The 57,289-nt window shown below is 71.7% G+C and carries 47 protein-coding genes and 2 pseudogenes (2 of these 49 running past the window's edge); 21 read left to right on the top strand and 28 right to left on the bottom strand.

What is annotated here, in order from left to right:
• The 4 genes from AB0F88_RS20580 to AB0F88_RS20565 all read right to left on the bottom strand — a co-directional run.
• Positions 1-69, bottom strand: the beginning of a protein-coding gene (locus AB0F88_RS20580) for an NRDE family protein (protein WP_362686005.1). 660 nt of this gene lie to the left of the window's left edge; only the first 69 of its 729 coding nucleotides appear in the window; its start codon is at positions 67-69; its stop codon lies beyond the left edge, outside the window.
• Positions 70-253: 184 nt separating this feature from the next.
• Positions 254-1,015 carry an SCO1664 family protein gene (locus AB0F88_RS20575; RefSeq protein WP_362686002.1) on the bottom strand — a complete coding sequence of 254 codons (762 nt, stop codon included), beginning with the start codon at positions 1,013-1,015 and terminating at the stop codon, positions 254-256.
• On the bottom strand, positions 1,012-1,587 hold the full coding sequence (locus AB0F88_RS20570; RefSeq protein ID WP_362685999.1) for a DUF3090 domain-containing protein: 576 nt from the start codon (positions 1,585-1,587) through the stop codon (positions 1,012-1,014). Before AB0F88_RS20570 ends, AB0F88_RS20575 begins: the two co-directional genes overlap by 4 nt.
• Positions 1,588-1,596: 9 nt before the next feature.
• On the bottom strand, positions 1,597-2,298 hold the full coding sequence (locus tag AB0F88_RS20565) for a histidine phosphatase family protein (RefSeq protein WP_362685997.1): 702 nt from the start codon (positions 2,296-2,298) through the stop codon (positions 1,597-1,599).
• A 65-nt stretch (positions 2,299-2,363) separates the two neighbouring features.
• Here AB0F88_RS20565 and AB0F88_RS20560 point away from each other — a divergent pair, with 65 nt between their 5' ends.
• A complete protein-coding gene (locus AB0F88_RS20560; RefSeq protein ID WP_362685995.1) occupies positions 2,364-3,308 on the top strand; it encodes an aldo/keto reductase in 945 nt (314 codons plus the stop codon).
• Positions 3,309-3,562: 254 nt separating this feature from the next.
• Positions 3,563-4,567 (top strand): hypothetical protein, encoded by a 1,005-nt coding sequence (locus AB0F88_RS20555; protein WP_362685992.1) that lies wholly within the window; start codon positions 3,563-3,565, stop codon positions 4,565-4,567.
• A gap of 150 nt (positions 4,568-4,717) precedes the next feature.
• Here the strand turns inward: AB0F88_RS20555 and fabI are convergent, their stop codons facing one another.
• Together fabI and AB0F88_RS20545 are read right to left on the bottom strand one after the other, a co-directional pair.
• Entirely contained in the window at positions 4,718-5,482 is a 765-nt protein-coding gene (gene fabI / locus AB0F88_RS20550; protein WP_362685989.1) for an enoyl-ACP reductase FabI, read from the bottom strand.
• A gap of 1 nt (position 5,483) precedes the next feature.
• On the bottom strand, positions 5,484-6,188 hold the full coding sequence (locus tag AB0F88_RS20545; protein ID WP_362685986.1) for a beta-ketoacyl-ACP reductase: 705 nt from the start codon (positions 6,186-6,188) through the stop codon (positions 5,484-5,486).
• A gap of 76 nt (positions 6,189-6,264) precedes the next feature.
• Here AB0F88_RS20545 and AB0F88_RS20540 point away from each other — a divergent pair, with 76 nt between their 5' ends.
• Together AB0F88_RS20540 and AB0F88_RS20535 are read left to right on the top strand one after the other, a co-directional pair.
• Entirely contained in the window at positions 6,265-7,764 is a 1,500-nt protein-coding gene (locus AB0F88_RS20540; RefSeq protein WP_362685983.1) for a TldD/PmbA family protein, read from the top strand.
• A 62-nt stretch (positions 7,765-7,826) separates the two neighbouring features.
• A complete protein-coding gene (locus tag AB0F88_RS20535; RefSeq protein ID WP_362686724.1) occupies positions 7,827-9,194 on the top strand; it encodes a metallopeptidase TldD-related protein in 1,368 nt (455 codons plus the stop codon).
• 22 nt (positions 9,195-9,216) lie between these two features.
• Here the strand turns inward: AB0F88_RS20535 and AB0F88_RS20530 are convergent, their stop codons facing one another.
• Together AB0F88_RS20530 and AB0F88_RS20525 are read right to left on the bottom strand one after the other, a co-directional pair.
• Positions 9,217-10,404 (bottom strand): linear amide C-N hydrolase, encoded by a 1,188-nt coding sequence (locus AB0F88_RS20530; RefSeq protein ID WP_362685980.1) that lies wholly within the window; start codon positions 10,402-10,404, stop codon positions 9,217-9,219.
• Between the two features lie 38 nt (positions 10,405-10,442).
• Positions 10,443-10,655 (bottom strand): dodecin, encoded by a 213-nt coding sequence (locus AB0F88_RS20525; protein WP_362685977.1) that lies wholly within the window; start codon positions 10,653-10,655, stop codon positions 10,443-10,445.
• A 75-nt stretch (positions 10,656-10,730) separates the two neighbouring features.
• On the opposite strand from AB0F88_RS20525, the gene AB0F88_RS20520 reads away from it, so the two are divergent.
• The gene (locus AB0F88_RS20520; RefSeq protein WP_362685974.1) at positions 10,731-11,042 is read left to right on the top strand and encodes a DUF3099 domain-containing protein; all 312 of its coding nucleotides are present in this window, start codon (positions 10,731-10,733) and stop codon (positions 11,040-11,042) included.
• Between the two features lie 196 nt (positions 11,043-11,238).
• Here AB0F88_RS20520 and AB0F88_RS20515 read toward each other — a convergent pair whose 3' ends face one another.
• The 3 genes from AB0F88_RS20515 to moaA are packed head-to-tail and all read right to left on the bottom strand — an operon-like array spanning position 11,239 to position 13,247.
• Positions 11,239-11,496: a DUF6457 domain-containing protein gene (locus AB0F88_RS20515; RefSeq protein WP_362685971.1), complete on the bottom strand. Its 258-nt coding sequence runs from the start codon at positions 11,494-11,496 to the stop codon at positions 11,239-11,241.
• A complete protein-coding gene (locus AB0F88_RS20510) occupies positions 11,493-12,227 on the bottom strand; it encodes an NTP transferase domain-containing protein (protein ID WP_362685968.1) in 735 nt (244 codons plus the stop codon). Before AB0F88_RS20510 ends, AB0F88_RS20515 begins: the two co-directional genes overlap by 4 nt.
• 30 nt (positions 12,228-12,257) lie before the next feature.
• Entirely contained in the window at positions 12,258-13,247 is a 990-nt protein-coding gene (gene moaA, locus AB0F88_RS20505) for a GTP 3',8-cyclase MoaA (protein ID WP_362685965.1), read from the bottom strand.
• A gap of 311 nt (positions 13,248-13,558) precedes the next feature.
• Here moaA and AB0F88_RS20500 point away from each other — a divergent pair, with 311 nt between their 5' ends.
• On the top strand, positions 13,559-14,749 hold the full coding sequence (locus tag AB0F88_RS20500) for an RtcB family protein (RefSeq protein WP_362685962.1): 1,191 nt from the start codon (positions 13,559-13,561) through the stop codon (positions 14,747-14,749).
• A 76-nt stretch (positions 14,750-14,825) separates the two neighbouring features.
• Here AB0F88_RS20500 and AB0F88_RS20495 read toward each other — a convergent pair whose 3' ends face one another.
• Both AB0F88_RS20495 and AB0F88_RS20490 read right to left on the bottom strand, forming a co-directional pair.
• A complete protein-coding gene (locus AB0F88_RS20495; RefSeq protein WP_362685959.1) occupies positions 14,826-16,193 on the bottom strand; it encodes an ATP-binding protein in 1,368 nt (455 codons plus the stop codon).
• Complete coding sequence (locus AB0F88_RS20490) at positions 16,190-17,581, bottom strand: HAMP domain-containing sensor histidine kinase (RefSeq protein WP_362685956.1); 1,392 nt, start codon at positions 17,579-17,581, stop codon at positions 16,190-16,192. Before AB0F88_RS20490 ends, AB0F88_RS20495 begins: the two co-directional genes overlap by 4 nt.
• A gap of 900 nt (positions 17,582-18,481) precedes the next feature.
• Here AB0F88_RS20490 and AB0F88_RS20485 point away from each other — a divergent pair.
• Positions 18,482-21,373: an AAA family ATPase gene (locus AB0F88_RS20485; RefSeq protein ID WP_362685953.1), complete on the top strand. Its 2,892-nt coding sequence runs from the start codon at positions 18,482-18,484 to the stop codon at positions 21,371-21,373.
• 162 nt (positions 21,374-21,535) lie between these two features.
• Here the strand turns inward: AB0F88_RS20485 and AB0F88_RS20480 are convergent, their stop codons facing one another.
• The gene (locus AB0F88_RS20480; protein WP_362685950.1) at positions 21,536-22,105 is read right to left on the bottom strand and encodes a PadR family transcriptional regulator; all 570 of its coding nucleotides are present in this window, start codon (positions 22,103-22,105) and stop codon (positions 21,536-21,538) included.
• Between the two features lie 53 nt (positions 22,106-22,158).
• On the opposite strand from AB0F88_RS20480, the gene AB0F88_RS20475 reads away from it, so the two are divergent.
• Positions 22,159-23,349: an NAD(P)/FAD-dependent oxidoreductase gene (locus AB0F88_RS20475; RefSeq protein ID WP_362685947.1), complete on the top strand. Its 1,191-nt coding sequence runs from the start codon at positions 22,159-22,161 to the stop codon at positions 23,347-23,349.
• A 15-nt stretch (positions 23,350-23,364) separates the two neighbouring features.
• On the opposite strand, the gene AB0F88_RS20470 is transcribed toward AB0F88_RS20475, so the two are convergent.
• Positions 23,365-24,234 (bottom strand): UbiA family prenyltransferase, encoded by an 870-nt coding sequence (locus AB0F88_RS20470; RefSeq protein ID WP_362685944.1) that lies wholly within the window; start codon positions 24,232-24,234, stop codon positions 23,365-23,367.
• Positions 24,235-24,386: 152 nt separating this feature from the next.
• Between AB0F88_RS20470 and AB0F88_RS20465 the strand changes: the two genes are divergently transcribed.
• From AB0F88_RS20465 to AB0F88_RS20455, 3 genes are read left to right on the top strand one after another with little or no spacing between them, the layout of a single operon-like run.
• Entirely contained in the window at positions 24,387-25,712 is a 1,326-nt protein-coding gene (locus AB0F88_RS20465; protein ID WP_362685941.1) for a 3-oxoacyl-[acyl-carrier-protein] synthase III C-terminal domain-containing protein, read from the top strand.
• A gap of 7 nt (positions 25,713-25,719) precedes the next feature.
• A complete protein-coding gene (locus AB0F88_RS20460; protein ID WP_362685938.1) occupies positions 25,720-26,406 on the top strand; it encodes an isoprenylcysteine carboxyl methyltransferase family protein in 687 nt (228 codons plus the stop codon).
• Positions 26,403-27,416, top strand: coding sequence for an NAD(P)/FAD-dependent oxidoreductase (locus AB0F88_RS20455; RefSeq protein WP_362685935.1), 1,014 nt, complete (start codon positions 26,403-26,405; stop codon positions 27,414-27,416). Before AB0F88_RS20460 ends, AB0F88_RS20455 begins: the two co-directional genes overlap by 4 nt.
• A gap of 194 nt (positions 27,417-27,610) precedes the next feature.
• On the opposite strand, the gene AB0F88_RS20450 is transcribed toward AB0F88_RS20455, so the two are convergent.
• Complete coding sequence (locus AB0F88_RS20450) at positions 27,611-28,486, bottom strand: hypothetical protein (RefSeq protein WP_362685932.1); 876 nt, start codon at positions 28,484-28,486, stop codon at positions 27,611-27,613.
• 517 nt (positions 28,487-29,003) lie between these two features.
• Here AB0F88_RS20450 and AB0F88_RS20445 point away from each other — a divergent pair.
• Entirely contained in the window at positions 29,004-29,786 is a 783-nt protein-coding gene (locus tag AB0F88_RS20445; protein WP_362685929.1) for an SDR family oxidoreductase, read from the top strand.
• A gap of 292 nt (positions 29,787-30,078) precedes the next feature.
• Here AB0F88_RS20445 and AB0F88_RS20440 read toward each other — a convergent pair whose 3' ends face one another.
• The 5 genes from AB0F88_RS20440 to AB0F88_RS20420 form a co-directional block, all read right to left on the bottom strand.
• Positions 30,079-30,756, bottom strand: coding sequence for a DUF624 domain-containing protein (locus tag AB0F88_RS20440; RefSeq protein ID WP_362685926.1), 678 nt, complete (start codon positions 30,754-30,756; stop codon positions 30,079-30,081).
• Between the two features lie 163 nt (positions 30,757-30,919).
• Positions 30,920-32,557 carry an extracellular solute-binding protein gene (locus AB0F88_RS20435; RefSeq protein ID WP_362685923.1) on the bottom strand — a complete coding sequence of 546 codons (1,638 nt, stop codon included), beginning with the start codon at positions 32,555-32,557 and terminating at the stop codon, positions 30,920-30,922.
• A 72-nt stretch (positions 32,558-32,629) separates the two neighbouring features.
• Entirely contained in the window at positions 32,630-33,502 is an 873-nt protein-coding gene (locus tag AB0F88_RS20430) for a carbohydrate ABC transporter permease (RefSeq protein ID WP_362685920.1), read from the bottom strand.
• Positions 33,499-34,491: an ABC transporter permease subunit gene (locus AB0F88_RS20425; protein WP_362685917.1), complete on the bottom strand. Its 993-nt coding sequence runs from the start codon at positions 34,489-34,491 to the stop codon at positions 33,499-33,501. Before AB0F88_RS20425 ends, AB0F88_RS20430 begins: the two co-directional genes overlap by 4 nt.
• Before the next feature lie 820 nt (positions 34,492-35,311).
• The gene (locus tag AB0F88_RS20420; protein WP_362685914.1) at positions 35,312-37,147 is read right to left on the bottom strand and encodes an AMP-dependent synthetase/ligase; all 1,836 of its coding nucleotides are present in this window, start codon (positions 37,145-37,147) and stop codon (positions 35,312-35,314) included.
• 180 nt (positions 37,148-37,327) lie between these two features.
• Between AB0F88_RS20420 and AB0F88_RS20415 the strand changes: the two genes are divergently transcribed.
• Both AB0F88_RS20415 and AB0F88_RS20410 read left to right on the top strand, forming a co-directional pair.
• Positions 37,328-38,827: a peptide MFS transporter gene (locus AB0F88_RS20415; protein ID WP_362685911.1), complete on the top strand. Its 1,500-nt coding sequence runs from the start codon at positions 37,328-37,330 to the stop codon at positions 38,825-38,827.
• Between the two features lie 54 nt (positions 38,828-38,881).
• Positions 38,882-39,493: a trimeric intracellular cation channel family protein gene (locus tag AB0F88_RS20410; protein WP_362685908.1), complete on the top strand. Its 612-nt coding sequence runs from the start codon at positions 38,882-38,884 to the stop codon at positions 39,491-39,493.
• Positions 39,494-39,650: 157 nt separating this feature from the next.
• On the opposite strand, the gene AB0F88_RS20405 is transcribed toward AB0F88_RS20410, so the two are convergent.
• Positions 39,651-41,087 (bottom strand): PLP-dependent aminotransferase family protein, encoded by a 1,437-nt coding sequence (locus tag AB0F88_RS20405; RefSeq protein WP_362685905.1) that lies wholly within the window; start codon positions 41,085-41,087, stop codon positions 39,651-39,653.
• Positions 41,088-41,162: 75 nt separating this feature from the next.
• Between AB0F88_RS20405 and AB0F88_RS20400 the strand changes: the two genes are divergently transcribed.
• The 5 genes from AB0F88_RS20400 (at position 41,163) to AB0F88_RS20380 (ending at position 48,183) form a co-directional block, all read left to right on the top strand.
• Positions 41,163-41,807, top strand: coding sequence for a hypothetical protein (locus AB0F88_RS20400; RefSeq protein WP_362685902.1), 645 nt, complete (start codon positions 41,163-41,165; stop codon positions 41,805-41,807).
• A 9-nt stretch (positions 41,808-41,816) separates the two neighbouring features.
• Positions 41,817-43,577 carry a glycoside hydrolase family 15 protein gene (locus tag AB0F88_RS20395; RefSeq protein WP_362685899.1) on the top strand — a complete coding sequence of 587 codons (1,761 nt, stop codon included), beginning with the start codon at positions 41,817-41,819 and terminating at the stop codon, positions 43,575-43,577.
• A 170-nt stretch (positions 43,578-43,747) separates the two neighbouring features.
• Complete coding sequence (locus tag AB0F88_RS20390; RefSeq protein ID WP_362685896.1) at positions 43,748-44,002, top strand: hypothetical protein; 255 nt, start codon at positions 43,748-43,750, stop codon at positions 44,000-44,002.
• 329 nt (positions 44,003-44,331) lie between these two features.
• Positions 44,332-46,206, top strand: a complete 1,875-nt coding sequence (locus AB0F88_RS20385) for a dynamin family protein (protein ID WP_362685893.1) — start codon at positions 44,332-44,334, stop codon at positions 46,204-46,206.
• A gap of 48 nt (positions 46,207-46,254) precedes the next feature.
• Positions 46,255-48,183 (top strand): dynamin family protein, encoded by a 1,929-nt coding sequence (locus AB0F88_RS20380; RefSeq protein WP_362685890.1) that lies wholly within the window; start codon positions 46,255-46,257, stop codon positions 48,181-48,183.
• A 31-nt stretch (positions 48,184-48,214) separates the two neighbouring features.
• Here AB0F88_RS20380 and AB0F88_RS20375 read toward each other — a convergent pair whose 3' ends face one another.
• The 3 genes from AB0F88_RS20375 to AB0F88_RS20365 form a co-directional block, all read right to left on the bottom strand.
• Positions 48,215-50,731: an Hsp70 family protein gene (locus AB0F88_RS20375; RefSeq protein ID WP_362685887.1), complete on the bottom strand. Its 2,517-nt coding sequence runs from the start codon at positions 50,729-50,731 to the stop codon at positions 48,215-48,217.
• A gap of 263 nt (positions 50,732-50,994) precedes the next feature.
• A complete protein-coding gene (locus AB0F88_RS20370; protein WP_362685881.1) occupies positions 50,995-51,924 on the bottom strand; it encodes a hypothetical protein in 930 nt (309 codons plus the stop codon).
• A gap of 39 nt (positions 51,925-51,963) precedes the next feature.
• Positions 51,964-52,890 carry an LD-carboxypeptidase gene (locus AB0F88_RS20365; protein WP_362685878.1) on the bottom strand — a complete coding sequence of 309 codons (927 nt, stop codon included), beginning with the start codon at positions 52,888-52,890 and terminating at the stop codon, positions 51,964-51,966.
• A 30-nt stretch (positions 52,891-52,920) separates the two neighbouring features.
• Between AB0F88_RS20365 and AB0F88_RS20360 the strand changes: the two genes are divergently transcribed.
• Complete coding sequence (locus AB0F88_RS20360) at positions 52,921-53,811, top strand: sulfotransferase (RefSeq protein ID WP_362685875.1); 891 nt, start codon at positions 52,921-52,923, stop codon at positions 53,809-53,811.
• A gap of 157 nt (positions 53,812-53,968) precedes the next feature.
• Here the strand turns inward: AB0F88_RS20360 and AB0F88_RS20355 are convergent.
• Together AB0F88_RS20355 and AB0F88_RS20350 are read right to left on the bottom strand one after the other, a co-directional pair.
• Positions 53,969-54,217, bottom strand: a pseudogene (locus AB0F88_RS20355) (transposase); the annotation flags it as partial.
• A 147-nt stretch (positions 54,218-54,364) separates the two neighbouring features.
• Positions 54,365-55,516, bottom strand: a complete 1,152-nt coding sequence (locus AB0F88_RS20350) for a transposase (RefSeq protein ID WP_362685872.1) — start codon at positions 55,514-55,516, stop codon at positions 54,365-54,367.
• A gap of 53 nt (positions 55,517-55,569) precedes the next feature.
• On the opposite strand from AB0F88_RS20350, the pseudogene tnpA reads away from it, so the two are divergent.
• A pseudogene (tnpA, locus tag AB0F88_RS20345) lies at positions 55,570-55,953 on the top strand (IS200/IS605 family transposase); the annotation flags it as partial.
• A 99-nt stretch (positions 55,954-56,052) separates the two neighbouring features.
• Here the strand turns inward: tnpA and AB0F88_RS20340 are convergent.
• On the bottom strand, positions 56,053-57,289 hold the 3' portion of the coding sequence (locus AB0F88_RS20340; protein ID WP_362685869.1) for an ABC transporter ATP-binding protein. It continues 635 nt past the right edge of the window; 1,237 of the gene's 1,872 nt are visible here — the last part of the coding sequence; its start codon lies beyond the right edge, outside the window — the gene reads right to left on this strand; the stop codon is at positions 56,053-56,055.

Below are 57,289 nucleotides of genomic sequence, written 5' to 3'. Positions count from 1 at the left end.
GTCGCGCACCCCGACCACGATCAGGGGGATCTCGGCGCTCGGATCGATGCTGACGACAACCGTGCACATGCCCGGAGGCTACGCCCCCGCGGGAGGCGGGCGCGGACCGGGGCCCTCCATCGGGAGGAAGACCGAGGTCACGGAAGCCACGGCGAGGACATGGTGAGGACACAGCGAGGACGCCCCGGCTCGCCGCGGTCCCGCTCCCGCGGGACGCCCGGTGCCCGGGGCGGGAGGCCCCCGCGCGGGGGTCTCAGATCGGCGGCCAGGGGATGGCGGGCCAGTCCTTGGAGGGAAGGGGGTGCAGGCCGGTGTCGAGCAGCCTGCGGACTCGCGACCAGGTGGCCTCGACCTCGTGGAGGGTGAGCAGCTCGCGGAGGCGGCGGCCGAGGCGGCCCCGCTCCAGGTCGGTCTCAAGGCGGGTCAGGACGTTCATGGCCTCGCGGGACAGCGGCTTGCCGCGCCACTGCCACAGCACGGTGCGGAGCTTGTCCTCGGCCGAGAAGGAGACCCCGTGGTCGACGCCGTAGACGTGGCCGTCGGCGAGCGGCAGCAGGTGACCGCCCTTGCGGTCGGCGTTGTTGACGATGGCGTCGAAGACGGCCATCCGCCGCAGCGAGGGCTGGCGGCTGCGGATCAGCACCATCAGGTCGGTGTCGGGGTCGGTGTCGATCCACAGCTGGCACATTCCCGGGCCGAAGGGGCCGTCGCGGTAGACGGTGGGCGGCACGATCCGCCAGCCGATCGCCGCGGAGACCTCGTAGGCGGCGACCTCGCGGGCCGCCAGGGTGCCGTCGGGGAAGTCCCAGAGGGGGCGTTCGCCCCGTACCGGCTTGTACACGCAGGCCGCCGCGAGGCCGCCGAGCCGGACCGAGCAGTAGAGCGTCATGTTGGTCGCCTCGACCAGGCGGCCCGCCACGTCCAGTTGGCCGTCACGGAGCAGACGCGTCGCGGTCTCGTCGTCCAGCCCCGCGGCCGGCGCCGCACTCAGCGTCGGCTCGCTCTCAGCACTCATTCGCCTCCTCCAGCAGATGAAGCGCTACTACCCCGGTAACCGTTGAGCCGCACACAAATATGCCCCTCGGGATCGAGAGGCTGGGCGCAGAGCGGGCAGGGCGGGCGGCCGGCCGCGACGAGCGCCATGGCCCGCTTGGTGAAGGCCCTCGCGGCGCCGGCACTGATGTGCACGCGCAGCACCGTGGGCTCGACGAGCGGGGACGGCTCGAACTCCTCGTCCTCGGCGACGGCCTCCTTGGCCTCGATGACCACCTGCGCGGCCTCGGGGTCCCAGGCCAGGGCCATGACGCCGACGCGGAAGTCCTCGCTGATCGGCACGTCGAGGGGGGCGTTGTCCGCCAGCGCGGCCGGGGCGACGGCGGGCACGGGAACGTTGCCCTCACCGCGTCGCAACACCTCGTCGAGCAGCTCGTCGAGGCGGTCGGCCAGCGCCGCGACCTGGAACTTCTCCAGGGCCACGGTGGTCAGCCTGCCCTGGCCCCGCGCCTGCAGGAAGAAGGTTCGTGATCCCGGTTGCCCCACGGCACCGGCCACGAACCTCTCGGGTGGATCGTAGTCGAAGACCGGCATAGCCCGACCTTACGTGGTTCCGGATCCGCCGCCGACTGCGGCATCGCTCCCGGTGGGATTTTCTCCCCCGTCCTCGCCCTCCGAACCCTCCCTGGGGCGCAATCCGGCCACATCTCCGCCCAGGTCGTTGAGCCTGAGCACGAAGGGGCGCAAGGGGGTGTAGCGAATGGCGGTGAGCGACGCCGGATCAGCCGTTATCCGCTGGAACTGGTCCAGGTGGAGTCCCATGGCGTCGGCCACGATGGCCTTGATCACGTCTCCGTGGCTGCAGACGAGATAGACCGCCTTCGGGCCCAGGCGCTCGTTCCACTCCCTGACGGCCGTCACGGCGCGGTGCTGCACGGCGGACAGGGACTCTCCCCCGGGGAACGTCACCGCGCTCGGGTGGGCCTGCACGACCGGCCAGAGAGGGTCCTTGGCGAGCTCGGCGATCGGGCGGCCCGTCCAGTCGCCGTAGCGGCACTCGCCGAAGCGCTCGTCGGTCAGCACCTCGGCCCCCTGCCGTCCCGCGGCGACCGCCTGCGCGGTCTCCTGGCAGCGTTCCAGCGGGCTGGAGACGATCGCGTCGAGTTCCAGGGTGGTCAGCCGCGCGGCGAGCGCCTCCGCCTGGGCCCGTCCCGCGTCACTGAGGTGCACATCCGGGGTCCAGCCCGCGAGGACCGGACCGGTGAGGTGGGTAAGGCCGTGTCTGGCCAGCAACAAGGTCGTCACGCGGGCAAGTCTTGCAGCCTTCACTCCACTACTTTTAAGTGGCCGGGCGGTAACCTGGCCGGATCATGGAGCAGCGCTATGTGGGCCGGAGCGGCTTGTCGGTGTCCCGCCTGGGACTGGGGACGATGACATGGGGACGTGACACCGGCGCCGAGGAGGCCGCGGCGCAGCTCCGCACGTTCGCCGAGGCCGGCGGCACGCTCATCGACACCGCCGACGTCTACACCGGCGGCGACGCCGAACGGCTGCTCGGGCGGCTGCTGCGCGACTCCGTGCCGCGTTCGGAGCTGGTGCTGTCCACCAAGGCCGTGCTCACCCCCGCCGGGCGCAGGCCCCGCGACGCCTCCAGGAAACACCTGGTCGCCGCGATCGACGCCTCCCTGACCCGCCTGGGCGTCAACGAGGTCGACCTGTGGCAGTTGCACGCCTTCGACCCCGACGTCCCGCTGGAGGAGACCCTGGCAGCCGTGGACGCCATCGTGTCCTCGGGGCGGGCCGCGTACGCCGGGGTGTGCGACTACGCGGGCTGGCAGCTGGCGACCGCCGCCGTGGGGCAGCGGGCGGTCCCCGGCAGGGTGCCGATCGTCGCGGCCCAGGTCGAGTACTCGCTCCTGGCCAGGGAGGCCGAGCGCGAGCTGATCCCGGCCGCCGAGCACGTCGGCGCGGGGGTGCTCGCCTGGTCGCCGCTCGGGCGTGGCGTCCTCACCGGGAAGTACCGGACGGGCATCCCCGCGGACTCCCGGGCCGCGACCCCGCACTTCGCCGACTTCGTCACCCCCTACCTCGACGAGCGGTGCCGCCGGGTCGTGGAGTCGGTGACGACCGCCGCCGAGGGGCTCGGCGTCTCACCGCTGTCGGTGGCCCTGTCGTGGGTACGCGACCAGCCGGGGGTGTCCTCCGCCATCGTCGGCGCCCGCACCCACGCGCAGCTGTCCGGGGTGCTCCAGGCCGAGGACCTGACGCTGCCCGTGGAGATCAGGGAGGCGCTCGACGACGTGTCCGCGGACTGAGAGGCGGTGCCGGAGAGGCTCCGGCGCGAACGGCCTCCCGGGAAGGAACGCCTCCCGGGAAAAGGGACGGCGTTCCAGGAGAACGAAAGAGAAACCGAACGAGAATTCGTCTCGCGTATCACTAGTCGATACCGAATGACGACTTTCCGTGGAAAAAACGGGTCTCCCTACAAAACTGTCAAACAGGTGGCAGGGGGACACCTGGATGTCGGCGAGATTCACGGCCGATGTCCGGCCCGGGGCGAAGGAGACGAGTGCGAACTGCGATGGCGGCAGGCGTTCTGGCGCTGGCGCTGGGGGGTGGGGTCCCGGCGGTCGCCGTCGCGCCCGCGGGCGCCGCACGGGCGAGTGCCGTCGCGTGGCTGGACGACTGCGATCACGGAGGGCTGCTGGGCACCGTGACGGGCCGGGTCTGCCAGGCCGTGGACGGCGTCGTGCACGGCCTCACGGAGGGCGTCTCCCCGCCCGCCCCCTCGTCGGCGCCCTCCGGCGGGGACGCCGAGGACAACCCCGGGAACGGCAGAGGAAACGGCAAAGGGAACAACGCCGAGACGCCCGCCGGCGCCCAGGAGGCGCCCGCCGAGGCGGAGAGCCCGGCACCGGCCCCCTCCTCCGCCAAGACCTCGTCGACCTCGTCGGGCGACAAGCCGTCCACCGCGAAGGAGGAGGAGAGGTCCTCCGACGGCACGCAGGCGCCCCGGACTCAGGCCCCCGCCGACGCCTGCGGGGCCACGGCCTCCGCCAAGTGCGCGGACTCGCCGGTGGCCCCCCTCGTCGAGGAGCCGCAGGAGCCCGCCGTCTCCGAGACTCCCCGCCCCGGGGCGTCGCCGAGCCCCAGCCCGTCGCCGACCCCCTCGGCGAGCCCCTCGCGGGACCAGGACGCCGCGCCGGTCAGGAAGAGCCCGGTTCCGGTGCCGACGGACCGGCCGCCGTTCCCCCAGACGCCGCTCCCGGACACCAGGACTCTCACGACCGAGGTGGGTGAGCCTGCGGCTCCCAGGCCGTCGCCCGTGGTCGACGCCGAGGCGCCCCGGGTGGAGTTGCTGTGGCCCGCCCCGCTGATGCAGGAGCTCCAGCGGCAGATGCCGGACGGGCAGCCGGTGACCCCCAGCCGGTCGTCCGACACGACGAGCACCGTGCTCACCACGGCGGTGCTCGTCTCGGCCATCCTCGCGGTCCGCCTGCTGTACAGCAGGCGAAGGGTCGGGGAGTCGATACCGTTCGAGCCGGCTCCGCCGGGGCACCACCGGGTGGCCTGACCGCACCGGCCCGGCCCGCGTTCCTCGGCCCGGCCGCTCCGCGGTCGCCACGGCCTCGCCGCCACCTCGGTATGACACGGGCCACGGCCTCGCCGCCACCTCGGTACGGCACCGGCCCGGCCGATCACCACCCGCCGGGCCGGGAACGGCTCAGGCTCCGATGGCGTGGACGCCGCCGTCGACGTGGACGATCTCACCGGTCGTGGCGGGGAACCAGTCGGACAGCAGGGCGACACACGCCTTGGCCGCGGGGATCGGGTCGTTGATGTCCCAGCCGATCGGGGCCTTGGCGGGCCAGCTCTCCTCGAACTCGACGAAGCCGGGAATGCTCCTGGCGGCCATGGTCCTGATCGGGCCCGCGGCGACGAGGTTGACCCGGATGCCGTGCTTGCCGAGATCGCGGGCCAGGTAGCGGGAGCAGGACTCCAGGCCGGCCTTGGCCACGCCCATCCAGTCGTACACCGGCCAGGCCTTCGTCGCGTCGAAGTCGAGGCCGACGATCGCGCCGCCCTCCTTCATGAGCGGGAGCGCGGCCACCGCGAGCGACTTGAACGAGTACGTGGAGACCTGGACGGCGGTCGCCACGTCCTCCCACGAGGTGTTCAGGAAGTTGCCGCCCAGGGCGGTCTGCGGCGCGAAGCCGATGGCGTGCACCACCCCGTCCAGGCCGCCGAGGTGCTCGCCGACCCGGTCGGCCAGGGAGTCGAGGTGCTCGGTGTTGGTCACGTCGAGCTCCAGCACGGGGGGCGGCTCCGGCAGGCGCTTGGCGATGCGCTCGACCAGGCTGAGCCGGCCGAATCCGGTGAGCACGATCTGCGCGCCCTCCTCCTGGGCCAGCTTGGCCACCGAGAAGGCGATGGAGGCGTCGGTGAGCACCCCGGTGACGAGGAGCCGCTTGCCTTCGAGAATTCCCACGTCAGTGCCCCATTCCAAGGCCGCCGTCGACGGGGATGACGGCCCCCGTGATGTAGGCGGCGTCCTCGCCGGCCAGGAACCTGACCACGCGCGCGATCTCCTCCGGGGCGGCGTAGCGGCCCAGGGGGATGTTCTTCCGGATCTGCTCCTGGTAGGCCGCGTCCAGCTCGGCCGTCATCTCGGTCTCCACGAAGCCGGGGGCGACCACGTTGACGGTGATGTTGCGCGAGCCCAGCTCCCTGGCGGCCGACCGGGCGAAGCCGATCATGCCGGCCTTGGAGGCGGCGTAGTTGCTCTGCCCGGCCGAGCCGAGCATGGCGACCACCGAGGAGATCAGCACGATGCGCCCGCGCTTGAGCCGCAGCATGCCGCGGGTGGCCCGCTTGGCGACCCGGTAGGCGCCGGTCAGGTTGGCGTCGATGACGTCGGTGAAGGTCTCCTCCTTCATCATCGGCAGCAGCGTGTCCCTGGTGATGCCCGCGTTGGCGACCAGCACCTCGACCGGGCCGAACTCGGCCTCGACCTTCGCGAAGGCGGCGTCCACATCGGCCGTGCTGGTGACGTCGCAGCGCACGCCGAACAGGCCCTCGGGGGGCTGGCCGGAACGGTAGGTGACGGCGACGTCGTCGCCTGCCTGAGCGAGTTCGCGGGCGATCGCGAGGCCGATGCCGCGATTGCCGCCGGTTACGAGAACAGATCGAGCCATGGTCAGACGGTATCGGCTACCGGGGGGTAACCACCTTGTCCGGGAGGGACAAGATCACAGGGCTAGGATCGTTGACATGCGCCAGATCGACTCCGACTTCCTCGCCCTGCCTCTGCGCCGGCTGGCGGACGCGGCCCTGCAGCGCGCCCGGGACCTGGGCGCCGAGCACGCCGACTTCCGGCTGGAGCGCATCCGCGGGGAGACCCTGCGCCTCTCCGACGCCGCGTTGGAAGGTTCCATCGACGCCGACACCCTCGGTTACGCCGTACGGGTCGTCAAGGACGGCACCTGGGGCTTCGCGGCGGGCATCGAGCTCACCCCCGAGGCGGCCGTCAGGGTCGCCGAGCAGGCGATGGAGGTGGCGGTCGTCTCCGCGGCGGTCAACCGCGAGCCCGTCGAGCTGGCCCCCGAGGCGGTGCACTCCGACGTCACCTGGATCTCCTCCTACGAGGTCGACCCGTTCGAGGTGCCGATGCGCGACAAGGCCGCGCTGCTCGCCGACTGGTCGGGCGGCCTGCTGAGGGATCCCGGGGTGGACCACGTCCAGGCGTCGCTGATGCAGGTCAAGGAGCAGAAGTTCTACGCCGACACGGCCGGGACCGTCACCACCCAGCAGCGGGTGCGCGTCCATCCCCGGCTGAACGCGACGAGGGTGCTGGACGGCCGCTTCGACTCGATGCGGACGCTCGCCCCGCCCGTCGGCCGGGGGTACGAATACCTCACCGGCACCGGCTGGGACTTCCCCAAGGAGCTGGCGCGCATCCCCGAGTTGCTGGAGGAGAAGCTCCGGGCCCCCTCCGTCGAGGCGGGGCTGTACGACCTGGTGGTCGACCCGTCGAACCTGTGGCTGACGATCCACGAGTCGATCGGGCACGCCACCGAGCTCGACCGCGCCCTCGGCTACGAGGCCGCGTACGCCGGGACGAGTTTCGCCACCTTCGACCAGCTCGGCAAGCTGGTGTACGGCTCGCAGGCGATGAACGTGACCGGTGACCGCACCGTCGAGCACGGCCTGTCCACGATCGGCTACGACGACGAGGGGGTGGCGACCAGGGAGTTCGACATCGTCTCCGACGGTGTCCTGGTCGGCTACCAGCTCGACCGGCGGATGGCGCTGCTGAAGGGCCTGGGCGCCTCCAACGGCTGCGCCTTCGCCGACTCCCCCGGCCACACCCCGATCCAGCGGATGGCCAACGTGTCGCTGCGCCCGGCGCCCGGCGGTCCCACCACCGAGGAGCTGATCTCCGGCGTCGACCGGGGCATCTACGTGGTCGGCGACAAGAGCTGGTCCATCGACATGCAGAGGTACAACTTCCAGTTCACCGGCGAGCGGTTCTACCTGATCGAGAACGGCAGGCTCACCGGGCAGCTGCGCGACGTCGCCTACCAGGCCACGACGACCGACTTCTGGCGGTCGATGGCGGCGGTCGGCGGGCCGCAGACGTACGTGCTGGGCGGGGCGTTCAACTGCGGCAAGGGACAGCCGGGCCAGGTCGCGCCGGTCAGCCACGGCTGCCCGTCGGCGCTCTTCCGCGGCGTGCGCATCCTCAACACCGTCCAGGAGAGTGGCAGTTGAGCACGCGCGGCGAGCGGGTGGAGGAAGGCGCCGGCCAGGCGGTCCGGCGGGAGAGGAACGGGATGACCCCCCAGGAAATGATCGAGAAGGTTCTCGAACTCTCCACGGCCGACGACAACGTCGTGATCGTGGACGAGACCTCGAGCGCCAACCTGCGCTTCGCGGGCAACACCCTCACCACCAACGGCGTGTCCCGTTCCGCGCAGCTGACCGTGATCTCCATCGTGGGCCGCGGCGTGGGCGTGGTGTCGCGGGCGGCGGTCCGCCCCGACCAGCTCGACGACGTCGTGGCCGCCGCCGACCACGCCGCCGAGGACGCCCGGCCGTCCGAGGACGCCCGGCCGCTGCTGGAGGGCACCCGCGCCGACGACTGGGACGCCCCCGCGGAGACGACCTCGATCGGGGTGTTCGGCTCCTTCGCCCCCGCCCTGGGCGAGACCTTCGCCACGGCCGAGGCCGGCGGGCGCAGGCTGTACGGGTTCGCCGAGCACACCGTCACGACGACCTTCGTGGGCACCTCGACCGGCACCCGGCTGCGGCACACCCAGCCCACCGGCCGCCTGGAGCTGAACGCCAAGTCGCCCGACATGAGGCGCTCGGCGTGGACCGGCGTGTCCACCCGCGATTTCTCGGACGTCGACGTGGCGGCGCTGGACGTCTCGCTGGCCCGGCGCCTGGAGTGGGCGAGGAACCGCGTCGAGCTGCCCGCGGGCCGGTACGAGACGCTGCTGCCGCCGACGGCCGTGGCCGACCTGATGACGTACCTGTACTGGACGACCGGAGCGCGCGACGCCCTGGAGGGGCGCACGGTCTTCTCCAGGCCCGGTGGCGGCACCCGCGTCGGTGACGTCCTGTCCGAGCTGCCGGTCCGCCTGTACGGCGACCCCTCGGCGCCGGGCGTCGAGTGCACGCCGTTCGTGGTGGCGCACGCCTCCGGCCGGGAGAACTCGGTGTTCGACAACGGGCTGCCGCTGGAGCCCACCGACTGGATCTCCGGCGGCAGGCTGGCCAACCTGCTGCAGACCCGGCACTCGGCCGAGCTGACGGGCCTGCCGGTGACCCCGGCCGTCGACAACCTGATCATGCGGGGGCCCGAGGGCGGGCGGTCGCTGGAGGAGATGATCGCCTCGACCGAGCGCGGCCTGCTGCTCACCTGCCTGTGGTACATCCGCGAGGTCGACCCGCAGACGCTGCTGCTGACCGGGCTGACCCGCGACGGCGTCTACCTGGTGGAGAACGGCGAGGTCGTGGGCGAGGTGAACAACTTCCGCTTCAACGAGAGCCCGGTGGACCTGCTGCGCCGCCTCACCGAGATCGGCGCCTCCGAGCAGACCCTGCCGCGCGAGTGGAGCGACTACTTCAACCGCGCGATCATGCCCCCGATCCGGGTGCCCGACTTCAACATGTCGACGGTGAGCCAGGCCAGCTAGGCCCTCGCCCGGTACGGGCCGTTCAGCGCTGGACGAGCGGGATGGTGTGCACCGTCTCCCAGCGCTGCCCCGCCACCACGCGGGCGGTGGCGTCGGTGAGGTCGTAGACGACCGACCAGCGGGTGTGCGGCTGGGCCACCCGCCGGAGCAGGCCCATCGCGTCGCGCCAGTCCCGGGTGGCGGGCAGCCCCTCGGCGAGCGTGCGGTAGCGGTGGTCGGCCCGGCGCTGGGCGGCGGACGTGCCGGTCATGCCGAAGTTGGTGAGCATGCGGTCGTCGATGACGTTGAGCCTGCCTCCGGCGTACTCCACGACGGCCGACTTGCCCGCCGCGTCGGCGATGAGGTAGTGGATCTGCGGCCCGATCGTGAAATCGACGTCGTAGCGGCGCATGATCGCCAACGCCTCGTCCACGGTCGCCGCCTGGTCGAGCATCATCCGGATGACGCGCACGCTGGTGATGTCGGGGCGGTCGGGAGATCGGGCGGGCAGCCCGCCCTCGGGCGACGTGGCCATGCCGATCGCCAGGCCCTTCTCGTTGACCCCGTCGTAGGGGGCGAGCACCGCGTGGGCCATCCTGCGGCGGTCGGGCGCGGCGGACAGGTCCGGCGGGGTGGAGCCTCCGATCAGGTGGAACAGGTCGACGACGGAGACCGAGGCGTAGCCGTCGGGCGGGTCGGCGTGCACGATCAGCGCCGGGTTGGGGTCCCAGTCGAAGTTGCGGCCGAACAGCGGCCGGTCGCCGCCGAGGGCGAACAGGGAGCAGGCCCAGCCGTCTGCGCGCCCCGCCAGTTCCTCCTCCCCCAGGGGTGCCTCGACGTCGTACGACCCGTGGTAGGTCATCTCGTACAGCGGCAGGTCGTCGATCTTGCGGAGACTGCCTATCGTGCGCGCGACGTCGGCGGCGCTCTGGCGCAGCAGCGGTTCCTCCCGTGTTCCGGCTCGCGAGCCGGCGTCGGCGTCGGTGGCGGTGGCGGTGGCGGCGTCGGTGGGGATGGCCCGCGGCGCGGTGGCCGTGGGAGCGGTGGTGGGCGTGGTTCGCGAGACGGCCCCGGTGGCGGCCGACACGGGGGCGGACACGGCGGGCGCGCCGCCCGCCGGGGTGGCGCAGCCGGCCGGGAGGATCACCGCCGCGGCCAGCGCGGCCCGTGCCACCGCCCCCGCCGCCGCGCCGGGCGGCCTTCCCACCCTCGGACCCCGGGTCTCCTTCATCCCCGTAGTCTGCGTCACCGGACACCCGCCGTACAGGCTCAGTCGTCCTCCAGGCGGAATCCGATCTTCATGCCGACCTGGAAGTGGCCGATCTCCCCTTCCTCGATGTGCCCTCTGATCTCGGTCACCTCGAACCAGTCGAGATGGCGCAGGGTCCGGGAGGCGCGGCGGATCCCGTTGCGGACGGCGGCCTCGATACTCTCCCCCGAAGTGCCGACTATCTCGGTCACCCGATACGTTCGATCTGTCATCCCCTGCTTCTTCCCGGAAAGCCACGATTACATGACCGTTCGCACCCAGCCGATATGAGGCCTAGATTGGGAATCGTGAAGGGATGGCGCAGGCGCCCGGTGGTTCATCAGGTGACGGACGCCCAGCCCTCCCTGAGCGCCGACATCGGCAAGCGCGAGAAGAGCTACTTCATCAAGATGGGGATCCGGCTGATCTGCCTGGTCCTCGCCTTCACGGTGCCCGCTCCGATGCCCGTGCGGCTGTTACTCTTCGCCGGGGCGATCTTTTTGCCATACGTTGCCGTGATCGGGGCCAACGCGCCACCGCGCGGGGTTCCGCGTGCCCCTGACGTGGAAGATTCCGGACAAAGCGAGATTCCACGCCACCGACGCGAGATCGGGTCGTGACTAAGTCTTGACGCACCCCAAGGGTAGTAGGTGTACGCTTTAGCCAAGTGCCCTGGTCCCCCGTCGGGGCACTGTTGCCGGCGTTCCGGGCCCCCGTCGGAACGCCGATGAAGCGACGCCGGGTGGTTTGCCCCCGTAACCACCCGGCGTCGCCCTTTTCTCAGACTTTTACATTAAAGCGCCTCGGCTTCTGGCACTATTTGTCGCCCAGCGTCTCGGTCGTCGCCTGTTCCCAGTTGCGCGCCAGCGTGGTCAGCCTCTCCACGACGTCCGGCGGCGCCGTGCCCGCCCCCTGGGCCAGGCCGAGCAGGTAGGCCGTCAGCGGCGCGGCCGGCCTGGCCACCCCGTGCGCGACCTCCTTGGTCAGGTCCAGCACCTCGTCGCGGTCCATCACCGCGGGATCGATGCCCAGCTCCCGGCAGACCAGCGCGGTCCACTCCGTCAGCACGTTCACATCTCGCTCCTTGTCCGCGGTCGCGCCCGTCCCGCGCCGTCACCGCTCTCGCGGCCCTCGCCGGAACCCACGCCTCCGCCGTCGGAGCCCGGCTCCACCGTCCGGGCCCGCTGTAGATCGTCCATGGTGTCGCAATCGAACCACGGCTGCCCGGCGAGATGAAGCGTGACCGGGGCGAGCGGGGAGAGCAGCCCGTGCAGCGACCGCCCCTCGTAGCGGGCGAGCGCCCGCGCCAGGCTCCGTGCGTGCCACACACCGGCGAGCCACTGCTCGCGCCCGCCGTCGTCGAGGAGCACCGCCCCCGCCCGGGACCCGCCGGCCTGCGCGGCGCGCGTCCCGGCCCCGCCCGGAGAGGGCCCCGTTCCCGCGTACGGCGCCGTGTCCTGCCCGTCCACCGCCCCGGCGGCGTCCAGCAGCGCGTTCACGTGTGCGGCGGTCAGGAACGGGAGATCGGCGGCGAGCAGCGCCACCCACGGCGCGGTCACCTCGGCCAGACCCGCCCGCAGCGCCGGGACGGGGCCGCCTCCCGGCGGGTCCTCACGCCGGAAGATCGCACGCAGCAGCCCGGGGCGGGGCGGCCCGACGACGATCAGCCGTGCCGCGCCGGGCACGGCGGCGGCCACCGACTCGACCAGCGGGCGGCCGGAGACGTGCAGGCCGGGCTTGTCCCGCCCGCCGAGCCTTCTCGCGAGACCGCCCGCCAGGATGCAGGCGTCGTGGCGGGCGGTCATCGGACACCTCCGGGTCTCCGGGCGGGGACGTCAGCCGCCGATGGCGGACATCGGGCGGGACGGCTGCAGGAAGGTCGGGTCGTCGATGCCGTGACCGGCCTTCTTGATCCGGACCGCGGATCGCCAGCGCTCGGCGATCTCGTCGTCATCGGCGCCCGCGCGCATCGCGGCCCTCAGATCGGACTCGTCGGTGGCGAACAGGCAGTTGCGGATCTGGCCGTCGGCGGTGAGCCGTACCCGGTCGCACGCGCCGCAGAACGGCCGGGTGACCGAGCCGATGACCCCCACCCTGGCCGGGCCGCCCTCGACGAGGAACAGCTCGGCCGGGGCACTGCCGCGCTCCGCCGAGTCGGCGTCGACCAGGTCGAAATCGGCCTTGAGCATGGCGAGGATCTCGTCAGCCGTGATCATGTTCTCCCGGCGCCAGCCGTGCTGGGCGTCCAGCGGCATCTGCTCGATGAACCGGAGCTCGTAGCCCCGCTCCAGGCAGTAGCGGAGCAGCGGCACGGCCTCGTGGTCGTTGATCCCGCGCATCAGCACCGTGTTGACCTTGACCGGGCGCAGTCCGGCGGCGTCGGCCGCCTCCAGCCCGGCGAGGACGTCGGCCAGGCGGTCGCGGTGGGCGAGCTTCTTGAAGGTCTCGCGATCGAGGGTGTCGAGGGAGACGTTGACCCGGTGCAGACCGGCGGCGGCCAGGGCGTCCGCCATCCGGCTCAGCCCGATCCCGTTGGTGGTCAGCGAGACCTGCGGGACGGGGTCGAGCGCGGTGGTGCGGGTCACGATGTCGATGAGCTCGCGGCGGAGCAGGGGCTCGCCGCCGGTGTAGCGGACCTCGGTGATGCCGAGCCGCTCCACCCCGATGGTCACCAGCCGGACGATCTCGTCGGCGGTCAGCAGCTCGGGCTTCGGCAACCATTCGAGGCCCTCGGGCGGCATGCAGTAGGAGCAGCGCAGGTTGCAGCGATCGGTGAGGGACACCCGCAGATCAGTCGCCACGCGACCGAACGAGTCCTGCAGCACGGAACGCCACCTCCCAGTCGATCACCTGTCGGGACAGGGGGCCAGCCTACGGCCAGCCCCCCGCCCGGCCCTAAAGCAGGCCCCTAACGTTTCAACATCACCATGAGATGGTTGATTCCTGGTGAGATGACCTCGTACGTCCCGGCCTGATCGACCCGTCCCTTGGCACAGGTCGGTTGCCGCAGATGGGCGACGGTCTCGACCAGGTCGGCCCGCGTCGCCACGACCGGCCGGATGTCCTCGTACCCGCGGCACGCCGGGCGGTCACGACCTACGGCGCCCGATAAAATGGGTGGGATCTCATGTGGAACGTGGGCAAACTGGATCTCGCAACCAAGGAGATCATGATGCCGAACCAGCCCGCACCGAACCTGGTGTCGTGGGCCAGCGAGATCGACGAGAGTACGATCATGCAGGCCGCGCGCGCCGCCCGCCTGCCGTTCGTCTCCGGACACGTCGCCCTCATGCCCGACGCGCACATCGGCATCGGCGCGACGGTCGGATCGGTGATCCCGACCGAAGGGGCGATCATCCCGGCCGCCGTCGGCGTCGACATCGGCTGCGGCATGGTCGCGACCGAGACCACGCTCACCGCCGCCGACCTCCCGGACACCCTCGAGGCCCTGATGCCGCTGGTGGAGAGGCGGATTCCGGCCGGCGTCGGCAAGGGCCACGACGACCCGTCCACGGACCGCGCGCTCGGCGACCTCGGCCGCCCGCACACCGACCTGACCCCTCACCAGGAGAAGAAGGTGTCGTTGCAGTTCGGCACCCTCGGATCCGGCAACCACTTCGTCGAGGTCTGCCTCGACGAGCGTGACCGGGTCTGGACGGTGCTGCACTCGGGCTCGCGCGGCATCGGCAACCTGCTCGCCACCAAGCACATCGTCGACGCCAAGAAGATGATGAAGAAGCAGGCGATCGGCCTGGAGGACCCGGACCTGGCCTACCTGGTGCAGAACACTCCGGAGTTCACCGCCTACATCGAGGACATGCTGTGGTCGCAGGCCTATGCCATGGCCTCGCGCGCCCGGATGGACAAGGTACTGAGCAACGCCCTGTTCCAGGTCGTCGGCAAGGGGCAGCGGCTCCGGACGATCAACTGCCACCACAACTTCACCCAGCAGGAGACGCACGACGGCAAGGACCTGTGGATCACCCGCAAGGGGGCCATCAAGGCCGACACGGGCGACGAGGGCGTGATCCCGGGCTCGATGGGCACGCGCTCGTACATCGTGCGCGGGCTCGGCAACCCGATGTCGTACAACTCCTGCTCCCACGGAGCCGGCCGCAGGATGTCGCGCACCCGGGCGAAGCGGGAGCTGACCGCCACGTCCCTCACCGAGGCGATGCGCGGCCGCACCTGGAACGCGGACCGCGCCGCCGCCCTGGTGGACGAGCACCCGCAGGCCTACAAGCCGATCGACCAGGTGATGGCGGACCAGAAGGACCTGGTCGCGGTCCAGCACACGCTGCGCCAGGTGTTCAACTACAAGGGCTGAGCCCGCGCCCCGGCGGCGCCTCGGCGTCCAGGCCTGCCCGGGGCCGTCGACGGCCCCGGGCAGGCCTGGGCAGGCGTTACGGGGACAACGGGAGACGGACGACGAAGCGCGCGCCCTGGGCGCTGTCCCGGATGGTGAGCGTGCCGCCGTGGCTCTCGGCGATCTGCCGGGCGATGGGGAGACCGAGTCCGGCACCTCCCGCGATTCCGCTCCGGGCGGTGTCCAGCCGGGTGAACCGCTGGAACACCGTCTCTCGCTGGTCGGCGGCGACTCCCGCGCCGTCGTCGAGCACCTCCAGTTCCGCGGCGTCCCCCGGGAATCGTGGGCCGCCGTCCGCGCGCCGTACGGTGATCGTGACCGTGGAGGAGGCATGCCGCTGGGCATTCCAGATCAGATTGCTGATCAACTGGCCCAGCCGCGACCGGTCACCGCTGACCGTCACGCCCGTCGCCAGGTGCTGGACGATCTCCCCGCTCATCTTGTGGCTCTTCAGCTCCGTGGTGACGAGTTCGGCAAGATCCACGGTTTGCCGCTCACCTGGTATGCCCGCGTTCAGGCGGGTGAGCGTCAGCAGGTCGGCGGCGATCGACTGGAGCCGTTCCACGCTCGGGAGTACGGCGTTGCACAGCTCGGCCGGATCGACGTCCTGCGGCGCCAGAAGGGCGACCTCCATCTGGACGCGGATGGCGGTGATCGGGCTGCGCAGCTCGTGGGAGGCGTCGGAACAGAACCGGCGCTGCTGCTCCAGCACGTCCTCCAGCCGGTCAAGTATCTGGTTGACGCTGCAGGCCAGCCGGTGGATCTCGTCCCTGGCCACGGGGATCGGAACCCGGCGGCCGAGATCGGTGCTCTGGATGTGGTCAAGCTGGGCCCGGATGGCGTCCACGGGTTTCAGCGAGCGGGTGACGGTGTGCCGCGCCCCGCAGGCCACCGCGATCGTGAAGACGACCGTTCCCGCGACCAGCAGGGCCGCCACCCCCGGATAGACGGCGAACGGCGGCATCGGCGCGGCACTGTAAACGGTCCAGTCGCCGTCGCGGAACACCTGCTGCGCGACGACGATGTGGCAACGGCCTGACGCGAAGACGGAGTGGCAGATGACCGCGCTGGCCACCCGGTGAGGGGACTTCGGGGTGAAATGCGCCATGGCCGGTTGGTTCCGCAGGTCTCTGGTCGCCGCGACCACCCTTCCTTGAGGATCGACCACCTGGACGGGGCGGATCAGGTTCTGCGGGATGGGCGGAAGTGGATCGACGAGTTTTCCGCGATCGACGTAGTAGGCGGTCACCTCCCCGACAGCGGTCACCTCCTTGGTGAGTTCGCCGGTGGCCGTCCTGTTGATGACGAACAACAGGACGGTGGAGAACACGATGCAGAGCGAACCCACCACCACGCCGGTGAACAGCGCCAGGCGGCCTCTGATCGTGCGGCGTTCAAGCCTCATGACGACCCCCGTTCACGGGGCGGGACCCGGGGCAGCCGAAGGACGAAACACGCACCGCCGGTGGTGCTCTCCTCGACGTCCAGGGTTCCGTGATGCGCGTGGGCGATGTCACGGGCGATGGCGAGGCCGAGGCCGGTGCCGTTGCGGTCGAGCCGGCGGGCGTCGTCCAGCCGGGTGAGACGGTGGAACACGCGCTCCCTGTCGCCGGGCGCGATTCCCGGCCCGTCGTCGCTGACCGCGAGCTCGACCACGGCGTGGGTGGCGTGCACATCGACGCAGACCTGGTGCGCGCAGTGCCTCTGGGCGTTGTCCAGCAGGTTGGCGAGCAGCCGGCCGAGCTGGGTGGGCACCGCGCTGACGATGCCGCCGGGCTCGAGGTGCAACTGCACCGGACGCCGATCCGACCGTTGGGAGACCTCGGTCCGGACGAGTGCCGCGAGATCCAGCTGCTGCGGTTCGGCGGCCTCACCCGTCCCCATGCGGGCCAGGAACAGCAGGTCGTCGGTGATCGTCTGGAGCCGCTCAACCTGGCCCAACATCGTCTCGACCAGGTCAGGCAGCCGAACCCCGCCGAGATCCTGTTGCGCCTCCTCCAGCTGCGCGCGCAGTCCGGCTATGGGAGTACGCAGCTCGTGGGAGACGTCCGAGGCGAACCGCCGATGGGAGACCTCCAGCGACTGCAGCTCTTCCTTGCCCTCGTCCAGGCGCTGCAGCGCGTTGTTGATCGTCCGGCACAGACGGGCCACCTCTCGCGCGTTGGCCGGTTCGGAGATGCGAGTGTGCAGGTCGCCGAAGCCGATCACTGCGAGTTCGGAGCGCGCCACGTCCACAGGGCGCAACACCCAGCCGGTCACCTTCCAGGTGGCACACGTGGCCAAGGAGATCAGCGCGAGCGCCTCGATCACCAGGATCAGATGGCGGGAGTCCGACGACAGGAAACCCGCGGCCCGCGACCCGGCGGCGTATACCGGCGAGGCGGCCGAGCCGCTGGATCCGGACGCCGGCAACCGCGGCTCGCAGGTCCGCGTGCGCTGCTCGCGGTGGCACGGAGACCGCCGGATCGCCCGGCCGGGGAGCGATCCCACGTCGATGGCCGGTGAGCTGGCCGGTGAGGCGGCCAGACGGTGGCCCCGTGCCACGGTCCGGGTCCGGCCGAGGTCGGCGTCACGCGACCGCGACCGGCCGGGTGCCGTTCCGGGGTGGATCCCATCGGCAACGGGCACGGCCCGCCGAGGGGCTTCCTGCCACCGGGCGGTGCGTGCGTGGTCCATCGAGTACATCCCCGCCCCCGCGACGAGGAGGGTGAGGAGGGTGAGGACGGCCACGGCGGCGGTCAGCAGGGTGATCTGTCCCCGGACCGATCCCGGCCTGCATCGGACGGCCCGCATCGGCGACCTCGTCAGGGCCGGCTTCCACCTCCGGCCCGTACGCGTCAGGCGCAGGCGGCGCCCGCGGATACTCGTGCGACCGGCCGAACCGGACGACCGCTCCTGAACAGGGTCGCCACCCACCTGCGGGGAACGGGTGCGGGGCCGGTCGGCGGGGTCGACCGCCGAGGACACACGCGGCGAACGGCAGGGCTTCGGCAGACGGTGAGGCGGATCCTTCGCCCCGTGACGCCAACGGTCGTCATCACCGGTCTCCCCGCGCGTGGGCTTCCCGAAGAGCGACGTCTCCAGGGACGGGAGATCGGCCCGCCGCTCCCATGATCTGTCGATCAGCAGACGCACGAGGCCCATGGCGATCACCATCCACGTGAGCAGGGTGATCAGGGGCCACACGAGTATCATCCAGTTGTCGTACGGGTCCGCCATTGCCATCCTTTTAGGAAACGGATTCAAGGGGGATGCCAGGGTTCCGAGGGGGTCGAAAGCCACTGCCGGCGGGTCGCCAACACCGCCACTCCCTCACGCGCCTCAGTCCAGGGGTCCTTTCGCGCCACTTCACCCGGGGATGGATGAACGGTACGAGCTTGGCCTGTGGCCAAAGGCCGCCGTATCGCACATTTACGCATGTTTGTACCTCTGCGCTCCGCGCGTGCGACCACCGGCTTGAGGCTCGGCTGGGGTGGACTTGGTCCCGGTTTTACGGACACCTGAGATCGGGTGTTCACCTCCGCGGCCATGTCGCACGACCAGAAAGCGCGGGAAGGATGAAGCCAGGCGAAGACCTGGCGCGCCTGAGCGGGCAGCGGCTTTCTTCGTGAAAGTGACATCACGGAGCCCGGGGAACGGCCGGGGAGCCCCGGGAACATCGCGGGCCTCCCCCCATCCGGCCCCGTACTTGACATGGCTGACATCTGGGCGGTTCATGGGTCTATGGGTCATTCATCCCGTCATGACCATGAAAATGGTAATGAGCCCGATCTCTGTCGGTCATCGTGGCCTGGTTGGCGCGGCCGCGCGCGGGAGTGGCAGCTTGTCGTCGGACTGCTGCAGGCGGCCAAGATCGGCCGGGGCGGGACCATACTGATCGAGGGCCGGTCGGGCGTCGGCAAGAGTCGCATGCTCGACATGGCCGTCGCCGCCGCGGCGAGGGCGGGGTTAAAGATCGCCCAGGGCGCGGCGGACGAACTGACCCAGCTGATACCGCTGGCCCCGCTGACATCGGCGCTCAGAAAATCGGGCTGCGTACTTCCCCCGGGCGATCACATGACCGTCTCCAGTCCGACCGATCAGCGGTTGCTGTTGGTGGAGCGACTGCAGGAATCGCTGGAGCGGCGGGTGGCTCGGGGACCGATGCTCCTCACCTTGGACGACGTGCACTGGGCCGACCCGATAACCCTGCTGGCGCTGCGGTCGATGACCAGAGATCTCGCCTCCTACCCGCTCGTCTGGATGCTGAGCCGTACGAGCGGCAGCGGCGACGTTCCCCGCCTCGACCGTCTGTTCGACGTGCTGGAACATGAGGGTGCGCACCGGATCACGTTGGAGGCGCTGGACAGGCGAGCGGTGGAGGACGTCATCACCGACGTCCTCGGGGCAGCGCCGGAGCCGGACATACTGGCCCTGGCAGGCATCGTGGACGGCAACCCCTTCCTGCTCGTCGATCGTCTGGAGAAACTCAAAGGCGAGGGTGCCTTCCAGATCACCGACGGTCACGCGCGGATGGTCACGGCACGGCTGCCGTGTGCTCAGGCGGTCACGCAGGAACGCCTGGAAGAGTTGTCCGCACGGACCAGGCATACGCTTCAGTGCGCCGGAATCCTGGGCCGTTCGTTCTTGGTGAGGGATCTGACCGAGATGCTCGGCAAATCGACCGGTGCTCTGTTGCCGGTGCTGGAGGAGGCGATATCGGCCGGCATCGTCGAACCCGCCGGGGACGAGCTCACCTTCCGGCACGATCTGCTGTGGCAGGCGGTGGTCGAAACCATCCCCTCCCCCGTACGCCGGGCCCTGCACCACGACGCAGCAGAAATGCTGCTCAACCGAGGCGGGTCGGCCGTTCCCGCCGCCGCGCACCTCATTCACAGCGCCGGCCGCGGCGATACGTCCGCACTCCTTGGACTGGACCAGGCGGCGCGGGAGGTGCTGCGGTCCTCACCTCAGACCGCCGCCGACCTCGCCCTGCGGGCGCTGGAACTCAGCGACTCCACCGACCCCGACTGGTTCGGTCGCGCCACCACCGCGGTCGACGCCCTGACGGTCATCGGACGGCTGTCCGAGGCGGCCGATCTTGCCCGTGCCGCACTGGGCAGGGCCCCGGCCTGCCACGCACCTCGCCTGCGATGCGCGCTGGCGCACATCCTGCTGCTGAGCGGCCGACCGGCGGATGCGGTATCCGAGGCCGAAAACCTGCTCGCCCAGAAAGACCTGCCCGAGGACCTTCGCGGCATCGCCGAATGGACGATGTTCTGGGGGCTTACCTGGCTGAACGACTTCCAGAAAGGACGGCAACAGGCGGAAGCCGTTCTGGCCGATCGCGAGCGGCACACCGATGCCGCCGTGGTCGGAGCTCTCCTGCTGCTCGCCCGGTTCGCGATGGCCGATGGGCGGATCGCCGACTCGTTCGCGCGTCTTTGCGAAGCCCTGCACATCACCGACAGCGGCACCGCCGAAGCCATCCAGCGCCCGTACACGCGCCTGATACTGAGCCTCCACTACAGGGCGGTGCGTCAGTTCGATGCGGCCGACATCGCCATTCAGGCCGCAGAGGAGGAAATCAACGACCTCGGGCTGACCGTGCTCGCCGCACAACCCGCACTGTTTCGCTCCGTTCTGAATCTGGGCGTCGGCCGACTTGACGACGCCGCCGCCGAGGCCCAGGCCGGGAAAACGATCGCCGAGGAGCTGGGCACACGCGGGTTCATCCGCGTCGGGCTGTCCATACTCGCCGTCCTTGCCCTGCGGCGGGGTGACATCGACGCCGCGGTCGAGCACATCGAACGCTTCCAGTCCATCCACGCCGCGCCCGAGATGTTGTTCGGATCGGTGTGGGAAAGGTGGGGGATGGCGGCGGTGGCCGAGGCCCAAGGTGATCCCGGACGGGCGATCGACATCCTCCACACGATCTACACCAACGAGGAGGAGCGGCGCTGGGCACTCCTCACGACGCCTCTCACGGCCGCCTGGATGACCCGGCTGGCGCTGGCCGCGGCGAACCGTCCGTACGCGCAGGCCATCGTCGACACGGCCGAGTACCTGGCCCGGAACAACCCGGACTTCCCCGTCTTCACCGTCACGTTCGCCCACGCCCGCGGCATTTTCCATCAGGACCCCGCTGCGCTGACCGCCGCCGCCGATCAGCCCGAACCGTGGGCCTGTGCTTCGGCCGCCGAAGACCTCGGCCTCCTGTGGGCCGGTGCTTCCGGCGCCGATGCCCTCGCGAAGGCCGTCGACAGCCTGGACGAGGCGCTCGACGGTTATGAGCGCATCGGTGCGCTCCGGGACGCGGCCCGCGTGCGGGCCCGGCTGCGGGCACTGGGTGTACGGCGCCGCCACTGGTCTCAGTCCCGGCGGCCGGCTTTCGGATGGGACAGCCTCACCGACACGGAACGCGCGGTGGCCGACCTGATCGCCCGAGGGATGACCAACCGCCAGGCCGCCGAGCGGATGTTCCTCTCCCCCCACACGGTGTCCACCCACCTTCGCCGGATATTCGGCAAGCTCGACATCGCGTCCCGTGCCGAGCTGGCCCGCATCGTCGCCGAGGAACGCCCCGACCTCCGCAAGGGCGCTTAGGCCCGATGGCTGGAATCACGATGCCGAAAGGCCGGTTCAAGCGGCCGGCGCGAACCCGCCGCCCGAAGCGATGTCGTGGTGGCAGGAGATCGGCTGCTCGGAGGTGACGCCCGCCAGGTGCCGCCTGAGCACGTCGCGGACGCCGGTGGACGCCGGTGGACGTCACAGGCGGTAGTCCCAGTCGAGCAGGCCCTCGCGCAGGTCGCCGGCGAGGCCGCGGACGTAGTCGAGTTCGGCCTGGAGCACGGCCCGCTGGTACTCGGACTCCACCAGGAAGACGCGGGGCAGGAACCTCCCGCCCTCGGTCAGGTCGGTGTCCAGCTCCGACAGCCGCGCCTCCAGCGAGGCCAGGCGCTCCTCCAGCGCGGCACGGACCTCGTCGGGCGGCAGCACGGGCATGAAGGCGAGCGCGGCGGGAAACTCGGGGAACTCGCGGGCCCGCGCGGAGAGCATCGTCCGCATCCACTGCCGCAGCGTGTCGCGGCCCGCGTCGGTGGGCTCGTAGACGGTCCGCTCCGGCCGGTTCTCCTCGCGCGAGGTCTCGCGGACCGCGATGAGCCCGTCGCGCAGCAGCCGGTCGATGGTCTGGTACACGCTGTTGCGCTGCGCGACGTTGACCACGTCGTCCTTGTGCCGCTCCCTGATCAGCCGCTGCATCCCGTACGCGTGCATCGGCGCCTCGGCGACCAGCGAGAGCAACGCCATGGCCAGGGGAGACCGCCTCGTCGACATGGCGAACATCGTAGGGCTCGCCACTTGATAGTCATTTTATATATAGTCATTTTATGACCAAAAAAGCACTGATCATCGGTGGAGGCATCGCCGGCCCGGTGACGGCCATGGCCCTGCGGCGCGCGGGCGTGGACTGCGAGATCTTCGAGGCGTACGACCGCGGGTCGGAGGGCGTGGGCGTCTTCCTCACGCTCGCGGTCAACGGGATCGAGGCACTGCGCCTCCTCGACCTGCACGATCTCGTGCGCGACCTGGGCATGGACTCCTCGCGAATGCTGATGCTCAACGGCCGGGGCAGGCCGCTCGCCTCCATCCGGCAGCCCAGCCGGACGCTGAAGCGCGCCGACCTCTACCTGGCGCTGCGCGACGAGGCCGTGCGGCGCGGGGTGCGGATCCACTACGGCAGGCGCCTCACCGACGCCTCGACCACCGCGGACGGGGTACGCGCGGTCTTCGCCGACGGCGGCACGGCCGAGGGCGACCTGCTGGTCGGCGCCGACGGGCTCCGCTCGCGCACACGCACGATCATCGACCCCGGCGCGCCGCGCGCCCGGCACGTCGGGCTGCTGAACACGGGCGGTTTCGCGGACGGCGTGGAGGTGCCGGGCGAGCCGGGGACGTACCACTTCATCTTCGGCAAGCGGGCCTTCTTCGGCTACCTGGTCCATCCGGACGGGCAGGTGTGGTGGTTCGCCAACCCGCCGAGCCCGCAGGAGCCGACCCCGGAGGAGCTCGCGGCGGTCACCTCGGAGGAATGGCGCGCCACGCTGATGGAGCTGTTCAGGGACGACACCGGGCCGATGCTCGACATCATCCGCGCGACCGGCAGCATTCCCGCCGGATGGAACACCTACGACTTCCCGACCGTGCCGAAGTGGTTCAACGAGCGCATGGTGATCCTGGGCGACGCCGCGCACGCGACCTCGCCCTCGTCGGGCCAGGGAGCGTCCATGGCGATCGAGGACGCGGTGGTGCTGGCCAAGTGCCTGCGTGACGTCCCAGGCACCCTCGACGCGTTCGCCGCCTTCGAGAGACTGCGGCGGGGCCGGGTGGAGCGCATCGTGGCGCACGGCAGACGCAGCGGGAGCGGCAAGGCTCCCGGAGCCGTCGGCGCCTTCCTGCGCGACCTCACGCTCCCCGCCGTCATGCGGCAGGTGGACAAAAGAAACGCGCTGGCCTGGATACACGACCACCGGATCTCCTGGGACGACCCGGTGCCCGCGGCGTCCGCGACGTCTCGCTGAGACACGACCGGCCGGTCAGGGGGCGGTGATGGCGGTGCCGCGGGCGAGGAGCAGGACGACGTCGACCGCGGCGACGGCGATCGCCATGACGAAGGGGACGCGCGACGAGCCCCGGCCCAGTGCCAGCCCTCCGGCGGTGAAGGCCCCCGCCACCGCCAGGGCGGCCCAGCTTCCCGCGCCCGGCGGCTCCGGGGGACCGAGGACGAGCAGGATCGTCGCGGCCAGCAGGGGCAGCGGGATCAGGAGGCGGACACGGGCGGTGCCGAGCCGCTGCGGCCAGCCGCGGACCCCGCCCGCGAGGTCCGCGGGGATGTCGGGAAGCACGTTGGCCAGGTGCGCCCCGCAGCCGAGCAGCGCCGCGGCCGTCACCGCCCACCAGGCGGGCCACGGGTGTCCCGGCAGGCCCAGGGTCACGAACCCCGGCAGCGAGCCGAACCCCACCGCGTACGGCAGCCAGGACAGCGCGGTCGCCTTGAGCCCGAGGTCGTAGGCCCACGCCGCGGCGACGCCGGCCAGGTGGACGGCCCCGGCGGCGGGGCCGGAGGCCAGCGAGAGCGGCACGCACAGCGCCAGGGCCGCGAGCGCGGCGACCCACACCGTGCGGACGCCCACCGCTCCGGAGGCTGCGGGCTTGCCGGCGCGGCCCGCGGCGGCGTCCCGCGCGGCGTCCACCGCGTCGTTGCACCAGCCGATCGAGAGCTGTCCGGCCAGCACGGCCGCGGCCACCAGGGCGCACCCGGCCGCGTCGCGCCCGCTCGCGACGGCCAGCGCGGTCACCAGGACGGTGACCGCCACGGTCGGTCCCGGGTGACAGGCCAGCAGTAATCCCCGTACGGCCCCGAGCGACGGCCCGGGGCCCAGGCGCGATGGCCGACTCCTCGTCACGGGTCGATCGTAGGCGGGAACCTCACGGAGCGCGGGCACCCTCTCGGGCCGGAACCCCGCGGAAGGCGGGCACGGAGGGCTTCGTGACGCATGCCACACGCACAGGTGGGCAAAAGGGAGTTGTCCGCTGTTCGCGAGCCGGGAGTTACCAGATGACGCGAATCGTCGCTGTCCGCGGCGCACTCCCGCCGAACCGCCACTCCCAGGCAGAGATCACCGACGCGTTCGCGCGAGCGTGCCTCCCCGAGGGTGCCAGCCGCCTGTTGCTCGACAGGCTGCACGCCTCCGCGCGGGTGGAGTCACGGCATCTGACGCTGCCGCTCGAACGGTACGCCAAGCTGGACGGCTTCGGCGCGGCCAACGACGCCTTCGTGGAGACGGCCGTGGAGCTGGGCGCCGAGGCGGTGGGCGGGGCGCTGCGGGACGCGGGAGTCCTCCCCGAGGACGTGGACATGATCCTCTTCACCTCGGTGACCGGTGTCGCGGCGCCCTCGGTGGACGCCAGGCTGGCCGGGCGGCTCGGGCTGCGCCCGGACGTCAAGCGGATACCGGTCTTCGGCCTGGGCTGTGTCGCGGGGGCGGCCGGGATCGCCCGCCTCCACGACTATCTGCGCGGCTGGCCGGACCATCTCGCGGTGCTGCTCTCGGTCGAGCTGTGCTCCCTCACCCTGCAGCGCGGTGACGCCTCCGTCGCCAACATGGTCGCGAGCGCCCTGTTCGGCGACGGGGCGACGGCGGTGGTGGCCTGCGGCGACGAGTGGCGGCCGCGGCGTACCGGATCCTCCGCGGCCTCCCGTGCCGCCGGGGCGAACGGCGCGTCCGCGACCACGCGGCCCGCGGGACCCGCGGGGTCCTCCCCGCCGAACAGCGCGCCCGCCGCGCACCACCGGTTCCCCCTCTCCGGAGCCTCCGCGTCCTCTTCGTCCCCGGCGCCCTCCGGGTTCGCGAGGTCCTCCCCCGCGACCGGCGCGCCCGTGACGCACCGGCCGCCCTCCGAACCGGCGGGGAGGTACGAGCTCCCGGAGCCGCAGGTCACGATGACGGGGCCGGTGGTGGTGGCCTCGCGCAGCCACCTGTATCCGGAGTCCGAGCACGTGATGGGCTGGCACGTCGGCGACACCGGCTTCCGCGTGGTGCTCGACGCGAGCGTCCCCGAGGTGGTGCGCACCTATCTGGCGGACGACGTGCACGGCTTCCTCGGCGACCACGGCCTGAGGGTCGAGGACGTGACGGCGTGGGTCTGCCACCCGGGCGGCCCGAAGGTCCTGGAGGCGGTGGCGGAGACGCTGCGGCTTCCCGAGGGCGCGCTGGACCTCACCTGGCGCTCGCTCGCCGCGATCGGGAACCTGTCCTCGTCCTCCGTCCTGCACGTCCTGCGGGATACGCTCACCCTGCGGCCACCACCGCCGGGCACGCCGGGACTCCTCCTCGCGATGGGGCCGGGCTTCTGCTCCGAACTCGTACTGCTGCGCTGGTAGGAGCCCGATGTCCTGGCATCTGTCGTCCTGGTACCTGCTGCTCGTGCTGCTCGTCGGGCTGGAGCGCGTCGCCGAGCTGGTCGTCGCGCGCCGCAACGCGCGCTGGAGCATGGCGCGCGGCGGGGTGCTGTCCGGGCAGGGCCACTACCCGTGGATGGTCGCCCTGCACACCGGCCTGCTCGCCGGATGCCTGTTCGAGGCGGGCGTGGCCGACCGGCCCTTCGTGCCCGCGCTCGGCTGGCCGATGCTCGTCCTGGTGGTCGCCGCGCAGGGTCTGCGCTGGTGGTGCATCACCGCGCTGGGCCCGCAGTGGAACACCCAGGTCATCGTCGTGCCCGGCCTGCCGCTGGTGGAGCGCGGCCCCTACCGGCTGCGGTGGCTGCGCCACCCCAACTACGTCGCGGTGGCCGTCGAGGGGGCGGCCCTGCCTCTGGTGCACACCGCGTGGGTCACCGCGCTGGTGTTCACCGTGCTCAACGCCGCGCTGATGGTGGTGCGGATCCGCTGCGAGGAGGACGCCCTGGCCTCGCTCGCCACGACGACCTCGCTCGCCACGACGCCGCCCGCCACCGAGGCGGCGGGAGCCGCGCCGCCGGAGGACGTGCCCCTCTCCACCGCGCCACCCTCCACCGCGCCGCCGGAGGACGTGCCGCCCGCCGACGTGCCACCGTCCACCGGCAGGGCTCCGGCGTGATCGACGTCCTGATCGCGGGCGGGGGACCTGCGGGTCTGGCCACCGCCATCCACGCCGCGCTGGCCGGGATGGAGGCGGTCGTCGTCGAGCCCAGGGCCGTACCGGTGGACAAGGCGTGCGGCGAGGGGCTGATGCCCAGCGGCACCGCCGCCCTGGGGGCGCTGGGGGTGCGGGTCGAGGGCAGGCCGCTGCGCGGCATCCGCTACCTGGACCGCCGGTACGCGGTGGAGGCGGCGTTCCGCGACGGGTCGGGCCTGGGCGTGCGGCGGACCGCGCTGCACGCCGCGCTGGCCCGGCGGGCGCGGGAGCTGGGCGTGGAGGTCGTGCCCGGCAAGGTGGACGGCGTGCGGCAGGACGGCGGCGGGGTCGAGGCGGCGGGTCTGCGGGCCCGCTGGCTGGTGGCCGCGGACGGCCTGCACTCCCCGCTGCGCGCCCTGCTCGGGCTGGAGCTGCCGGGGCGCGGACCGCGCAGGTACGGGCTGCGGCGGCACTACCCGGTCGCGCCGTGGACGGACTTCGTCGAGGTCCACTGGGCGGCGGACGGCGAGGCGTACGTGACGCCGGTGGGCGAGAACCTGGTGGGCGTCGCCGTGCTGAGCTCGCGGCGGCGTGGCTACCCGGAGCACCTGGCGGACTTCCCCGCGCTCCTGGAGCGGCTGGAGGGACCGGCGGCGACCCCGGTGCGCGGGGCGGGGCCGCTGCGCCAGCGGGTGCGCGCCCGGGTGGCCGGGCGGGTGCTGCTGGTCGGCGACGCGGCCGGCTATGTCGACGCGCTCACCGGGGAGGGGGTGTCGCTCGCGCTGACGTCCGCGCGGTTGCTGGTGGACTGCCTGAGAGCCGGTACCCCCGGGTCGTACGAGGCCGCCTGGCTGCGGCTGTCCCGGCGGCACCGGCTGCTCACCGGGGCGCTGGTGGGCACCCGGCGGTACCGGACGGCGGGGCGGCTGATCGTCCCGGCCGCCCGGCGGATGCCCTCCCTGTTCGGCGCGGCGGTGCACGCCCTGGCCTGACCCGGCACGCCCTGATCTGGCCCGACCCGGCGCACCCTGGCCTGGTCTGACCTGGCACCCCTTGGACTAGCCCGATCCGGCACGCCTTGATCTGGTCTGACCCGGCGCACCCTGGCCTGGTCCGATCGCGCCTGCCACCCGGCCTTCCGCCTCGGCCCGGCCGGCCGAGCGGCCCGGCGAGCCGTGGGACGCGCCTAGCGCGAGACCTTGTGGACGATGCCCAGCCTGGGGGCGTAGTGGTTCGTGCCCTGGAAGCGGATCCGCCACTCGCCGCCCGTGCGATCGCCCACGGTCCGGGCGAAACGTCCCCGGGAGTCGGTCGTGGCACCGGCCACCCTCGACCATCCGGCCTTCTCCCCGGGCCGGTGCAGGATCTCGACGGGCTGGCCGGGGAAGGGCGCGTAGTCGAGGTCTCCCTGCGGGTCGACCCGGTTCAGCACGCCCGTCACCCGCACACCCGAGTTCCCCCGGATCGCCTCCACCCCGCCGAACCTGGTCAGGCGCTTCAGCAGGAAGCCCGTGTGCCCGGTGACCTCGGCGCCGTCCGTGCCCCTGGCGGTCACCGAGACCGTCCAGGGTCCTGCCGGGTACCAGCGGCTCAGGCTCTTCTCCGGGGCGAACCGCCAGGTCACCCAGCCCTCCCCCGGCCTGGATACGATCTTCCCCGCCACCGTCCCGGCCGCGCCGGGAGCGAGGCGGGCGGCCACGACCGGGCCGGGTGCCGGTCCGGGCGCGAGGGCCGGCCCCCGTCCGGGCCCCGGCCGTCCGGGCCCCGGCCGGGCGGGCGCCCCGCGGCGGGGCGCCGTGACGGGGAAGGACGTGCCCGCCGAGGCGGGAGGCGCGCCGGGCTCGACCTTGATCCTCACCCCCTCGGGGCCGGTGACGCCCCGGGCCACCACCTCTATCACCATGCGTACGGAATCGGCGGGCCCGACCACGGGGGTCGCGGGGCGCAGGGTCACCGAGCGGATCGTCAAATCCTCGACAGCGGCGGCGGCCGGGGCTCCGGCCGGTGCCGGCAGGGTCACTGCCCCGGCCGCCAGGGATGCGAGAAGGACTCTCATCGTCATGATCAGGACGCTAGGAGGCCGCCGGTAACAAGCAGGTAGAGGACACACGCCCCGTTGGGCAAAGCGAGAGCCGCCCGCCGGTGTTGCGCGGACTTGATGTCAGTGGATGCGCGGGGTTGTCGTCAGGAGCCGGGGGTGGGGTCTGTTTGAGCGATCATCGTCGTGTCGGAGCGGGACGGTGGGCGGCGGTGCACGAAGATCGGTTGCGTAGTGTGGCGTCGCCTATGAAGATCCTCCGAGCCGGCGCGACATGTTCGCCAGCAGGATGACGGCATCGGCCGCGATTCCAGCTTCCTGTCTGGGCGAGGTAGGGCTGTGTTTCACCCGCTGGGCGAACTCGATGGCGGCGCGGGCCTCCGACTCCGTCAAAGCGATCTGCTCGCGTTGACGCTCTCGGCTCCCAATACGTTCAGAAGAGCCAGAATGTCCATACCCCCAGTGTGCACACCGGGTGGCGGCGGATCCTGGTACCGCCTGTGCCTGTATCCGGCCGGGAGGCCGGCCTGACACTGTCGTCATGACGAAGACCAGCGAAATCGCACCCATCGGCCTGCTCACCGGCAAGGTCGTGTTCATCACCGGCGCCAGCCGCGGCATCGGGGCGGCCGCGGCCCGGCTTTTCGCCTCCGAAGGTGCCGCCGTGGTGCTCGCGGCCCGCAGCACCGACGCCCTCCAGCGGATCGTCACCGAGGTCCGCGCCGGCGGCGGCGTCGCGGACGCCGTGACAGTGGACCTTGCCGACCGGGCGAGTATCCGCGCGGCGGTCGATCACATCGAGGAGCTGCACGGACGGCTCGACGGCGCGTTCAACAACGGCGCGGCGATCCAGCGGCCCGGGCCGCTGGACACGACGAGCGACGAGGACGTCGAGGAGCAGTTCGCGGTGAACTTCCGCGCGCACTGGACCGCGATGACGGCCGAGGCCGCGCTCATGCGCCGGGGCGGTGGCGGGGCGATCGTCAACACCTCGAGCATCGGCAGCCGCCGCGCGAACCCGGAGCTCCCCGCGTACGGCGCGATGAAGCGCGCCCTCAACAGCATCACCGAGACTGCCGCCGTGACCTGGGGGCGGCAGGGGATCCGCGTGAACGGCATCACCCCCGGCGGTACCGCGACGGAGATGATCGACACGTGGGAGGCGGCGTCCCCGGGTGTCGTCGAGCGCATCAACGCGGGCATCCCGCTCGGCCGGATGGCCGAGCCCCGTGAGGTCGCCGAGGTGGCCGCGTGGCTGCTCAGCGACCGGGCCTCGATGGTGACCGGCGCGATCGTGCCGGTGGACGGCGGCGCCGGCGCCTGAAAGGCAGAGCCAGGGCAAGCCGCCGTCGCAGCCCCGTCGATCATCGGGAGGGCCGGCGAAACCAGCATGCGGCGGCACGGGGACACGCGCTTGGTGAGGCCGCTCCCCTGCCGTGAGACCGGCATGCCGGTGGGGATCGCCGTCGCCGGCCGGATGCCCGCGAGCGCTCCCGTGTCGACGCCGCCGCGCCGGCCGGTTCGCGCCTGGTCGTAAGGCTCCTCCGGCCGGCGCGCGGGGCCGTCGGGGTGGCCGATCCGGACAGGGGGTCTCCGGCGACGGGCGTCCGGGGGTCTCAGGCCGTGAACCTCTCCCTCACCTCGGCGATCACCGTGCGACTGTTCAGCAGGAGCATCGACGCGAACACCGAGGCCAGCAGCACCGGCAGCGCCTCGGAGGCGACCAGCGTGAGACCTGCCGCCAGGACCAGCAGGCAGGCGTTGCCCAGCGAGGCCCGGGGGGAACGGGTGAGGAAGTACACGGCCAGGCGGGCGACGTCCCGCGCGCGGAACGCGAACAGGGAGGTGATCACCAGCACGTTGGCGATCCAGAGGGTCGCCGCCACGGCGATGAGGACCGACAGCGCGGCCCACCATCCCCGGGCTCCGGCGGTGGCGAGGTTCGACCCGATGACGGCCAGCCACAGCAGCCAAGGGATCCAGAGCTTGGCGACCCCGCGGAGGTTGGCCCGGTAGCCGCGCCAGAACGCCGCCCCGGGGTGGAGGTCGGTGAGATCCAGGCGTCGGTGGTGCAGCGCGTACAGCGCGGCCGAGAGCGCCGGGCCGGCCGGGATCAGGCAGAGCGCGGCCAGCGGGATGTTGGTGGCGTCACGGCCGAGCAGGACGAGCCCGATCAGGCCGGGCACGGTGGTGAGCAGGAACAGCAGCTCGACCACCAGCAGGGTGTAGACGAGCGCGGAGGCGCGGGCGAGGGGCCCTTCGCCGAACCGGTGCCCGGCCGTCGTGTCGGTCATCAGGGGAACTCCGCGTCGGTCGTGCCGTCGGACGGGTCGGTCGTGCCGTCGGACGGGTCGGTCGTGCCGTCGGACGGGTCGGTCGTGCCGTCCGACGGGGTCGGTCGTGCCGGGGAGGCCGGGGCGCCCGTCGGTGGTACGGGCGCCGCCGGCCCGCAGGGGGTCAACCGTGCTTCTGCTTGTACCGCTCGTAGGCGCCGTTCACCATGTTGACGAAGGAGGTCATGTTGTTGGCCTCGAGTTCCTTGACGTAGGCGCCCCACTCGCCGAAGTCGCGTTTGCCGAGGATGAACTTGAGCGTGTTCTGGGTGACGTGGTCCTTCAGCGGTGTCTGCCACAGCGTCACCTGCTCGCGCTCCTCGTCGGTGAGCGGGTGCGGGGGCGGCACCGGCAGCGGCTTCCTCGAGTTCATCTCCTTCTGGAACGCGATCTCCTCCTCGGAGAAGGTCGACTGGAGAAGCTCGGTGGGCCCGCCGTAGGCGAAGATCCCGTTGGAGAAGCCGAAGTCCTTCTGCAGGTGCTTGGGCGCCTTGGGGTTGAGCCCGACGAAGTCGACGTCGGAGGCGAGCTCGTACTTCCCGGACGCGTCCTTGGTGTGGGTGACCCCCTCGACCCCCCACTTGGCGAACGCCTGGCCCGCGTCGGAGTACCAGAGCCAGTCGACGAGCTGCATCATGGCGACGAAGTTCTTGCTGTCACGGGCCTTCTTGGAGATCATGACGCCGTTCTCCAGGCGGGTGTTGCCCGCGCCGTACTTGATGGGCCCGAGCGGGCCGACGGGCAGCGGGATCTTGACGAGCCTGGCCTCCGGGTTCGCCTTCTCCAGCGGCGGCCGGTACTCGTTGACCAGCGTCTGCGCGTTCGTGCCGATCACGAAGGACTTGCCGGACACCAGCTTCTGGATCGCCAGGTCGTCGGTCTGGGTGAAGCTCTCCGGGTCGAGCAGCTTCTCCTTCACCAGCGTGTGGAGATACTCCAGCATCTGCCGGTAGGACTCCGTGGCGCCGGTGAAGGCGAACTTCTGGATGTTGGGGTCCCACACCACCCCTTCCCCGTAGCCCCAGCCGCCGGGGGCACCGTAGGAGATGCCGACGATGTTCAGCAGGTTGGCGCCGGGTGTGAGGGTTCCCCAGCGGTCGGAGAACGGGTAGGAGTCGGGATACTCCGCCTTCAGCGCCTTCAGCACGGTGCGTAACTCCTCCCAGGTCTCCGGGATCTCGAGCCCGTGCTTCTCCAGGATGTCCGCGCGGACCGCCAGGGAGTAGTCCACCCAGTGGTCCTGGTGGAGGCCGGGCAGGAGGTAGAAGCGGCCGTCCTCCTGCCGGAGCGTGTCCAGGTCGGCCTGGAGGTTCCACTTGGCGACCTTCTCCTTGAAGTTCGGCATCAGGTCCAGGTAGTCGCTGACCGGCAGGATGGCTCCGGAGGCGACGAAGGGGGTCTCCTGGGCGGGATACGTCTTGGGGATGATGAGCGGGGCGTCGCCCGCGCCGATCACCAGGCTGCGCTTGTTCTCGTAGTCGCTGAGCGGCACCACGCTCGGCTGGAGCGTCACGTTGGTCCGCTTGCCGAGCTCCGACCAGAACAGCCAGTCGTTCTTGATCGGGTAGAACGGGTGGTTGTTGTAGAGCATGGTGAACGAGAGCGGCACGGCGGCCTTGAACTGGGTGCCGGCCCCGTATCCGGGCATCGCGCCCTCCCGGTTCGCCGAGAGGTTGTCGGCCTGCTTCTTGGAGTCGTCACTGCCGCAGCCGGCGAGTACGGCGAAGGCACCCATCGCGACCATCGCCTGACGCCGGTTCATCTGGTACATGGGAGTCCCTTTTTCTCGGATTTCTCGGAAACAGGTGGGTGGAGGGCGACCGGGCCGGCGGGACTACCCCTTGACCGCGCCGAGCGTGACCCCGGTGACGAAGTACCGCTGGACGAAGGGGTAGATCCCCAGGATGGGCAGGATGGTGAGCACCATCGTCACCGCCTTGATGTTGGCGGCCACCGTCATGTTCATCGCGTCGGCGCCGACGGACGACGCGCCGGTGGCGCCGGCGATCAGGTTGCGCAGGAAGACGGTCACCGGGAAGAGGTCGGACTGGCTCATGTAGAGGAACGCGGCGAACCACGAGTTCCAGAACGCGACGGCGTAGAAGAGCACCATCGTGGCGATCACCGCCTTCGACAGCGGCAGCACGATCCGGAGCAGGATGCCGTAGGTGTTCATGCCGTCGATCGCGGCGGCCTCCTCCAGCTCGACCGGCAGCCCCTCGAAGAACGCCTTCATGATCAGGAGGTTGAAGACGCTGATGGCGTTCGGCAGGACGATGGCCCAGATGCTGTCCTTCATCCCGAGGCTGGTGATCAGGACGTAGTTGGGGATGATGCCGCCGGAGAAGAACATGGTGAAGACGGCGATCCCGATCAGGAGTCTGCGGCCCTTGAGGTGCCTCTTGGACAGGACGTAGGCGTAGCAGGTGGTCATGAACATCGCGATCGCCGTGGCGACGACCGTGTACACCACGGTGTTGCGGTAGTTCGCCCAGAACGTCGGGTCGGAGATCACGTACTCGTACGTCGTGAGGGTGAACCCGCGGGGGATGAGGTTGACCTGGCCCGAGCGGATGGCGGTCTCGTCGCTCAACGAGCGGGCGACCACGTTGACGAAGGGGTACAGGGTCACGATCACGACGCCGGCGAGAACGACGGCGTTGACCGCCTGGAACACCCGGTAGCCCCGGGTCCTGTCCACGATCACCACAGGCTCGTCCCCACGGTGCGGCGGGAGATCAGGTTCGCCGACAGGACCAGGGTCAGCCCGATCAGGGCCTCGAACAGGCCGATCGCCGTGGCGTAGCTGAAGTTGTTGGAGACCACGCCCATGCGGTACAGGTACGTGGAGATCACGTCCGCGGTCGGGTACGTCAGGGGGTTGTAGAGCAGGAGGACCTTCTCGAACCCGACCGCCATGAACGCCCCGATGTTCAGGATCAGCAGGGTGACCGCGGTCGGCCGGATGCCGGGGAGGGTCACGTGCCAGGTCTGCCGCCACCGGCCCGCGCCGTCGATCCTGGCCGCCTCGTACAGCTGGTCGTCGATGGTGGTGAGCGCGGCGAGATAGAGGATCGTCCCCCACCCGACGGTCTGCCACATCTCCGAGGAGACGTAGATCGTACGGAACCACTCCGGCTGCTGCAGGAACGAGATGGGGTCGTCTCCCGCCACGCGCAGGATCTGGTTCACCGGCCCGTCGACCGACAGCAGTTCTATGACGAGGCCGGCCACGACCACGATCGACAGGAAGTGCGGCAGGTAGGACACCGACTGGACGAACCGCTTGAGGCGCCGGTGCCGGACCTCGTTGATCAGCAGTGCGAGCACGATCGGCATGGGGAAGCAGAACAGCAGGGTCAGCGCGCCGAGGACCAGCGTGTTGGTGAACACCTGCCAGAACGTCGGGTCGTTCAGGAACATCCGCACGTAGCGCAGTCCGACCCACTCCTCGCCCAGCACGCTGCCGCCGGGCTCGAACTTCCGGAAGGCGATCACGTTGCCGATCATCGGCAGGTAGCGGAATATCGCGAAGAACAGCAGCGGGAGAATCGCCAGCGAGTACAGCTGCCAGTCGCGGCGCAGCGCCTGGCGCCAGGTGCGGCCGGGAGGGCGCTTCCCGGGGGCGGGATCGGACTTCGCCTCGTGGACGTCTCGGGTGCCGGGTGACACGTCGGCCGTCCTGGCCGTGCTCATCCCCGCGTCTCCGGCGCCGGCCGGTGGACGCGGGCCGGCGGCCGCGGGCGTCGCCGGTGGACCGCCTGTTCGCTCATGCCATCCCTTCGACCGGCGACGGCGTCACCTGACGCTGCCGGCCGGAAATCAATCGGAGTCGCGAGGCTGAAACTTTCCATGCGGTTTATTAATATTGCGGAAATATAAGCGGCTGATAGAGGTGAGTCAAGAGAGGTGTCAACAGACTTATGGCGGGAAAGGTCTCTCCTTCCCTTATTCGCAGCTCAGCGTCGCACGAACTTGACGCACTTCAGTCATCCGAAATATTTCGGAGCCGATGAGCAACCGGCACCCCGGCATCCGGTGACGAAGGATCCCGGCATCACGGCGCCGGAAGCGTCCCCGCCCGCGCCGGAACGGCGTCCCCCTCCCGCGCCGGGACGGGAGCGCGGCGCTTTTCACGGGGAGCGGCGCTTTTCACGGGGAGCGGTGCTTTTGACGGGGAGCGGCGCTTTTCACGAGGATCGGGCCGGCGGCGAGAACGACGAGAACGAGAGGTCGCGCCACGGGGACCCGTCGACGGAAAGAGTGATCACCATGGGCCCGGCGGCCGTCCCCGTTTTCCCGGGCGGCCGCCGGGGGCGGAGGGGGTTCCACGGGTGAGCGGGCCGCCTTTCGTGAGCGGCCTCCCGGGCGACGCGCGCCGGGGAACACGGGCAGCGGGAGGCCGGGAACGCGGGAGCGGGAAAAGGGGAACCCGGCGCCCGGCGACGGCGGGCGCCGGGCGGCTCGTGGGCGGCTCGCGGTCTCCTCGTGGTCAGCTCTCGTTCACGCCGTGTGATCAGCTCTCGTACATGCCGTCGATGATCTCCGCGTACTTGGCGTGGATGACGCGGCGCTTGAGCTTCAGGCTCGGGGTGAGCTCCGCGCTCTCGGCCGTCCACTCCACCGGCAGCAGCCGCCAGCGCTTGATCTGCTGGACGCGGGCCAGCTTCTCGTTGGCGACGGCGATCGCGCCCTCGACGGTCTTGAGGACGTCGGGGTGCTCGGCGAGGTCGGCCAGGGTGGTGAACGAGACCCCGTTGGCCTGCGCCCAGCCGGGGGCCACCTCGCCGTCGAGGGTGAGGATCGCCACCGGGTACGGCCTGCCGTCGCCGTAGGCGAGGGCCTGGCCGATGAGCGGGTGCTCCTTGAGGTAGTTCTCGATGTTGGCCGGGGAGATGTTCTCGCCCCCGGAGGTGATGATGATCTCCTTCTTGCGGTCGACGATGCTGACGAAGCCGTCCTCGTCGATGGAGCCCACGTCGCCGGTGTGCAGCCAGCCGTCGTCGTCGAGCAGCTCGGCGGTGGCCTCGGGCCTGCCGAGGTAGCCGCGGGTGTTGGCCGGGCTGCGGGTGATGATCTCGCCGTCCTCGGCGATCCTGACCTCGACGCCGGGGCCCGCCTGGCCGACCGTGCCGAGCTTGTAGCGGTCGGGGGCGTTGGCGGTGAACGCGCCGGTCGTCTCGGTCATGCCGTACACGTCGAGGACCCGCAGGCCGAGGCCCGCGAAGAAGCGCTGGACCTCCAGCGGCATCGGCGCGGCGGCGGTGGCGAGCCAGCCCGCGTTGTCGAAGCCGATCATCGACCGGATGATCGACAGCAGGGCGGCGTCGGCCTGCTCGTAGGCGGCCAGGACCTCGGGCGAGGGAGTGCGCCCGTACTGGTTGGCCTCGATGTAGGCGAGCCCGGCGGCCATCGCCTGGCGCACGCCCTCCTGCTGCTCCTCCGGCTGGGTGGCGAGCAGCGCCTGCAGGCGGGCCATCATCTTCTCCCACACGCGCGGCACCCCGAAGAACAGCACCGGTTTGACCTGGCCGAGGGTGGCGCCGAGCTGGGCGAGGTCGGTGCAGAAGTGGGTGTGGGAGAACTTGAAGAGCGGCAGGTAGAGGCTGAGCACCCGCTCGGCGATGTGCGCGTAGGTGAGGTAGGAGATCTGGGTGCCGTTGCTGGGCAGGTCGGCCATCCGGTTGGTGGCCACGACCTCGAAGAACACGTTGGCGTGGGTCAGCGGCACGCCCTTGGGGTTGCCGGTGGTGCCGGAGGTGTACAGGACGGTGAGGACGTCGTCGGCGGTCACCGCCTGCCAGCGGGCGTCGACGGCGGCGGGGTCGGCGGCGAGCCTCTCGCGGCCGAGGGCCAGGAAGTCGTCCCAGGAGACGAACCGGTCGCCGGCCGGGGCGCCCTCCAGCACGATGACCTTGCGCAGCTCGGGAAGGTCGTCCAGGACCGGCTCCCACCTGGCCAGGTCGGCCGGCCCGCCGAGCACCGCGATCCTCGCCGCGACGTCACCGGCCACGAACGCCACCTGCTCGGGGGCGAAGGTCGAGTAGACGGAGCAGGACACGGCGCCGGCGTGCACCGCGCCCAGGTCCGCCAGCACGTGCTCGCTGCGGTTGACCATCATGAGCGCGACCGCCTCGCCGGGCTCCAGCCCGAGGGCGGCGAAACCGGCGGCGATCTCCAGGACCCGCTGCCTGGCCTGGGAGTACGTGAGGGTGGACCAGCCCCCCTCGACCGGGTCGGAGTACGCGGGCGCGTCGGGATTGCTCTCCGCCGCCTCCTTCAGCTGACCGCAGACCGTACGGCCCGCGATCTCCCTCTCGATCGCCGCCCGCTCCTCAAGGACACCGGCCATGACGCGCCTCCAGAAAGTGCTCACTTGCACGAGTGGCATGCATCGCACCACACGCCGTTCCCCTTGGACAAGCCCCTGGAAGGGAGAAGAAACGCCACATCGCGTAACCGGCTTTCCCGTCCCGGCGGGAGGCGTACGTAGAGTTAGCCTCTGATCACGCGATGACGTTCGGGGGGACGCATGCCATCGGGAACACGGGCTCGCGGCAGGACCTTCTTCGGGCACCCGCGCGGCCTCGCCACGCTGTTCGGCACCGAGATGTGGGAGCGCTTCAGCTGGTACGGCCTGCGGGCCATCCTCGCCACCTTCATGGCCGCCTCCCCCGCCACGGGCGGCCTCGGGCTGACCGAGCAGACCGCCCAGGCGATCATCGGCATCTACGGCGCCCTCATCTATCTCGTCGCCCTGCCCGGCGGCTGGATCGCCGACCGGATACTCGGCGCCCGCAGGGCGGTGCTGTACGGCGGCTTCGTCATCATGTGCGGCCACATCAGCATGGCCGTCCCCGTCGAGACCGGCGCCTTCGTCGCGCTCGGCCTGTTCCTCATCATCGTCGGGACCGGGCTGCTGAAGCCCAACATCTCCACGATGGTCGGCAAGCTCTACCCCCGGGACGACGACGCGCGCAGGGACGCGGGCTTCTCGATCTTCTACCTGGGCATCAACATCGGCGCCTTCATCGCCCCCATCGTGGTCGGCCGGCTCGCCGAGGGCGACCGCTGGCACCTGGGCTTCGGCGCGGCGGCGGTCGGCATGGCCCTGGGCCTGGTCCAGTACGTGCTGGGCAGGCGCCACCTCATGGGCGTGGGCGAGCGGCCGGGCCACCGGATGACCCCGCGCGAGCGCCGGCACTTCACCCTCGCCCTCGTCGCGGCCGTCGTCGCGGCGGGCGGCGCGCTGGCCGTGTGGGGGGCCTCGGGCACCTTCAGCCTCGACACGTTCGCCCTGGTGATGACGCTGCTCATCGTGGCGGTGCCGGTGCTCTACTTCGGCTACATCCTGCTGGGCAGCCACAACCTGACCGACGACGAGCGCTCCCGGATGAAGGCCTACGTCTGGTTGTTCATAGCGGCCGCCATCTTCTGGATGGTCTACGATCTGGCGCCGACCGTGCTGCTCTTCTTCGCCCAGAACAACACGGACCTGTCGCTGTTCGGCCTGCGGATCACCCCGGCGACCACGCAGGCGTTCAACCCGCTGTTCATCATGATCTTCGTGCCGGTCTTCGCGGCGCTGTGGATCCGGCTGGGCAACCGGGTGACCGCTCCCCACAAGTTCTCCGTGGGACTGTTCGTCAACGGCCTGAGCTTCATGATCATGGCGCTCGCCGCCCTGCTGGCCCAGACCGGGAAGATCTCGGTGTGGTGGCTGGTGCTGGTGTACCTCGTCCAGGTCTTCGGGGAGCTGGCGCTGAGCCCGGTCGGGCTCTCGGTCACCACCAAGCTCGCCCCCGAGGCGTTCAAGAGCCAGATGCTCGGATTGTGGTTCCTGTCCTTCTCGGTGGGCGACGCGGTGGGCGGGCAGACGGGGCGGTTGAAGAACTACATGTCGGAGCCCGCGTACTTCCTCACCCTCGCCGCGATCTCCATCGTGGCGTCGCTGGTGCTGCTCGCCTTCGCCGGCAGGCTGCATACGATGATGCGCGAGCACCGGGCGCCGGACACGGCCCCGTCGGCCTGACCGTCCACCGGCATGATGGCAAGCGTATATGTCCGGTCATGGGATGATTTATTCGTGAATCATGTGCTCGATCTCGTCGGGATCTTCGTCTTCGCCCTCTCCGGTGCCCTCGTCGGCGTGCGCAGGCGGCTCGACGTGGTGGGCATGACCGTGCTGGCCGAGATGACCGCGCTGGGCGGCGGGATCGCGCGCGACCTGATCCTGAACGTACGGCCCGCGGCCTTCTTCAGCGTCGGCTACGTGGTCGTGCCGGTGCTGGCCACGGTGATCGTGTTCTTCTGGCATCCGCAGGTCGAGCGGGTGATGCCCGCGGTGAACGTGTTCGACGCCGCGGGACTCGGCCTGTTCTGCGCGGTCGGCACCGAGAAGGCGATGTACTTCGGCCTCTCCCCGCTGCACGCGACCCTGCTCGGGGTCACCACCGCGGTCGGCGGCGGCATCCTGCGCGACGTCCTCGCCGGGCAGATCCCCACCCTGCTGTACGACCGCCAGCTGTACGCGGTGCCCGCCATGCTCGGCTCGGCGCTGATGGCGCTGCTCTACACCCTCGACCTGCACGGCTGGCCTGCCACGCTGGCCGCCGCGCTCCTTGCCTTCGGGCTGCGGATCGCGGCCATGCGGCTGAAGCTGCGGGCCCCGCTGGCCAGGGGCGTCGCCTCCGACTGAACCATGCCCCGCCGTCCACCCGGCCGGTCCACCGGGCCGGCTCACAGTGCCCGTTCACAGGACCGATCACCCGGCCGGTTCACAGTGCCCGTTCGCAGGGCCGGTTCGCAGGGCCGGTTCGCAGGGCCGGTTCACAGCGCCGGCTCACAGGGCCCGTTCACAGGGCCGGGGTGAGGGGGGCGGCGGGGCGGGTGCCGTACGCGCCCCTCAGCCTGGCCTCGGCGATGCGCCGCACCGCCTCGGCGAGGACCTGGGGCGGCTGGGTGAAGGGGAGGCGGAGCCGCCCCTCCAGGGTGCCGTCCATCCCGAACCACTGCCCCGGGGCCAGGCGGACCCCCTGACAGGCCGCCGCGTCGGCGAGCGCGACGGACGAGGGGCCGGGCAGCCGAATCCACAGCGAACCGCCGCCCCGGGGCGTCAGGAAGCTCCAGTCGGGCATGCGCGCCGCCAGCTCGGCCGCCAGGACGGCCCTGGAGGCGCCGAGGAGGCGGGCCCGCTCGGTCCTGGCCCCCTCGATGTCCTCGAACAGCTCGGCCACCACCAGCTGCTCGAAGAGCGGGCTGGCGACGTCCACCGAGGCGCGGAGCACGGCCAGGCGGCGGACCGTGGCGGCGGTGGTGCGGATCCAGCCGATGCGCAGCCCGCCCCACCACAGCTTGGACGCCGAGCCGATGGTGATCACCCTGCCGTCGGTGTCGAACGCGGCCAGCGGCGTGGCCGCGGCGCCCTCGTCGATCGCCAGCTCGCACCAGCTCTCGTCGACCACCAGCGTGGTGCCGTACCGTCTCGCCGTGGCGGCGAGGGCCGCCCGCGCCGCGTCGTCCATCAGGTGCCCGGTCGGGTTCTGGAAATCGGGGATGACGTACGCGAGACGGGCGGCCGACTGGCGTATCGCACTGGTCAGCAGGTCCAGCTCACCCCAGCCCTCGTCGGGGACGCCGACCGGGACGATCCTGGCGCCGCGCATCCTGGCCAGGTCGAGGGCGTGCGGGTAGGTCGGCGACTCCACCAGCATCGGGTCGCCCCGGGAGAGCAGCATCATGGCCACCAGGTGGATCGCCTGCTGGGCGCCGGTGGTGACGAGGATCTGCTCGGGGCGGGTGGCCACCCCGCGCGCGGTGTAGCGGGCCGCGATCGCCTGGCGCAGCGGGGCGATCCCGACCGGGTCGTAGCCCATGCCGAGCGTGTAGCGGGGATAGCGGCCGGTGGCGGCGGAGATCGCCCCGGGCAGCGTGGAGATCGCGCTCGGCGCCGCGGCGTGCATCGGCAGCAGCCCGTCGTCCCCGGCGGCGAGCCACGGGTTGTCGGTGCCCAGCGAGCCCGCGTCGGGCAGCGCGGTCCAGCTTCCCGCGCCCTGCCTGCTCTCCAGGTACCCCTGCTCGCGGAGCAGGTCGTAGGCCGAGGTCACGGTGGTGCGGCTCACCCCCAGGGCCTCGGCGAGGTTCCGCTCGGCGGGCACCCGCACCCGCACGGGCAGCCGCCCGTCGAGGACCAGCGACCGCACGGTCCTGGCCAGGACCCGGTAGTACGGCCTGGCGGCGGGGTCGATCGACAGGAGGCGGGCGAGCTGGGGGCCGCTCATATACCGGTCCATGCGGGCCATCGTAAGGCCACTTGTAGCGATTGGCCCTTTTGGTCCGGCAGGATGGCCTGGACGATTAACGCCATTATGAGCGAACTCTCCCTGCCCGCCCTCGTCCCCCTCCCCAACCGGCTCACCCGCCTGTACGCGGGCCTGGCCCTCTACGGCGTCGGCGTGGGCCTGCAGATCGAGTCCCGGCTGGGCGGCAGCCCCTGGGACGTGTTCCACCAGGGGCTCTCCATCCACCTGGGCCTGTCGATCGGCACCTGGATCATCATCGTGGGCGCCCTGGTCATGCTGCTGTGGATCCCGCTGCGGCAGAGGCCGGGGGTGGGCACCCTCAGCAACGTCGTCTTCCTCGGACTGTTCGCCGACGCGGCCATGTGGCTGCTCCCGACCCCGGACGCGCTCGCCGCGCGCTGGGCGTACCTGCTGCTCGGCGTCGTGGTCACCGGGGCGGCGACCGGCCTGTACATCGGCGCGGGGCTCGGTCCCGGGCCGCGCGACGGCCTGATGACCGGCCTGAACCGTCTCGGCCTGTCCATCCGCGCGGCGCGCACCGTCATCGAGGTCACCGTGCTGGCCGCGGGCTGGCTGCTGGGCGGGACGGTGGGGGTGGGAACGCTGGTGTTCGCCCTCGCCATCGGGCCGCTGAGCCAGTTCTTCATGCCCAGGACGCAGCCGGGCGCCCAGTTCCTCCCAAGGCCACCGTGGACCGCGCGGAGGCGTTAGCTTCGAGTCATGTGGATCGAGGACTACGCTCTCATCGGCGACATGCAGTCGGCGGCCCTGGTCGGCCGTAACGGCTCCATCGACTGGCTCTGCCTGCCGCGCTTCGACTCGCCCTCCTGCTTCGGGGCGCTGCTCGGCGACAAGAAGAACGGCCAGTGGTGGATCGGCCCCGCGCACGCCGAGCGGCCGCGCGCCACCCGGCGCCGCTACCGGGGCGAGACCCTCATCCTGGAGAGCGAGTGGGACACCCCGACCGGCACGGTCAGGGTGACCGACTTCATGCCCACCCGGCACACCAACCCCGACCTGGTGAGGATCGTGGAGGGCGTGTCCGGCACGGTGGAGATGGCCACCGAGATCCGCATCCGCTTCGACTACGGCCGCATCGTGCCCTGGGTGCGCCGCAGCGACGGCCTCCTGCAGGCCGTCGGCGGTCCCGACTCCGTGTGGCTGCACTCCCCCGTCGCGCTGGAGGGCAGCGACTACGCCCACCGGGCGAGGTTCGAGGTGTCCGAGGGCGACAGCATGGCGTTCGTCTTCACCTGGCACCCCTCGCACGAGCCGAGGCCCGTCGAGATCGACCCGTACGAGCAGCTGGCCGAGACCGAGTCGCTGTGGGCCGAATGGGTCCAGCAGTGCACCTACCAGGGTCCGTGGCGCGACGCCGTGGTCCGCTCGCTCATCACGCTCAAGGCCCTCACCTACGCCCCCACCGGCGGCATCGTCGCCGCCCCGACCACCTCGCTGCCCGAGGACCTCGGCGGCGTCCGCAACTGGGACTACCGCTACTGCTGGCTGCGCGACGCCACCATGACCCTGGACGCCCTGATCGGCGCCGGATACCTGGAGGAGGCGGGCGCGTGGCGCTCCTGGCTGCTGCGGGCCATCGCGGGCCGCGCCCAGGACCTGCAGATCATGTACGGCGTCGCCGGGGAGCGCAGGCTGACGGAGCTGGAGCTCGACTGGCTGCCCGGCTACGAGAACTCCCGGCCGGTCAGGATCGGCAACGGCGCGGTCGACCAGCTCCAGCTGGACGTCTACGGCGAGGTCATGAACTCCCTGCACCTGTCCCGCGTCTCGGGCCTCGAGGCGGACCACCGGGCGTGGACCCTGCAGTTCGAGCTGATCTCCTACGTCGAGGAGCACTGGGGCGACCCGGACGAGGGCCTGTGGGAGGTCCGCGGCCCGCGCCGGCACTTCGTCCACTCCAAGGTGATGTGCTGGGTCGCCGTCGACAGGGCCGTGAAGCAGGTGGAGGCCTTCGGCAAGCCCGCCCCGCTGACGCGCTGGAAGGACCTGCGCGACCGCATCCACGCCGAGATCTGCGACAAGGGCTTCGACCCGGTGCGCGGCACCTTCACCCAGTCGTACGGCTCGCAGGAGCTGGACGCGGCCCTGCTGCTGATCCCGATCGTCGGCTTCCTGCCGCCGGAGGACCCCCGCGTGGTCGGGACGGTGGAGGCGATCCAGCGCGAGCTGATGGTCGACGGCTTCGTGCTGCGCTACCCGGTCTCCCCCGCCAACGACGTGGACGGCCTGCCCGGCGGCGAGGGCGCGTTCCTGGCGTGCAGCTTCTGGCTGGCCGAGGCGCTGGCGATGATCGGCCGCAAGGACGAGGCCGTCGAGCTGTTCGAGCGCCTGCTGTCGCTCCGCAACGACGTCGGCCTGCTCGCCGAGGAGTACGACCCCCGCTACGGCCGGATGGTCGGCAACTTCCCGCAGGCGTTCAGCCACGTTCCGCTGATCCACACCGCCCGCGCGCTCAGCTGAGCCGGCGACATCCGAGCACTTCCAGCCTTATTTATCCCTTTTAGTCCGGATAAGTCATGAGTGCTGGGTGGCTTTTCGGAAATCCGCTAAGAAATCTGGGATTGGGCTGCAACAATCCGGTGCGATCGTGACTCTCATCCGATGTAACACCACCGGAAAGGATCGGACCAATGAGCGATTTCGATGTGAGCAGCACTGACCTGGTCGACTACGACGGCGACGGAGGCACCGACGCCCAGCTGATCGACATCGACGGCGACGGTCTCGCCGACGAGGAGCGCTACGACACCGACGGCGACGGCGTCACCGACGTCGTCTACCTCGACCACGACGGCGACGGCTACATCGACGAGACGCGGGTCGACCTGAACGGTGACGGGGTCGCCGACTACACCGAGACCGCGGGCCCCTTCCCGACCGTCTGAACCGTCTGATCGAAGAGACCGGCACGAGCCCGGGTGATCTCACCGGGGGGCCCGGATCCGGGTCACACGGGCGGCCGACGAGGAAGGCCTGCGATGAGGGACCGACGCGCGTTCCCCTCCCTGCTCCCGGCCCGGCCGGCGCCGACCGGCCGCGGCGCGGTGGCAGGGCTCGGAGGGGAGGCGGCCGGCACGCCGCCGGCACCGTCGCGCGACGGCGGCGTGCGCTCCCCGCGTCCCGGGTCGGCGGGGTCCGGCACGGTGGGAACACCGGCCGGCCGGGCCCGCGTGCCCGCCCGCGGGAGGACCTCGGGCGGCCGGGACGGTGACGCGTGACCGCCGGGCCCGCGGACCTGCTGCGCCGCCTGTGCGACACCACCGCGGCCAGGCTCTCCGGCGCGGAGCTGCGCGAGCGGGTGAGGCAGGTGCGCGCCGGCCTCGACGCGCCGCTGCGGGTCGCGGTGGCGGGCGCGGTGAGCAGCGGCAAGTCGACGCTGGTGAACGCGCTGCTCGGGCTGCCCGTCGCCCCGGTGGACGCGGGCGAGTGCACCTTCGTGGTCACCCAGTACGAGTACGGCGAGGACGACGGCCACATCACGGTCGAGCTCGCCGACGGCGGGGTGGCCCACTCCCGGCTGCTGCCGGGGCACCGGCTCCCCGCCGGGTTCGGCGTCGACGTGGCCGGGATCCGGCGCCTGCGGGTCACGCTGAACCTGCCGTCGCTGCGCACGATCACCATCGTCGACACCCCCGGCATGAACACGGTGACGGCCGCCAACGAGCGGGCGGCCAGGGGCATGCTGTTCGGCTCGGGCGACGAGGACGACCGCGCGCAGGCGATGATCTACGTGCTGCGCTACGTCCAGAAGTTCGACGACACCACCCTCGCCGAGTTCCGCGGGCTCACCGACGCCTGCGGCATGAGCTGCGTCAACACCCTCGCCGTGCTCGGCCAGGTCGACCGGCGCGGCGACGAGGGCGACCCGTGGCCGACCGCGAGGCGGCTCGCCGCCAAGGGCTACGCGGACCTGCGCACCTCCGTCTTCGACGTGGTCCCGGTGATCGGCCTGCTGGCCGAGACCGCGCGGGCCCGCCCGCTGGGCACCGAGGAGGCGGCGGCCCTGGCGGCGCTGGCCGGGCTCGACGAGGACGACCTGGAGGACTACCTCCTGGACCTGGACGACTTCCGCTCGGCGCCCGAGCTGCCCGTGGCGGCCGAGGTGCGGCACCGGCTGGTGGAGCGGCTGCACCGCTACGGCATCACCAGCGCGGTGGACGCGGTGCGCGCGGCGGGGACCGCCGACCCCGAGGCGCTCGCCGCCCACCTGCTGGAGCGTTCCGGCTACGCCTCGGCGGGCCGGGCCTCGACCGGCTCGGTGGCCGCGGGCATCGCCCACTTCGCCCGCCGCGCCGACCAGCTGAAGGCGCTCGACGCGCTGACCAGGCTGCGCGCGATCGCCCGCACGCCCGCGCTGGGTGCCGACCGCGCCACCCTGGACGCGCTGGCGGCCCAGCTCGACGAGAACCGGCCGATCGCGACCTCCCTGGGCGGCCTGCGGATCTTCACCGCCGCCGAGGCCCTCGGCCGCGGCACGCTCGTGCTGAACGAGGAGATGACCGCCGAGCTGCTGCGCCTGGCCCGCCACGACGAGCCCGCCGAGCAGCTCGGCCTGCCCCCGGGGGCCTCGCCCGCCGAGATCGCCGCCGCGGCCACGGCGGCGTCGATGCGCTGGCGCACCCTCGCCATGATGAGCGAGGGCAGGACCGGCGGGCAGCGGGCCAGGGACGTGCTGACCGTCCTGGAGGACCTCGTCTCGGCGGCGCTGGACGAGGTGGCCCCGCGGGAGGCGGCGCCGGGCGGGGCCGTACGGACCGGGAGAGCGTCCTCCGCCGGTGGCGGGGGCGGCGAACCGCTCCCCCCGGTCCGGATCGACCCCGCCGCGGTCGAGGCGCTGCGGGCCTCTCCCATGGTCCCCGCCGACGACCGGCGGGCGCTGGAGCTCCTGCTCGCCGGGTCCGAGCTGGCCACCCAGCTCGGGGCACCGCCCGGGGCGCCGCGCGCCGAGGTCGCGGGCTACGCCGCCGCCCTGAGCGCCCGGTTCCGCACCCTCACCCACCGGCCGCTCTCCCTGCGGCAGCGGCGGGCCGCCGAGACGCTGTGCGAGGCGTACGAGACCATCTGGGCGCACTACGGCGACGGTTCCTGAGACGGCACCCCCGCGGCACCCGACCATCCCCGACAGGAGAAAAGGCTCATGACGACCCCCGACCCGACCGGCCCCGTGGCCAGGCTGCTGCGCTACGCCAACGAGGTCCACGCGCTGGCCGGGCAGTGCGGCAGGAAGGACCTCGCGGAGGTGCTGGCCGCGTGCGCGGGCCGCTGGAAGGACGAGTGCACCGACATCGTGGTCGCCGGGGCGCAGAAGCGCGGCAAGAGCCGGTTGCTCAACACGCTGGTGGCCCACCCCGACCTGCTCCCCGTCGACGCCGACGTCGCCACCGACTGCTTCCTGTCGCTGCGGCGCGGCCCCCGGCTCGCCGCCGTCGTGCACCGAAGCACCGACGCGGGGCCGGTCCAGACGCCGATCACCGTCGAGTCGATCCCCGACTACGCCTCGATGCGCGGCGACGCGGGCAAGCGCCGCGACGTCGTCAGCGTGGACATCACCCTCGACAACCCGCTGCTCGACGGCCTGCGGCTGCTCGACACCCCCGGCGTGGACAGCCTGACGGTGGGCCACCGGCAGGTGACGGTGGCCATGCTGCAGCGGGCCGACGCGCTGCTGTTCACGCTCAGCGCGCAGGACCAGCCGGTGCTCAGGCACGAGCTGGAGTTCCTCGCCGAGGCCGCCGAACGGGTCCAGGCGATCGCGTTCGTCCTGACGAAGGTGGAGGACTCGGCCAACTGGCGCGCCCTGCTGGAGGAGAACAAGGCCCGGCTGAGGACCTTCGTCACCGAGGCGATCGCGGCGAGTCCCGGCAGGGCGGCGACGCTGGCCCCGCTCCTGGAGGCGCCGTGGATCCCGGTGAGCGCCAAGCTCGCCGAGGCCGCCGAGATCAAGCGGCGCGAGGGACGTACCGAACGCGCCGACACCCTGCGGGCGCGCAGCGGCATGGACGTGCTGGAACGGCACCTGCGCGGCTTCGCCGAGGGCAGGGACTCCGCGCGGGGCGCCACGGTGGTCGCCGCCGCGCTGTCGGTGCTGGGCTCGCTGGCGACCGGCGCGAAGGACGACGTCGCCGTGGGCTCCGGCGACGAGGGCGACGTCACCGCCCGGCTCGCCGAGGTGGACGCCGGCCTGGCGGAGCTCACCGAGCTGGCGGGACGCCGCAGGGCGGGCGCGGTGGCCAACACCTTCCTCGGGCGCGAGGTGGCGGGCATCGTCGCGGCGCGGGTGTCGGAGATCCGCCAGCCGTACGAGAACACGATCGCCACGCTGAAGAAGCAGGACCAGATCGACCGGTACATGGCGGAGCTGCCGGAGAGCGTGCAGCGCTCCCTGGAGGCGGCGTGGTCGCAGATCGTCTACGACGTGGAGAAACTCGCCAGGACCACGCTGGACGCCTTCGCCCGCGACCTCGGCCTCGACCCGGTCGACCTCGCCACCGGCGGCCGCACGATGCCCAACCTGACGCAGGTCCAGGTCAGGGGCGACATGGCCGCGGACGACCCGGGCGATGTGGACCTGATCCGGGACGTGCTGCCCTCGGCCTCGATCGGGCTGTCCCTGGGCGGCTTCGCCACGGCCCTGCTCGGCCCGGTGGGCTTCATCCTGGTCGCCCCGGCCATCGGGGCGGCCATCTTCATGGGGCGCCGCTCGATGGAGAAGGCGCAGCGCAGCCAGGCGGCGATCAGGGGGGCGCTGCGCGACCAGTTCTCGGTGATCGCCAGGGAGATGACGCTCGACCTGGAGCGGATGGTGGCGACCTGGCGGGTGGGCGTCGAGCAGACCGCGGACGAGAGCCTGGCACGACGCCGGAAGGAACTGGAGACCCGGCGGGCCGAGCTGAGGTCCGCCTCCGCCCGCTCGGCCGCCGACCGTCTCAAGGCTCGCAAGTCGGGCGAGGACCGCATCGCCGCGATCGGCACCCTCACCACTCGCGGCCAGGAACTCCGCGGGGAACTCGCCGCCGCGGTGGCCGCCCTGGGCGCGGAACGGCCGGCGCCCGCCGTGACGACCTGACCGGACGTCTCCCGGCGGGGGCCGTGAACGGTCAGAGCGGCAGGTGCACCAGGGTGGCGGGCCGGTCGCGGGTGGCGCCGGTCGCGTCGGCGGGGCGGTGCAGGCAGAGCAGTCCCGTGGGAACCCGGGCGACCGGCTCGAACGTCCCCGGCGTGCGGTGCACCTCCCGCGCCCCGCCGGGGGTGACGTGCAGCAGCCTGCTGCGGCCCGCGTCCTGCATGGTCATCCACATCGAGTCGCCGTCGGCGACGAACCTGGGACGCTCCCAGCGGTGCCGCGAGGTGAGGTGACCGGCCAGCGTCGCCGACTGCTTGCCCATCAGGAACTCCAGCGTCTGGGAGCGCTGGTCGAAGATCCCGACCGACCAGCCCCTGGCCGGGCTCACCTGGTCGACGCCGACCGCGTAGATCTGGCCGCCGGCCGGGAACCAGCGCAGCGCGCCGCCCCGGGGGCGCGGCATGACCAGCCTGGGCCTGCCGTCCGCGGTGTCGGCCTCCAGCCCCGCCGAGCCGGAGGTGAACCACCTGCCCCGGTGCAGGACCACCTGGTGCAGCCAGCTCCGTCCCGGCTCGCGCACCGTCGGGCGTACGACGCCGCCGGGGTCGACCAGGCACAGTACCTGCCACGGCCTGAAGTCCCGGTGCCGGTTCGGGGCCGCCGGCCTGTCGCCGCCGAACTGCCCGAGCACCACGGTGCAGCCCGGCGCGCCCACCGAGGACGACGGCTCGGTGCCGCTGGGGGCGTCCTGGTCGAGCAGCCGGCGCAGCCTGTTGTCCTCGTTGAGGAACCACCGGGCGTAGGGGCCCAGCTCGCGCGGCCGGGGGGCCTGGAAGGCGAGGGTCCCGGCCAGGTCGAGCTCGATCATGGCCAGGTGGCCGGTCTCCCCCCAGGGCAGGCCCATCGCGGTGTCGACCGGGACGGCCTGCCGGGGCTGGAAGAAGACCCACGCCGTACGGCCATGGGCGATCACGGTCGGGTCGCCCCACATCCGCAGCGGGTGGGTGGCACGGACGGCCAGGTCGGGGGTGAGGGTACGGACCAGCACCTGCGCGGGCCCCACCTGCTCCACGGCGACGACGCCCTCTCCGGACGCGGCCCACTCCACGAGCCTGCCGAAGCGGAGCTCCCGGTCGTGGCGTCCGCCGATCCCGTCGAGCCTGCGCAGGAGGTGGCCGTCGCCGAAGGCCTGGTGGACGAAGACCCGGCCCGCCTCGGCACGCGCCTCCAGCACGGCGTCCGTGACCTTCTCGATCCCCGGGACCGTGGGCCCGCCCGCAGCGCCCCCGGAGCCTCCGGAGCCCGCAGCGCCCGCAGCGCCCCCTGCGCCCCCGGCTCCCCCTGACGGGCCGGTGGGGGCCCGGTGGCCGCCGGTGGCGCCGTCCCCGGGACCGGTGAGCACCCGGCGGTCCCCGGCGGGCACCGGGTGGCCGCCGGTGGCGGGAGCCGGTCCCCGGCCGGGCTCGCGGTGCTCGACCTTGAGCTTCCAGGCCAGCTGCGCGGCGCCGTAGGCGACCACGATCTTCGGGTCGTCGTAGGTCCTGACCCGCTCGCCGAAGCGCTCGCGTACGGCCTTCTGGACCAGCGGCATCCTGCTGGGCCCGCCGGTCATGAACACCGCGGCCAGGTCGTCCGGCTCGACCCCCGCGCCGCGGATCGTCTCGTCGAGGATGTCGACCGTCCTGACGATCTCCTCGCCGATGAGGTCCTCCAGGTCGGCCCTGGTGATGTGCACGTCCTCGTTGATGCCCACCACGTAGTGGGAGGAGGTGTCGAACTTCGACAGCGTCTCCTTCGCCTCCCTGGCCATCTTGAGCAGGTCGGCGGCGTAGCTGACGTAGCGGCGCTCGGGATTGGTGGTCACCTGCTGCCACCAGTCGGCGTCGAGCCGCTCGATCTGGGCGCCGAGGAACGCGAACACCCGCTCGTCGAACCCCTCGCCGCCGATCTCGTCACTGCCTCCCGGCTCGCCGACGACCGCGAAGTCGCCGCCGTCCACGGTGAGCACGGCCGCGTCGAACGTGCCGCCTCCGAGGTCGTAGACGGCCAGCCGCGATCCGCCGGTCGCCCGCCCCGCGGACGCGAAGTAGCGGGCCGAGGCCACCGGCTCGTCGATGAGCGCGATCCGCACGCCGCTGACGACCTTCCTCGCCGCCGCCAGCAGTACCGCCTTGCGGTCGGCGCCCCAGGCCACCGGGTGGGTCAGCGCGACGCAGTCGGGCTCGGCGCCGTCGAACCGCCGCCGCCCCTCGCCGACGAACAGTTCGAGCAGCGCCGCCAGGGCGTCGGCCACGTCCACCGGGACGCCGCCGAGCAGCATCCGGCCCCGGCCGACGTAGCGCTTGGGGTTGCGCTCGACACGCTCGGGACTGATCGCGATGCCCCGCTGGGCGATCCTGCCCGCCACGAGCGTCCCCCGCTCGTCCAGCATGACGGCGGAGGGGATGCGCCGCTCTCCCTCGACCTCCAGGACGTCGAAGCGCCCTTCCGCCGCCATCACCCCGGCGGAGAAGCTCGTCCCCAGATCGACACCGAGGCACCACTGCGCCATGTCCACTCCTCTAGATCAGGACCCATCATCCCGCATCCGGCGACCACGGCCGGGGCGCGGGCGGGAGCGCCGGGACCGGTCCGGGGCCCGGCGCGCCGGTGATCGCGGGAATGGGCGCGGGAGCGTCCTCCTCGTCCCGCGCCCGCGCCGGCGCCGTCTCCACGGCTCACGATTCCGCCGTACGAGGACGGTGCCGCCCACGGGCCGCCCGGGGCGGGACACGGGTGCGACGACGGGTGGCGGGGGTGGCGAGGGGCGGCGGATCAGCCGCCGGTGGCGCCGTCGGGGCGGACGGCCAGGGCGGCGAGGACCCGCGCGAAGTCCGGCGGGGGCGCGACCACCAGCCGGGTCTGCCCGTCCTGGCTGACCAGGTCGGCCCTGATCAGGGAGAGGCGGCCGCCGTGCCACCAGTAGACCTGCGGGCTGAGGGCGCCGGCGCGCCTGTCGAACTCCCGCTGGGCGAACAGCCGCAGCCGCTCGATCGCGCGGACCACGCCGATGCCCTCGACCGGGTGGACGATCAGCGTCGCCGGGTCGGGCAGGGCGACGAGAACCCCGTCGGAGGGGACCGGCAGGTAGTCGCCCAGCCTGCGCAGGTGGGCGGCGGCGCCCTCGGTGGGACCGGTCAGCCTGCGGACCGCCACGCCGCCGAGGTCACCCTCCGTGACCGAGAGCCGTTCCTCCCGGTTGGTGTTGTCCAGGGCCAGGTCGAGCGCCTGGCCCGCGGTGATCGGCCAGCAGCCGACCTCCTCGGGGCGGACCGTGCGCCCGGCGGAGGCGTCGCCGACGGTGAGCACCTCGACCAGGTCGGCGGTGAGGTGGCGCCCGACCACGCGGGCCGGGTCGAGGTCGTCGTCGAGCTGGATGCGGGTCCGCAGCATCGGGCGCACCTGCTCCAGGTCGCAGGCGTCGAACGGCTCGTCCGCCGTGGCCAGGGTGTGGGACAGGTGCTCGGAGACGAGGACGGGCCAGTCCTCGCGGGAGCGCCGGAGCGCCTCGGCGCGCAGCCCGGTGAGCCGTACCACGACCCGTCGCGGGCCGGTGAGCGTCAGGGTCGCGCCGCCGGGATCGAAGGCGCATGCATAGCCGAGATTGTCGGCGACCAGGGCGAGCAGGGAGTCGAGATCGACCTCTTCGACCGGACGCGGCGGCGTCTCGGTTCGCCGGTTACGGTGCCGCCGGAACAATCTCACGCGTGCGCCCCCTCTGCCGGTTTCCTCCTAGGTTCGCACCTAGAGTGCCTGGTCGGCGCCCCCTGTTGAGTAGGTCAGAGAGCACGATTTTGCATCAATAGCACCAAGTGCCCCGAGCAATACAGAAAACTGTGGCTTTCCATGCCCTATCGGAAGCCCCCCGACAACCGGTACGCCGAGCGGCGCGAGCAGCTCCTCCAGCACCGGGTAGGGATCGCCGCAGCCGACCCAGGACCCCAGGACGAACCCGGCGGCCCCGTCGAGCGACCCCGCCTGCAGCAGCTGGGTGAGCATCCTGTCGATCCGGTACGGCGCCTCGGTGACGTCCTCCAGCAGCACGATCCGGCCCCGCGCCGACAGCGCGTACGGCGTGCCGCAGAGCGCGGCCAGCAGGCTGAGGTTACCGCCGGTGACCGGCGCCGTGACGTCGCCGGGAACGATCACCCGGTCGCCGGTGATCGCCGGCGGGGCTCCGGCGAGGGCGGCCGTGAAGTTCTCGAAGGTGCGCGGCTCGGGCCCCTCGGGATCGCTGATCGTGGAGCAGGCCGGCATCGGCCCGAACCAGGAGGCGACGCCCAGCTCCACGGCGAACGCGCTGTGCAGGGCGGTGACGTCGCTGGAGCCGACCAGCGCCTTGGGGCCGGCGGCCCGCATGGCGTCCCAGTCGAGGTGGCCGAGGAGGCGGGTGGCGCCGTAGCCGCCGCGGGCGCAGAACACCGCGCTCACCGCGGGATCGCACCAGGCGTCCTGCAGATCGGCGGCGCGGCCGGCGTCCGGGCCCGCCAGGTAGCGATCTCTGTCGAGGACGTGGGCACCGACGACGACCTTCAGCCCGAGCCCTTCCAGGACGCGGATGCCGCGCGCCAGCCGCTCGGAATCGGGAGGCCCGGACGGGGCGACCACCGCCACCGTGTCGCCCGGGCGGGGCGGGGGCGGGACCGGTATCCCGGCAGCCGGTTCGTTCACTCCGCAAACGGTGCCACACTGGGCTTTCATATGCGACCTCCGCCCCACATCCTGGTGGTCAACGGCATCAAGGTCCGCAGGCCGGTGTTCGTGCTCGCCGCCCCGCACTCCGGCGCGGATCTGCTGGCCCGCGCCCTGAAACGCTCCCCCGGATTCCACGTCACCATGGGGCGGGCGGCGGTGGCGCACGTCGTCTACGCCTTCGCCCGGCGGCCCTCGATCGCGGGACGGGGCATGGGCGCGACCCGCGTGCTCCGCGACGCCATGGCCGAGTCCTGGCAGATCGTCCCGGGCGCCTGCCAGGAGTGCCCGGCCACGTGCCGGGAGGCGGGCGGCGTGACCGGGGCGGGGCCCTGCGTGGCCTCGGGTTCCGTGGCCCGCTTCGGCGACGCCAGCCCCGACCTCCTCTACAGCGCCTCGGTGCTGCTGCAGGCCTTCCCCGACGCCCGTTTCGTCCAGCTCATCAGGGACGGCCGCGACGTGGCCGCCGACATGCTGGCCGACCCCGCCTCCCTGACGTGGTTCAAGCCGGCCATGCTGAGCGACGAGACGGAGTTCCCCAACCCGTTCCTCGGCGTCAACTCCGGCGAGCACCGCGAGCGCTGGAAGGCGATGCCCACGGCGGGCAAGTGCGCGCTGCGCTGGCGCAGCGCGGTGCGGCTGTCGGCCTCGCTCCACCAGGAGCTGCCCCGGGAGCAGTTGCTGACCCTGCGCTACGAGGACCTGGTCTCCTCCCCCGCCCAGGCCCTGGACGGGCTCTCCCGCTTCCTGGAGACCCGGGTCCCCAAGATCGCCCTGCTGGGCCCGAGCGTGCCGAAGGTCGGCGTCTGGCGCACCCGCCTGCGCGGCCAGGACTCCGAGCTGGTGGCCAAGGTCGCCCGCGAGGAGCTCACCCGCCTGGGCTACGCCACCTCGTCCTGACGCCGGTCCGCGCCACCGTCCGGGCTCCTCGGGGCCCCTTCACGAGGTCTCGCCGGGGGACGCGGGGTCACCAGCTCGCGATCTCGAACGTCGCACCGGGCCGGATGTCCCCCCGCGGGGCGGGCCTGCCGGCCGCGGCGGCCGTGGAACCGGCGCCGGCCCGCAGCGTGACCAGGATCGTCTCCCAGGTGCCGTCCGCCGACCACCGGCGGTGCCGGTTGTAGACGGTCTTCCAGTTGCCGTACGTCTCCGGCAGCTTGCGCCAGGGGCAGCCGGTCCTGGTGCGGAAGAACACCCCGTCGATGATCGTGCGGTGATCGGCCCACCGGTTTCCCCGCCGGGCGTGAGCGGGCAGCAACGGCGCCAGCCGTCCCCACTCGTCGTCGGTCAGGTCATCGCGTTTCAACCGGTCGTCCACGTCCCCATGATCTAACACCATTCGCCCCGGAAGATCCACTCGCGGGCGCGCCGCCGGGCGTCAGGAGGTGTGGGTCAGCTTCTCGGTCGTAAACGACCGAGCTTGCAGCTCCTGGCCGTCGATGGGTTCGACGGTTCAGGCCGCGTCGTCGGCAGCGTGACTCACTGCCCAGCCCGCCACACCGCGCGAGGCGATGTTGCGGGCCGCGTTGACATCGGCGTGCTCAGCGAAACCGCACGACGTACAAAAGAAGGTCGCCTGATCGGGCCGGTTGTTCTTGTCCACGTGCCCGCAGCAGGAACAGGCCTGCGAGGTGTAGGCCGCCTCGACGTGCACCACGGCGACGCCCTGACGGGCGGCCTTGTAGGCGATGAAGCTCCCCAACTGGTGGAAGCTCCACGAGTGCAGTGTGACCCGCTGGGGCTTGCGAAGCCGTACCCGCTCACGGATACCCCGGAGGTCTTCCAGGGCGATCCCGCATCCGGTGCGTTCTGCCTCGGTCACGATCTGCTTGGCGATGGTGTGGTTGGTGTTGGCGGCGAAGCGGGCCTCGGCCCGGCGGCGCTGCTTCAGCAGCCGCTTGGCGGACTTGGTCTGCTTGGCCTGCAGGCGACGGCGCAGCTCGCGGTGGCGATGGCGGACCGCGTTCACGCCCTTACCGCTGTGGCGAGTCCCGCCGCTGGTGGTCGCGAGGTTGACGATCCCCAGATCCACCCCCACAAATCCGTTCGGAACGGTGAGCGGCCGGTCGGGGAGGTCGCAGGTGGCGATCAGAAACCACATCCCGTCGCGCGTGAGCAGGTCCGACTCGCCCCGCCGATACGCGGCAAGGGTCGTGATCTGCTCGGCGGACCCGGTGAACGCCACCCCCCGCAACCGCCCGGTGATCGTCCAGATGCTCACGGTGCGCGCGTCGAGCTGCCAGGACAGGCAGCGGTCGTCGAACGGCTGCGCCGCGCCGGGGCGAAAAACGATCGGTTTGGACTGCGCGCGCAGGCGGCGCGGTGACCCTGGTGCTCCCAGGTTCCCGGCGCGGACGTTGGCGCGCAGCGTGGCGTAGGCGTGAGCGACCTTCTTGATCACATGCTGGGCGGCCTGCGCTCCCAGCCCGGCGGCCTTCAGCTCACCGTAGGTGATCTTACGCAGCGCGTACTCGCGTCCGACGCCGCCGGCGAACGCCGCCGCAGAGACCAGGTTCGCGGCCTTGTTGACCGCGCGCAGGGTCGCCTCCAGCGCCGCCGCCTGCTCAGGCGTCGGCAGGAGTCTCACCTGCACCACCAGCTTCACCCCGCCACCATGACGTTCGGCCCATATCCGCGACCTGAGAACCCGACTCCAGCATTCACCCGGGGGCGAACCATTGTCCGCGCACCGTTGTTTGTGCGCTGTACGCGCGTTTGGTTTTCACACCCAGGTATCGGCCCGGGGTCTTCACCGACGAACCACTGCGCCGCTGCGAAGGAATCATGATCGAGGTGTGCGACAGCTTCGGCGCCCAGCTCGTCGCCTTCAACGGCGAGCACGGCCATGTCTACCCGCTCGTCCACTACCGGCCCAAGGTCGCCCTGTAGACCCTGGTCAATTTCCTCAAGGGCGTCTCGGCCCGCTTGCTGCGCGAGGAGTACTCCGCTCACGTCTGCACGTACCTGCCGGGCGGCCATTTCTGGTCGCCGTCCTTCTTCGCCGCCTCCTATGGCGGCGCAACCTTGAGCATCATCAAGGAAGTACATCGAAGACCAGAAACGCCCAGACCAACGACGGGGCGTTCACAACCCCGGGACCGGAAAGCGATTCCTCCCGGGCGTGAACGCCCAGGATCCTTGCTACGTAACGCTGAACTGGGTCCGGTAGAGCTCGGCGTAGACCGCCCCCCTGGCCAGCAGCTCCTCGTGGCGGCCCCGCTCGACCACCCGGCCGTCCTGGACCACCAGGATCTGGTCGGCCTCGCGGATCGTGGACAGCCGGTGGGCGATGACCAGCGAGGTGCGCCCGGCCAGCGCGACCTTCAGCGCCTGCTGGACGGCGGCCTCGGACTCGGAGTCGAGGTGCGCGGTGGCCTCGTCGAGGACGACCACGCGGGGCGCCTTGAGCAGCAGCCTCGCCAGGGCCAGCCGCTGCTTCTCGCCACCGGACAGCCGGTGGCCGCGGTCGCCCACCACGGTCTCCAGGCCCTCGGGGAGGTCCAGGACCAGGTCGGAGATCTGGGCGGCGCGCAGGGCGTCCCAGATCTCCTCGTCGGTGGCCTCGGGCCTGGCGTAGCGGAGGTTGGCCCCGATGGTGTCGTGGAACAGGTGGGCGTCCTGCATGACGACTCCCACGGTGTCGCGCAGGGAGGCCAGGGTGGCGTCGCGCACGTCCAGGCCGTTGACGCGGACCGCGCCCTCGCCGGCGTCGTAGAGACGGGAGACCAGGCCGGTGATGGTGGTCTTCCCCGCGCCCGAGGGGCCGACCAGGGCGACCATCTCGCCGGGGCGGGCGGTGAAGGTGACGCCGCGCAGCACCTCGTGGCCCGGCCCGGTGTCGGGGCGGGCCACCGCCTCCAGCGAGGCCAGCGACACCTCCGAGGCCGACGGGTATCTGAACCGGACGTCGTCGAACTCCACGGAGGCCGGGCCCTCGGGGACGGGCCGGGCGCCGGGCCTCTCGGCGATCATGGGCTGCAGGTCGAGGACCTCGAAGACCCGGTCGAAGCTCACCAGCGCGGTCATCACGTCCACGTGCACGTTCGACAGGCTCGTCAGGGGGCCGTACAGGCGCATCAGGAGGGCGGCGAGCGCCACCAGGGTGCCGAGCTCGAAGACGTCGGAGACGGCCAGCACACCGCCCACGCCGTACACCAGGGCGGTGGCCAGCGCGGCGACCAGGCCGAGCGCGACGCGGAAGACCGTCCCGTACATGCCGACGGTGACGCCGACGTCGCGCACCCGCCCCGCCCTGTCGCCGAAGGCCGCGGTCTCGTCGTCCGGGCGGCCGTACAGCTTGGCGACCATGGCCCCGGCGACGTTGAACCGCTCGGTCATCATGGTGCTCATCTCGGCGTCGAGCTCCATCTGCTCGCGG

Source organism: Streptosporangium sp. NPDC023963 (assembly GCF_040639135.1).
Classification (GTDB): Bacteria; Actinomycetota; Actinomycetes; order Streptosporangiales; family Streptosporangiaceae; genus Streptosporangium.
Note: the sequence above shows the minus strand (reverse complement) of the source record. Positions and strands in the feature narration are given on the sequence as shown.

Coding starts and splice junctions, on each gene's coding strand:
- AB0F88_RS20485 (WP_362685953.1), top strand. CDS start 18,482: ATGGCTGACATCTGGGCGGTTCATGGGTCTATGGGTCATTCATCCCGT.
- AB0F88_RS20380 (WP_362685890.1), top strand. CDS start 46,255: ATGACGACCCCCGACCCGACCGGCCCCGTGGCCAGGCTGCTGCGCTAC.
- AB0F88_RS20440 (WP_362685926.1), bottom strand. CDS start 30,756: ATGACCGACACGACGGCCGGGCACCGGTTCGGCGAAGGGCCCCTCGCC.
- AB0F88_RS20360 (WP_362685875.1), top strand. CDS start 52,921: ATGCGACCTCCGCCCCACATCCTGGTGGTCAACGGCATCAAGGTCCGC.
- AB0F88_RS20575 (WP_362686002.1), bottom strand. CDS start 1,015: ATGAGTGCTGAGAGCGAGCCGACGCTGAGTGCGGCGCCGGCCGCGGGG.
- AB0F88_RS20495 (WP_362685959.1), bottom strand. CDS start 16,193: ATGAGGCTTGAACGCCGCACGATCAGAGGCCGCCTGGCGCTGTTCACC.
- AB0F88_RS20570 (WP_362685999.1), bottom strand. CDS start 1,587: ATGCCGGTCTTCGACTACGATCCACCCGAGAGGTTCGTGGCCGGTGCC.
- AB0F88_RS20420 (WP_362685914.1), bottom strand. CDS start 37,147: ATGGCCGGTGTCCTTGAGGAGCGGGCGGCGATCGAGAGGGAGATCGCG.
- AB0F88_RS20530 (WP_362685980.1), bottom strand. CDS start 10,404: ATGAAGGAGACCCGGGGTCCGAGGGTGGGAAGGCCGCCCGGCGCGGCG.
- AB0F88_RS20535 (WP_362686724.1), top strand. CDS start 7,827: ATGACCCCCCAGGAAATGATCGAGAAGGTTCTCGAACTCTCCACGGCC.
- AB0F88_RS20510 (WP_362685968.1), bottom strand. CDS start 12,227: ATGACCGCCCGCCACGACGCCTGCATCCTGGCGGGCGGTCTCGCGAGA.
- AB0F88_RS20405 (WP_362685905.1), bottom strand. CDS start 41,087: ATGGACCGGTATATGAGCGGCCCCCAGCTCGCCCGCCTCCTGTCGATC.
- AB0F88_RS20560 (WP_362685995.1), top strand. CDS start 2,364: ATGGAGCAGCGCTATGTGGGCCGGAGCGGCTTGTCGGTGTCCCGCCTG.
- AB0F88_RS20465 (WP_362685941.1), top strand. CDS start 24,387: ATGACGCGAATCGTCGCTGTCCGCGGCGCACTCCCGCCGAACCGCCAC.
- AB0F88_RS20435 (WP_362685923.1), bottom strand. CDS start 32,557: ATGAACCGGCGTCAGGCGATGGTCGCGATGGGTGCCTTCGCCGTACTC.
- AB0F88_RS20460 (WP_362685938.1), top strand. CDS start 25,720: ATGTCCTGGCATCTGTCGTCCTGGTACCTGCTGCTCGTGCTGCTCGTC.
- AB0F88_RS20390 (WP_362685896.1), top strand. CDS start 43,748: ATGAGCGATTTCGATGTGAGCAGCACTGACCTGGTCGACTACGACGGC.
- AB0F88_RS20480 (WP_362685950.1), bottom strand. CDS start 22,105: ATGTCGACGAGGCGGTCTCCCCTGGCCATGGCGTTGCTCTCGCTGGTC.
- AB0F88_RS20415 (WP_362685911.1), top strand. CDS start 37,328: ATGCCATCGGGAACACGGGCTCGCGGCAGGACCTTCTTCGGGCACCCG.
- AB0F88_RS20445 (WP_362685929.1), top strand. CDS start 29,004: ATGACGAAGACCAGCGAAATCGCACCCATCGGCCTGCTCACCGGCAAG.
- AB0F88_RS20425 (WP_362685917.1), bottom strand. CDS start 34,491: ATGAGCACGGCCAGGACGGCCGACGTGTCACCCGGCACCCGAGACGTC.
- AB0F88_RS20400 (WP_362685902.1), top strand. CDS start 41,163: ATGAGCGAACTCTCCCTGCCCGCCCTCGTCCCCCTCCCCAACCGGCTC.
- AB0F88_RS20450 (WP_362685932.1), bottom strand. CDS start 28,486: ATGACGATGAGAGTCCTTCTCGCATCCCTGGCGGCCGGGGCAGTGACC.
- AB0F88_RS20525 (WP_362685977.1), bottom strand. CDS start 10,655: ATGACAGATCGAACGTATCGGGTGACCGAGATAGTCGGCACTTCGGGG.
- AB0F88_RS20395 (WP_362685899.1), top strand. CDS start 41,817: ATGTGGATCGAGGACTACGCTCTCATCGGCGACATGCAGTCGGCGGCC.
- AB0F88_RS20545 (WP_362685986.1), bottom strand. CDS start 6,188: ATGGCTCGATCTGTTCTCGTAACCGGCGGCAATCGCGGCATCGGCCTC.
- AB0F88_RS20490 (WP_362685956.1), bottom strand. CDS start 17,581: ATGCGGGCCGTCCGATGCAGGCCGGGATCGGTCCGGGGACAGATCACC.
- AB0F88_RS20540 (WP_362685983.1), top strand. CDS start 6,265: ATGCGCCAGATCGACTCCGACTTCCTCGCCCTGCCTCTGCGCCGGCTG.
- AB0F88_RS20375 (WP_362685887.1), bottom strand. CDS start 50,731: ATGGCGCAGTGGTGCCTCGGTGTCGATCTGGGGACGAGCTTCTCCGCC.
- AB0F88_RS20475 (WP_362685947.1), top strand. CDS start 22,159: ATGACCAAAAAAGCACTGATCATCGGTGGAGGCATCGCCGGCCCGGTG.